Source organism: Mycobacterium sp. 852002-51971_SCH5477799-a (genome assembly GCF_001667145.1).
In the GTDB taxonomy this organism is placed as follows: Bacteria; Actinomycetota; Actinomycetes; order Mycobacteriales; family Mycobacteriaceae; genus Mycobacterium.
In genome coordinates, this window is sequence record NZ_LZIF01000038.1 from 1 (window position 1) to 56,078 (window position 56,078).

Genomic DNA, 56,078 nt, shown 5'->3' on the forward strand with positions numbered 1-56,078 from the left:
GGCGGGGGCACGTGACCCGGGCCGCCCGTGCTGAACCGCTCGGTCGGCCGCTCCATGGGAGGCTGGCCGAAGGGCCCCTGCTGGGGGGGACGGGCCCACTTCGACGGGTCCGGGTTCGGTGGTCCTTGTGGGTTCGTCACCCGACCGATTCTGCCCTATTAACCTGAGTAAAGTCCGAGCGGTTGCGAAGGACCGCGATATTTTCGCGGGCCTCGGCGACCCTACCGACGTCGATGTCGGCGACCAGTAGCTGCGGGTGTGAGCCGGCCGACGCGACGACGTCGCCGAACGGCGAGACGACCAGGCTGCCCCCGACGCCAGTCGGTGCCCCCGACTCGGATGGGCGAGTGTCCCCGGGATCGGCCTGCCCGGCCGCCGCGACGTAGCTCATCGAATCCAGTGCGCGGGCGCGAGCCAGCAGCGTCCACTGGTCGAGTTTGCCGGGGCCCGCACCCCAGGACGCGCACACCGCGATCACCTCGGCGCCGCGCCGGGCCAATTCGGTGTAGAGCGCCGGGAAACGAATGTCATAGCAAACGGTCAGCCCCACCCGGACGCCGTCGACCGTGATCACCACCGGATCGCGGCCCGCCGCGACCGTGCGCGATTCGGTGAAGCCGAACGCGTCGTAGAGGTGGATCTTGTCGTAGTGGGCGAAATCGTGCGGGCCGGCCGCGATCAGTGTGTTCTTCACCCGTCCGTCGCCCGATGGGGTGAACATGCCGGCGACGACGGTGATGTTGGTTTCGGTCGCGATGCGACGCACCCCGTCCGCCCAGGGCCCGTCGACCGGCTCCGCGACCGGGCCCAGCGGCACGCCGAAGCGGCACATGGTCGCTTCCGGGAACACCACCAGGTTTGCGCCCGCGTCAGCGGCCTGGCGGCTGTATTCGGCCACCAGCTGCAAGTTTGCCGCGGGGTCGGTGCCGCTCAGGATCTGCGCCAACGCGATTCGCATGAGCGCCAGCTTAGGCCCGGCGACCACGCGCGCCGTCGCGGTCGAGCTCTCAGGCCGTCTTGGCGATCCACTCCGTGGTGAAGTGTTGTTCGGCGGCGACCAGTTCGGCCAGGCGGGTGCCGATGATGTTCTCCAACTTGCCGCCGATGATCGGGACGCGCACCTGGACGGTGGCGCGGAAGGTCAGCCGGCTGCCGCCGGTCTCTTCGATGGGCTCCAGGACGGCGGTGCCGGCCAGGTCCACCGGCGCATCCACGATCGAACCCGCGACCGACCCCGTCGCGGCGCCGCCGGTGACCGGCCCCCACGCCTCCCTGCGGCGGATCCGCAGGTCCCCGCTGTGCAGCTGCCTAACCATGCCCGGCAGCTTGTCGCTGCGGATCACCTGCAGGGTGACGACCTCGACGGTGTCCTCGTCGCCGACCCGCATCGATTCCAGCGTCGCGACGTCGACGCCGGACCCGGCCAGCCTGGCCCGCCAATATTTTTCATCGGTGAAGGCGCGATGTACCTCGTCAACGCTGCCGTCGTAGTCGGCCGACAAGTCGAATGAACGCGGCATAGCAGGTCAGGCTACCGTTACGGGCCATGAATTCCAGCGGAGCCGGTCCGGAGTTCGCCGGTGCGGCGGTGGCCGACGCGGCGCCACTGGCGCCGCTGACCACCCTGCGGGTCGGGCCGACCGCCCGCCGCCTGATCACCTGCACCAGCAGCGAACAGGTGATAGCCACATTGCGGCGACTGGACGCCGAAACCGTTGGCGGACAACGCGATTCGGTGCTGGTCTTCGCCGGTGGTTCCAACCTGGTGATCTCCGACTCCCTGACCGATCTGACCGCGGTGCGGCTGGCCAATGACGGCATCACCGTCGAGGGCAACCTGGTCCGCGCCCAAGCGGGCGCGGTGTGGGACAACGTCGTGGTCGCGGCCATCGAGCATGGCCTCGGCGGGCTGGAATGCCTGTCCGGGATCCCCGGGTCGGCCGGGGCCACCCCGGTGCAGAACGTCGGGGCTTACGGCGCCGAAGTCTCCGACACGATCACCCGGGTCCGGGTGCTCGATCGCGGCAGCGGTGAGGTGCGCTGGGTGCCGGCCGGCGAGCTGGGGTTCGGCTACCGCACCAGCGTGTTCAAACGCGATAGCGACGGTCTCGGAATCCCTTCTGTCGTACTGGAAGTGGAGTTCGCGCTGGACGCGTCCGGGCGCAGCGCGCCGCTGCGCTACGGCGAGTTGGCCGCCGCGCTGAACGTGGCCGCCGGCGAGCGCGCCGACCCGCAGGCCGTCCGCGAGGCGGTGCTCGCCCTGCGGGCACGCAAGGGCATGGTGCTCGACGTGGCCGACCACGACACCTGGAGCGTGGGGTCGTTCTTCACCAACCCGATTGTCGACCCGGACGTCTACGACCGGCTGACCGCGACGGTCGACGGGCCGGTCCCGAACTACCCCGCGCCGGGCGGGGTCAAGCTGGCCGCCGGCTGGTTGGTGGAGCGGGCGGGCTTCGGCAGGGGCTATCCGCAGCGGGGGCCGGGCGACCCCGAAGAGCCCTGCCGGTTGAGCACCAAGCACGCGCTGGCGCTGACCAACCGCGGCGGCGCCGGCTCCGACGACGTGATTAGGCTGGCGCGGACCGTCCGCGACGGCGTCCAGCGTGTGTTTGGCATCACACTGGTTCCCGAACCCGTGCTGCTCGGCTGCAGGCTGTAGCCGCAAAATTCGTCGACGCGTGCCCGGGCCCCGATTTGTGGTGGCCGGGCGGGCCGTTGTTCCCCGGTATCTTTGACTTTCGTGACCCCGTCCGACGCCCCGCGACCGCTCAACCGGCGTGCGGCTCTGGCGACCCTGGGTCTTGGTGTGCTCGCGCCCAATATGTTGGCCGCGTGCGGCGGCACGACCGCGACGCAAGCCGAGAAGAAAGAGCAGCCGGCGCCACAGCTCAAGTACCAGCCCGCCAACGCGACCGACAACGTGGTGCCGATCGCCCCGGTCAGCGTCGAGGTCGACGACGGCTGGTTCCAGCACGTCACGCTGTCGAACTCGTCGGGCAAGGCCGTCACGGGCAACTTCAACCAAGACCGCACCGTCTACACGACCTCCGAGCCGCTGGGCTACGACCAGACCTATACCTGGAGCGGCTCGGCCGTCGGGCACGACGGCAAGGCGGTCCCGGTGGCGGGCAAATTCACCACGGTGTCGCCCACCAAGAAGATTGGCGGGGCTTTCCAGCTCGCCGACGGTCAGACCGTCGGGATCGCTGCACCGATCATCATCCAGTTCGACGCGCCGATCAGCGACAAGGCCGCCGTCGAAAAGGCGCTCATTGTCACCACCAACCCGCCCGTCGAGGGCAGCTGGGCCTGGTTGCCCGACGAGGCGGCCGGTGCCCGGGCGCACTGGCGCACTCGCGAGTACTACCCGGCGGGCACCACGGTCAACGTCGAGGCCAAGCTCTACGGCCTGCCGTTCGGCGACAACGCTTACGGCGCCGACGACATTTCGCTGAACATCCAGATCGGCCGCCGGCAGGTGGTCAAGGCCGAGGTCTCGTCGCACCGCATCCAGGTGATCCGGGACGAGGGCGTCATCATGGATTTCCCGTGCAGCTACGGGGAGGCCGACAAGGCCCGCAACGTCACCCGCAACGGCATCCACGTGGTCAGCGAAAAGTACGCCGACTTCTACATGTCCAACCCGGCCGCCGGTTACAGCCACGTCCACGAGCGCTGGGCGGTGCGGATCTCCAACAACGGGGAGTTCATCCACGCCAACCCGGCGAGCTCCGGCGCCCAGGGCAACACGAACGTCACCAACGGCTGCATCAACCTGTCGACGGGCGACGCCGAGCAGTACTTCCAGTCGGCGATCTACGGCGACCCGGTCGAAGTCACTGGCAGCACGATCCAGCTGTCCTATTCCGACGGCGACCTCTGGGACTGGGCGGTGGACTGGGACACCTGGGTGGCCATGTCCGCGCTGCCGCCGGCGAGCGCACACCCGCCGGCTAGCCAGATTCCCGTCACCGCGCCGGTCACGCCGTCCAACGCGCCGACCCTGTCGGGCACCCCGACCACCACGACGTCGCCGGCCAGCACCGGCCCGGCTACCCCAGGCGGTTAAATCGCGAGGTCGTGGCCTGGTCGCGCGGCTTCATCACGATCAGGTCCAGATCGACGTGCGGCGGCCGCGACGCGACGAACCCGATCACCTCGGCCACATCGTCGGCCACCAACGGTGTGATGCCCGCGTAGACGGCGTCCGCGCGTTGTTGATCACCGTCGAAGCGGACCAACGAGAATTCCGTTGCGACCGCACCCGGGGCGACCTCGGTCAGCCGCACCGGCTTGCCCAATAGCTCGCCGCGCAGCGTGCGGTGCAGCGCTCCCTGAGCGTGTTTGGCCGCCGTGTATCCGGCGCCGCCGTCGTAAACCTCAAGTGCCGCAACCGAAGTGACGGTGACGATCAGCCCGTCGCCGGACTCGATCAGCTTGGGCAACAACGCTCGGGTGACCCGCAGGGTGCCGAGCACGTTGGTTTCCCACATCCATTGCCAGTGTTCGAGGTCGGCATCGGCGACCGGCGCCAGCCCCCGGGCGCCGCCGGCGTTGTTGACCAGCACATCGACGCGATCCAATTTGCTCGCCAATGTTTCGACCACCGCATCTTCTGTGACATCGGCCACAAGGGCGACGCCCCCGATTTCACTGGCCAGCGCCTCAATCCGGTCCGCCCGGCGCGCCACTGCGACGACGTGAAAGCCCTGCGCAGCCAGGTTTCGGGCGGTTGCTGCGCCGATCCCCGAGCTGGCACCGGTGATTACTGCGACTCGCTTATTCCTGCCAGTTTTAACCATCGAAACAACCTTAATGAACGTGCTAGATTTTGCGTGTGCTCCTCAGCGCCCTTTCCAACAACACGACCACCGCGTGTCTTTGCGCGGCGGGTGCGTGTTGTTGCTGCGCATTTTGCCGCTCCTGACCCAAGCCAGGTGTGGCCAAGACGGCCAGCAAAATTCGGACAAAAGGACGCTCGTGCGCACGAATACCCTCACCCATACGCATCATTCGCCCAGTCGTGCCGTCGGGCACCTGCCTGGTCAAAAGGGCCACCGCTCGGTGCGCCGGCAAATCGTGCCGCCGGCGTTGAACATCCCGGACTCGGCGGCGGCCTCCGTCTTTCGCGCCGTCCGGCTGCGGGGTCCCGTCGGCCGTGACGTCATCGCCGGCGTCACCTCGCTGAGCATCGCCACGGTCAACCGCCAGGTCATCGCGCTGCTGGAGGCCGGCCTATTGCGCGAGCGCGCCGATTTGGCCGTCTCCGGCGCGATCGGCCGCCCACGCGTGCCGGTCGAGGTTAACCACGAGCCGTTCGTGACCCTCGGCATCCACATCGGGGCGCGAACCACCAGCATCGTTGCCACCGACCTGTTCGGCCGCACCCTTGACACCGTCGAGACGCCGACGCCGCGCAACCCGGCCGGGCCCGCGCTGGCGACGCTGGCCGACAGCGCCCGCCGCTACCTGAGGCGTTGGCATCGCCGGCGGCCCTTGTGGGTGGGTGTCGCCATCGGTGGCACCGTCGACGGCGCCACCGGCCAGGTGGACCACCCACGACTGGGCTGGCGGCAGGCGCCGGTCGGACAGGTGTTGGCCGACGCGTTGGGCCTGTCGGTCTCGGTGGCCTCGCACGTCGACGCCATGGCGGGCGCCGAGCTGCTGCTGGGCATGCGGCGGTTCCTGCCCAGCTCGCCGACCAGCTTGTACGTCTACGCCCGCGAGACCGTGGGCTATGCGCTGGTGATCGGCGGCCGCGTGCACGTGCCGGCCAGCGGCCCGGGCACCATCGCGACCCTGCCGGCCCACTCGGAGCTGCTCGGCGGCACCGGCCAATTGGAGTCCACCGTCAGCGATGAGGCCGTCGTGGCCGTCGCGCGCCAGCTGCGCATCCTGCCGTTCGCTCCGGCCAACCGCGCCAACGGCTCCGCCACCGGCGTCTCCGATCTGCTGCGCGTGGCGCGAGCCGGCAACCAGCAGGCCAAGGATTTGCTCGCCGAGCGGGGCCGCGTGCTCGGTGAGGCGGTGGCGCTGCTGCGCGACATGCTCAACCCCGACGAGCTGGTGGTCGGTGGCCAGGCCTTCACCGAGTACCCCGAGGCGATGGAGCAGGTCGAGGCGGCGTTCGTCGAACGCTCCGTGCTGGGGCCGCGCGACATCCGCCCCACCGCCTTCGGCAATCGGGTCCAGGAGGCCGGCGCGGGCACCGTCTCGCTGTCCGGGCTGTATGCCGACCCACTGGGCGCGATGCGACGCGCCGGGGCACTGGATGCCCGGCTGCACGACGTGGGTCGCGACGAGTCGTCCGCCTGACGCGATTCCTTGTCCAGCGCGCTTGGGCTGGCCGGCGAACCATCCTGTAAAGATGACATGGTGCGGCACGATGACGTTTTCCGGCTGAATGAACCGCGTCGGGTCGCAGTGTTGGCGGTTCACACCTCACCACTGGCCCAACCCGGCACCGGTGACGCGGGCGGCATGAACGTCTACGTGCTGCAGACGGCGCTGCATCTGGCGCTGCGCGGCATCGAGGTGGAGATCTTCACGCGCGCGACGGCGTCCGCCGATCCGCCGGTCGCGCGGGTGGCGCCCGGGGTGCTGGTCCGCAACGTCGTCGCGGGCCCGTTCGAGGGCCTGGACAAATACGACCTGCCCACCCAGCTGTGCGCGTTCGCGGCCGGGGTTTTGCGCGCCGAGGCATCGCACGAGCCCGGCTACTACGACATCGTGCACTCGCACTACTGGCTGTCCGGGCAGGTCGGGTGGCTGGCGCGCGATCGCTGGGCGGTGCCGTTGGTGCACACCGCGCATACGCTCGCCGCGGTCAAGAATGCGGCGCTGGCGGAGGGGGATTCTCCGGAACCGCCGCTGCGCACGGTCGGCGAGCAACAGGTTGTCGACGAGGCGGACCGGTTGATCGTCAACACCGATGACGAAGCCAACCAACTGATTTCGATCCACCACGCCGACCCGGCGAGAATCGACGTCGTCCACCCCGGCGTGGATCTCGACGTGTTCCGCCCCGGCGACCGGGCGGCCGCCCGGGCCGCACTGGAACTTCCGCCCGATGAGGACATCGTGGCGTTCGTCGGCCGGATCCAGCCGTTGAAGGCGCCCGACATCGTGCTGCGCGCCGCCGCGAAACTGCCCGGCGTGCGCATCGTCGTGGCCGGCGGGCCCTCGGGTAGCGGACTGGCGTCCCCGGACGGATTGGCCCGGCTGGCCGACCAACTCGGCATCGCCGAGCGGGTGACGTTCCTGCCCCCGCAGTCGCGCCCCAACCTGGCCACCCTGTTCCAGGCGGCCAATGTAGTTGCGGTGCCCAGTTATTCGGAGTCGTTCGGTCTGGTCGCCCTCGAGGCACAGGCGTGTGGGACGCCGGTCGCTGCGGCCGCGGTGGGCGGGCTGCCGGTGGCCGTGCGCGACGGAGTGACCGGCACGCTGGTGGCCGGCCACGACGTCGCCCAGTGGGCGGACGCCCTGGGCCGGCTGCTGCGGATGCCCGCTGCGCACGCCGACGCGATGGCCCGCGCTGCCGCCGCGCATGCCGCCACGTTCTCCTGGGACCACACCACCGACGCGCTGTTGGCCAGCTATCGGCGCGCCATTGGGGAATACACCGCCGAGCGCCGGGGGGTCGGTGCGTGACCGCCAAGGTGGAGCGCGTTATCGAGGATGCACTGCGGGCCAGCGGGTTGAACTACTCGAAACATGCTGGCACACATGGTGGTTTGTCGGGCCTGGTGGTCGAATTGCCCGGCGAGCGCAAGCTCAAGACCAACACCATCCTGAGCGTCGGCGAGCATTCGGTGCGGGTCGAGGCGTTCGTGTGCCGCAAGCCCGACGAGAACCACGAAGGCGTCTACCGCTTCCTGCTCAAGCGCAACCGCCGCCTCTACGGGGTGGCCTACACGCTGGACAACGTCGGGGACATCTATTTGGTGGGCCGCATGTCGCTGGCCTCGGTGGACGCCGACGAGCTCGACAGAGTGCTGGGGCAAGTGCTTGAAGCGGTGGATTCGGACTTCAATACGTTGCTGGAGCTGGGTTTTCGTTCGTCGATCCAGAAAGAGTGGGAGTGGCGGGTGTCTCGCGGTGAGTCGCTGAAGAACCTGCAGGCCTTCGCCCACCTGATCGACGATGACCACGATGACGCCAACGACCGCTGAATGAGTGCGTGAGAGACTGACCGGCATGGGTGAAACCGCCACGCTGGTACTGCTTCGCCACGGCGAAAGCGAATGGAACTCGCTGAACCTGTTCACCGGCTGGGTCGACGTCGGACTCACCGACAAGGGCCGGACCGAAGCCGTGCGCAGCGGTGAGCTGCTGGTCGAGAACAACCTGTCGCCCGACATCCTCTACACCTCGCTGCTGCGCCGCGCCATCTCCACCGCGCACCTGGCGCTGGACGCCGCCGACCGGCTGTGGATTCCGGTGCGGCGCAGCTGGCGGCTGAACGAACGGCATTACGGGGCGCTGCAGGGGCTGGACAAGGCCGAGACCAAGGACCGCTACGGCGACGACCAGTTCATGGCCTGGCGGCGGAGCTATGACACGCCGCCCCCACCCATCGAGAAGGGCAGCACCTACAGCCAGGACACCGATCCCCGGTACGCCGACATCGGCGGTGGCCCGCTCACCGAGTGCCTGGCCGACGTGGTCGTGCGCTTCCTGCCGTATTTCACCGACGTCATCGTCCCGGACCTGCGCAGCGGCAAGACGGTGCTGGTCGTGGCGCACGGCAACTCGCTGCGGGCGCTGATCAAGCACCTCGACCAAGTGTCCGACGAGGAGATCGCCGGACTGAACATCCCGACCGGCATCCCGCTGCGCTACGACCTGGACGCTGACCTGCGGCCGGTGGTGGCCGGCGGCACCTATCTGGACCCGGAGGCGGCCGCCGCCGGGGCCGCCGCGGTCGCCAGCCAGGGCCGCGGCTGACGCCGGCGCGCCCGCGCCATTTCGCGAGATAAAGGCGATTTAGCCAAACATCGCGTGAACGGGAGCAGAACACCTGTTGCGCAAGGTGTGACTTGTCCGATTTTGGCCTCGTTGCGCTAGGGCAGCGTTCAGGAAGATTTGTAGGATTTGCTATGTGACTGTGTTCTCGGCGCTGTTGCTGGCCGGGGTTTTGTCCGCGCTGGCGCTGGCCGCAGGTGTACTGGTCGGGACCCGGCTGTCACCGCGGGCGGTGCAGCGCCGCCAGCGGGTCGGCACCGAATGGACCGGGATCACCGTCGCGCAGATGCTGCAACGCATCGTGGCGCTGATGCCGCTGGGCGCGGCGGTGGTGGACGCCCATCGTGACGTCGTCTACCTCAATGACCGCGCCAAGGAGCTTGGCCTCGTGCGGGACCGTCAGCTCGATGACCAGGCCTGGGAGGCGGCGCAACAGGCCTTGACCGGCGTCGACGTCGAATTCGACCTGCGGCCGGCGAAACGGCCAGGTGGCCGGTCCGGGCTCTCGGTGCACGGGCAGGCCCGGTTGCTCAGCGAAGAAGATCGCCGGTTCGCCATCGTCTTCGCCCACGATCAGTCCGACTACGCGCGGATGGAAGCGACCAGGCGCGACTTCGTGGCCAACGTCAGTCACGAGCTCAAGACCCCGGTGGGTGCCATGGCACTGCTCGCCGAGGCCCTGCTGGCCTCGTCCGACGACTCCGACACCGTGCGGCGATTCGCCGAGAAGGTGCTCGTCGAGGCCAACCGGCTGGGGGACATGGTCGCCGAGCTGATCGAGCTGTCCCGGCTACAGGGCGCCGAACGGCTGCCGAACGTCATCGAGGTCGACGTCGACAAGGTTGTGGGCGAAGCGATTTCGCGCCACAAGGTGGGGGCCGACAACGCCGATATCGAGCTCCGCACTGACGCCGCCAGCGGTCTACGGGTGCTGGGCGACGAGACGCTGCTGGTCACCGCCCTGGCCAACCTGGTATCCAACGCCATCGCTTACTCGCCGCCGGGCTCGCCGGTGTCGATCAGCCGCCGCCGCCGCGGCGACAACATCGAGATCGCGGTCACAGACCGCGGCATCGGGATAGCCCTGGAAGACCAGGAGCGGGTTTTCGAGCGGTTCTTCCGCGGGGACAAGGCGCGCTCGCGCGCCACCGGTGGCAGCGGGTTGGGCCTGGCGATCGTCAAGCACGTCGCGGCCAACCACAACGGCAGCATCGGCGTGTGGAGCAAGCCCGGAACCGGATCGACATTCACCCTTTCCATTCCGGCGGCCACGGCGTCTCATCAAGACGAAGGCGAATCCGAGCAGTCGCAGGGCCGCGACCTGCGGCCCAACCGCTCACAACGAGAGGAAGAACTAAGTCGATGACCCGCGCGTATGACGATGCAGTGGGGGAGCCCCCAGCCGCGCAGCGGCGAGGGGGACACAGCGATGAGGAGGAATCGCGCCGATGACCAGTGTGCTGATCGTGGAGGACGAGGAGTCGCTGGCCGATCCGCTGGCGTTCCTGCTCCGCAAGGAGGGTTTCGAGGCCACCGTCGTGACTGACGGTACGGCCGCGCTGGCCGAATTCGACCGGGGCGGCGCCGACATCGTGCTGCTCGACCTGATGCTGCCCGGAATGTCGGGCACCGACGTCTGCAAGCAGCTGCGTGCACGCTCCAGCGTGCCGGTGATCATGGTGACCGCTCGGGACAGCGAGATCGACAAGGTCGTCGGCCTCGAACTCGGCGCCGACGACTACGTGACCAAGCCGTATTCCGCGCGTGAGTTGATCGCGCGGATCCGAGCGGTGTTGCGCCGCGGCGGTGACGACGATTCCGAGATCGGCGACGGCGTGCTCGAATCCGGTCCCGTCCGGATGGATGTCGAACGCCACGTCGTTTCGGTCAATGGCGACACGATCACGTTGCCGCTCAAGGAGTTTGACCTCCTCGAGTATCTGATGCGCAACAGCGGCCGGGTGCTGACCCGCGGGCAGTTGATCGACCGGGTGTGGGGTGCGGACTACGTCGGCGACACCAAGACACTCGACGTGCACGTCAAGCGGCTGCGGTCCAAGATCGAAGCCGACCCGGCCAACCCGGTGCATCTGGTGACGGTGCGGGGGCTCGGCTACAAGCTCGAGGGCTAGTCCGGAGGATCCGCCGGCTCCGGACCGTCGGTGTCGAATGGAAGCTCACGTCGGGATTCGTTCGTCGATCTCGGGTGCCTCGGTTCCTCGCAGGCCTACCTCGGCGTGGGCGAGTACCGACCAGCGCCGGTGGTCGATCTCGATGTGTGCCTGCGCCTGTTCGGTGTTGGTGCACACCGCGGTGCACCCGTCGGGATCGGTGTAGCCCAGACTCACGCATCGGTCCGGCGGCTGGTCGACCTGGATGAGCACCCTGCGACCGCCGATGCGTCCCGCCAGCTGCCAGTGCCGCGGGCCGAGCCTCGTCCGCATCCGCAGCGATGGCAAAATGCTTGCGGGCCAATCCTTTCCGTCGAGCCGGAAGCGCACGAAGGCCAGCGGTGCCAGCCTGCGAAGTACCGGCTTGTGTGACACGGCGGTGACCACCTCGAGGACGTCGCCGCCGCCAAGATCGGCGTGGATCCATCCCCAGCGTCTGGCGTTGCCGTGCCCGTAGATGTGCGCGACGCCGCCGCGCCATCCCGCGATCGGCACGGCGGTGTCTCCGACGGTCAGTGAGCCGGTGAAGTCGGCGCTTGGGGCGAGGACCACCTGCGCGCCGGGCAACAGCTCGCGCTCCCACATCAGGCGGGGGAACGTCCACAGCGGGCGAGCGCTGTCGGTCCAGGACAGATCCCAGGCCAGCGATCCGGCCCGTCCGGCCAGCCGCCCATCGGCCACCCGAACCCCGGCTGCGTCGAACCAGTCGGCGCCGGCCGCGGGCTGCGCCGGCTCGGGGCCGAATCGTTCGGTGTGGGGTAACCCGTCGGCCAGAAATCGGGTGACCCAGCCGTGTGCGTAGGGAGCGCCCTGCACGGGAGCCACTGTCTCGCAATGGATCCACAACCCCGCCCCTGTTCGTGGGTCGGAAACGGTGGCGTACCAGACTTCGAGGCGCCCGGCCTTGCCGCGCCACCGTGGAGCGGCCGCCGAGCGCTTTTCGTCGTCCATCGCCCGCGGCCCGAAGCGTGCGGCTACTCGGCGATGCGAGTCGCCGGGTGCACCGCGATGAGCCCTAACTTGCTGCGGCGCTTGCACATTGCGGCCAGCTCGGAGTAGGCCTTCGCGCCGAGCAGCTCGGTGAGTTCGTCGGCCAGGCTTTCCCACACCTGCTTGGCGCCGACATGGGCGGCCGGATCGCCGGTGCAGTACCAGTGCAGGTCGGCGCCACCGGAACCCCAACCGCGGCGGTCGTATTCGGTGACCCAGGTCTTGAGGATCTCGGTGCCGTCGGGCCGGGTCACCCACTCCTGGCTGCGACGGATCGGCAGCTGCCAGCAGACATCGGGCTTCATCGTCAGCGGCGGCACGCCCAGTTTGAGGGCTTTGCTGTGCAGAGCGCAGCCGACACCGCCCCGAAAACCCGGCCGGTTCAAGAAGATGCACGCGTCTTTGTGCTTGCGGGTGCGATACTGCGGTTGGCCGTCATGCTCGTCGATTTCCAGGTAACCTTTGCGGCTCAACCCTTTTCCGCGGTATTGCCAGTCGTCGTCGGTCAGCTTCTTGACCGCGTCGTCCAGGCGGGCGCGGTCGTCGTCGTCGGACAGGAACGCACCGTGCGAGCAGCACCCGTCGTCCGGGCGGCCTTCCACCGTGCCGCGGCAGGCCGGAGTGCCGAACACACATGTCCACCGGGAGAGCAGCCAGGTCAGGTCCGCCGCGATCAGGTGCTCGGGGTTGTCGGGGTCGTAGAACTCCACCCATTCGCGGGCGAAATCCAGTTCGACCTCTTGTCCCGGTTCCGGGTGCGAATTCTGCACACAGTCCACGTTAGACCACGGTTCGGGCCATCCGAGCCGCTGACACTCGGGCCCGGATGACCCCGGCCACGGCGCGTTGACCGGGTCGCGCAACGCAGCGCATCCGGGGTTTCGTTAGGTTGTTTAGGTGCGATTGGGCGTTCTCGACGTGGGCAGCAACACGGTGCATCTGCTGGTGGTGGATGCCCACCGGGGCGGCCATCCGACGCCGATGAGTTCGACGAAAGCGACTCTGCGTCTTGCCGAGGCCACCGACGGCGCCGGCAAGATCACCAAACGTGGTGCTGACAAACTGATTTCCACTCTCGACGAATTCGCCAAGATCGCCGACAGTTCGGGCTGCGCGGAGCTGATGGCGTTCGCTACATCCGCGGTGCGGGAAGCCGGTAACTCCGACGATGTGCTGAGCCGGGTGCGCAAGGAGACCGGCGTCGAGCTGCGGGTGCTGACCGGGGTCGAGGAGTCGCGGCTGACCTTCCTGGCGGTGCGCCGGTGGTACGGGTGGAGCGCGGGCCGCATCATCAACCTCGACATCGGGGGCGGCTCGCTGGAGATGTCCAGCGGCGTGGACGAGGAGCCGGAGGTCGCGCTGTCGCTTCCGCTGGGCGCCGGACGGCTGACCCGCGAGTGGCTGCCCGACGATCCGCCGGGCCGGCGTCGCGTCGCGATGCTGCGGGATTGGCTGGACGCCGAGCTCTCCGAAGCCAGCGTGAACATCCTCGACGCGGGTAGTCCGGACCTGGCTGTCGCGACATCGAAGACTTTTCGCTCGCTGGCGCGGCTCACCGGGGCGGCGCCCTCGGGCGCCGGACCGCGCGTCAAGAGGACGCTTACAGCGAACGGCCTCAGGCAACTCATATCTTTCATCTCTAGGATGACGACCGCTGACCGGGCGGAACTGGAAGGAGTGAGCGCCGAGCGGGCACCGCAGATCGTTGCGGGCGCTCTGGTGGCGGAGGCAAGCATGCGAGCGCTGTCGATCGAATCCGTGGATATCTGCCCGTGGGCATTACGGGAAGGTCTCATCTTGCGCAAACTCGACAGTGAAGCCGACGGATCGGCCCTCATGGAGCCTTCAGTGCGCAATGCTGGAGGCCAGGTAGTTGATCGGAATCAGAACCGATCGAGAGGCGACAAACCATGACCGGACCGCACCCCGAGCCAGAGGACTCCGGCACCCGGCCCATTTCGGTTGCCGAATTGCTGGCCAAAAACGGAACCATCGGAGCACCGGCCGTCACCCGGCGGCGCCGTCGTCGGCGCGGCGACAGCGACGCGGTGACCGTAGCCGAACTGACCGGCGACCTTCCGGTGATCCGTGATGACGACGACGAGCCCGGTTACGGCACCGCCGAAGCCACCGACACCGTCGACGTTGCCGAACAGGCCCCACCCGCCAAGCCCGTAACCAGAGACGAGCCGAAGGCGCCCTACTGGTCCGAGCCCGAGCCGCGCTGGCCCAAGTCACCGCCACAGCCCAAGCGGGCCGGGCCCGAGCGCAGCGAATACCCGCGGCCGTTGCCCGAGGCCGGCCGGGCGGGTTCGTCCGTCAATGGCACCGGGCAGCCGGGTTCGGGGGCCGAGGACATGAGCTTCGACCCGATGGATCACTACGCCGATGTCCCGGTGGACGTCATGGACTCCGAGGTGCGCGAGGCCGAACCGGCGGTGGAGGACTCCGCCTACGTGCGCTCCTTCTTGCGATCCGGGGATGACGAGGACGACGAGGACGGGTCGGGGCCGCTGTCGGCCGGAGTGCTCGGCGACGAGCACCTCGACGTCGAGGACCGGGACGCCGAAGCCGGCCCGGACGCCCATCTCGAAGGGGGCAGGTTCGACGCGGTGTGGCGCGGCGGGCTGGTCGTGCTGCAGTCGATGCTGGCCGTCGCGTTCGGCGGCGGGTTGTTCGTGGCCTTCGACCAGCTGTGGCGCTGGAACAGCCTGGTGGCGCTGGTGCTATCGGTGCTGGTCATTCTGGGCCTGGTGGCCGGGGTTCGGGTGGTTCGCAAAACCGAGGACATCGCCAGCACGTTGATCGCGGTCGCGGTGGGTGCGCTGATCACCCTGGGGCCCTTGGCGCTGTCGTTGCAATCGGGCTAGCGGCACCGTAGACAGTGCGCCCCGCCATCAAAGTCGGCCTCTCCACGGCTTCGGTGTATCCGTTGCGGGCCGAGGCCGCCTTCGAGTACGCGGCCCGGCTCGGCTACGACGGCGTCGAGCTGATGGTGTGGGCCGAGTCGGTCAGCCAGGACGTCGCCGCCGTCGAGAAGCTGTCGCGGCGCTACCGCGTCCCGGTGTTGTCCGTGCACGCGCCCTGCCTGCTCATCTCGCAGCGGGTGTGGGGCGCCAACCCGATACCCAAGCTGGATCGCAGCGTGCGCGCCGCCGAACAGCTGGGCGCGGAGACGGTCGTCGTGCACCCGCCGTTTCGCTGGCAGCGGCGCTACGCCGAGGGTTTCAGCGAGCAGGTGGCGGAGCTGGAAGCGTCGAGCGACGTGCTGGTCGCCGTGGAGAACATGTTTCCGTTTCGGGCGGACCGGTTCTTCGGGGCCGGCCAGTCGCTGGAACGGATGCGCAGACGCGGTGGCGGCCCCGGCCCGGCGATTTCGGCGTTCGCTCCCTCCTACGATCCGCTGGACGGCGACCACGCGCACTACACGCTCGACCTGTCCCACACCGCGACAGCGGGCACCGACTCGCTGGACATGGCCCAGCGGATGGGGGAGGGGCTGGTGCATCTGCACCTGTGCGACGGCAACGGTCTGCCCGCCGACGAGCACCTGGTGCCCGGGCGCGGCACCCAACCCACGGCCGAGGTGTGCCAGATGCTGGCCGGCAGCCACTTCGCCGGGCACGTCATCCTGGAGGTGTCGACGTCCAGTGCCCGTTCCGCCAACGAGCGCGAGGCCATGCTCGCCGAATCGCTGCAGTTTGCACGCACGCATCTGCTGCGCTGACCAAGCCAGGAGAAACCCAGCCAACATGAGCGCGTTATTCACCACCGCAATGACGCTGCGGGAGGTCGGTTCAGGCGTCTTCGAAGGTGAGCTCGACAAGCGCTGGACCATCGGTCCCAAGGTGCACGGCGGCGCGATGCTGGCGCTCTGCGCCAACGCGGCCCGTACTGCCTGGGGCAGTCAGTCCGACGGGCTCGAACCGGTCCAGCAGCCGGTCGCCGTGTCGGCGAGCTTCCTGTGGGCGCCCGACCCCGGTCCAGTGCAGCTGGTGACGTCGCTTCGCAAGCGGGGCCGCCGGATCAGCGTCGTCGACGTCGAGCTCAACCAGGGCGACCGCACGGCGGTGCACGCCGTTGTGAATCTCGGCGAGCCGGAGCACTGGCATCGGGACGGCTCGGAAGGGGTAGCCAGGCCGCTGCTCTCGGCCAACCCGGTGGCCGACCTGATGGCGCCCGAGCCGCCCGACGACATCGAGCCGATCGGCCCGGGGCATCCGTTGGCCGGCCTCGTGCACCTGGGGGAGGGCTGCGACGTGCGGCCGGTGTTGTCGACGATGGCGCCCCGCAGTGACGGGCGCCCGCCGGTGATCCAGATGTGGGCGCGCCCCCGCGGTGTGGCCCCGGACGCGCTGTTCGCGCTCATGTGCGGCGATCTGTCGGCGCCGGTGACTTTCGCGGTCGACCGCACCGGCTGGGCGCCCACAATCCAGCTGACGGCGTTTCTGCGCGGCCTGCCGGCCGATGGTTGGCTGCGCATCATCGCGACCTGCACCGAGATCGGCCAGGACTGGTTCGACGAGGACCACACCGTCGTCGACAGCCTGGGCCGCCTGGTGGTGCAGGCCCGCCAGTTGGCATTGGTCCCTGCCGCTCGCTAGCGCGCGGTGTCTGCGATGCTGTCCGGCATGGCAAGAATCGCGATCATCGGTGGCGGCAGCATCGGGGAGGCACTGCTGTCGGGTCTGCTGCGGGCGGGCCGGCAGGTCAAAGACCTGGTGGTGGTCGAGCGGGTTCCCGAGCGCGCCAAGTACCTGGCCGACACCTATTCCGTGCGGATCAGCTCGGTAGCCGACGCCGTGGAGAACGCCTCATTCATCGTGGTCGCGGTCAAGCCCGCCGATGTCGAGCCGGTGATCGCGCAGATCGCCCGCGCGGTCGGGGCCGCCGAGGGCGATACCGCCGAGCAGGTCTTCGTCACGGTCGCGGCCGGCATCACCATCACCTACTTCGAGTCGAAGCTTCCAGCAGGGACGCCGGTGGTACGGGCGATGCCGAACGCGGCGGCCCTGGTCGGCGCCGGGGTCACGGCGCTGGCCAAGGGGAGGTTCGTCACCGCGGCGCAGCTCGAAGGCGTCTCGGCCCTGTTCGACTCGGTCGGGGGCGTCCTGAGCGTTCCGGAAGGCCAGATGGACGCCGTCACCGCGCTGTCGGGCTCCGGGCCGGCGTATTTCTTCTTGCTGGTCGAAGCCCTGATCGATGCCGGCGTCGCCGCGGGCTTGAGCCGCGAGGTGGCCACCGACCTGACCGCGCAGACCATGGCCGGCTCGGCCGCCATGCTGCTCGAGGGCATGGACGCCGATCGCCAGGGCGACGCCGAGGCGCCGGGGCTGCGGGCGGATGCCACGGCGACGCAGCTGAGGGCCACGGTGACCTCGCCCGGCGGTACCACCGCGGCGGGCCTGCGTGAGCTGGAACGAGGGGGCCTGCGAGCGGCCGTCGACGCGGCCGTTCAGGCCGCCAAAACGCGCTCTGAGCAGCTAAGAATTACATCAGAGTAATCCAAGTTTTTTGAATTGATTGTCCCCCACCAGTACCAGTAACCCCATTAGTCCCGCTATTCTCCTCTTGTAAGCACGTGTGGGTGCCAGCGGAGGGGAAGCCGCTGGCATGCGCGTGCCTGACACGATTGGGTTGCGATGACGTCTAGTAACGGGCCATCAGCGCGAGATGCTGCAGGTAAGCCACGGGACGCCAGTTCCGTCGACAGCCAGCAGGGCAGGACGCAGTTTCTCACCGTCGCCGAGGTGGCGGCGTTGATGCGGGTCTCAAAAATGACGGTGTACCGGTTGGTGCATAACGGCGAGCTGCCCGCGGTCCGGGTGGGCCGGTCCTTCCGGGTGCACGCCAAGGCCGTCCACGACATGCTGGAGACGTCCTACTTCGACGCCGGCTGACCTGAAACGGCGCCGCTTGCGGGCGGCGGCCAGGCTCCGCCGTTGCGTGGCGTCGGGCCGATGCCGGTTTGGTGTTCGGTGCGCTCCGCCGGGTAAAGTGTCCGGGTCCAATCTTTGAAGCAGGTCACGGTCAGATAGCGGAGTTCATGGGTTCAGTAATCAAGAAGCGGCGCAAGCGTATGTCGAAGAAGAAGCACCGCAAGCTGCTGCGTCGCACCCGGGTGCAGCGCAGAAAACTCGGTAAGTAACCCCGCTCGCGGCGTAGTGCCGCCGTCTCGCCCGGCCGCTAGGCTGTTCGAGTGGATCCGACGAATGGGGAGAACGCCGGGCCGGGCGACACCGCAGGCAGCACCGTGCATTACCCGAAGGTCGTGCTGGTCACCGGCGCATGCCGGTTCCTGGGTGGCTACCTGACGGCTCGCCTCGCGCAGAACCCGATGATCAACGCGGTCATCGCGGTGGATGCGATAGCCCCGAGCAAGGACATGCTGCGCCGGATGGGGCGCGCCGAGTTCGTCCGCGCCGACATCCGAAATCCCTTCATAGCCAAGGTGATTCGCAACGGCGACGTCGACACGGTGGTGCACGCGGCGGCCGCGTCGTACGCGCCGCGATCCGGCGGCACCGCGGCGCTCAAAGAGATCAACGTGATGGGCGCGATGCAGCTGTTCGCGGCCTGCCAAAAGGCGCCCTCGGTGCGTCGGGTCGTGCTCAAGTCGACGTCCGAGGTGTACGGCTCGAGCGCTCACGACCCGGTGATGTTCACCGAGGACAGCACCAGCCGCCGCCCCTTTCGCGACGGTTTCGCCAAAGACAGCCTGGACATCGAGGCTTATGCGCGCGGCTTGGGACGGCGCCGGCCCGATATCGCCGTGACGATTTTGCGGCTGGCCAACATGATCGGCCCGGCGATGGACACCACGCTATCGCGTTATCTAGCTGGGCCTTTGGTGCCGACGATGTTTGGCCGCGACGCGCGCCTGCAATTGCTGCACGAGCAGGACGCACTCGGTGCGCTGGAGCGCGCGGCGATGGCCGGCAAGGCGGGGACTTTCAACATCGGCGCCGAAGGCATCATCATGCTGTCGCAGGCGATCCGGCGGGCCGGGCGGATTCCGTTGCCAGTACCGAGTTTCGGTGTGTGGGCGCTGGATTCGCTACGCCGTGCCAACCGCTACAACGAGATCAGTCGTGATCAGTTCGATTATTTGAGTTACGGCCGCGTCATGGACACCAGCCGGATGCGCTCGGAGCTCGGCTACCAGCCGAAATGGTCGACGGCGGAGGCGTTTGACGATTACGTGCGCGGCCGCAGCTTAACTCCCATTATCGACCCACTTCGGGTACGCTCCTTGGAAGAACGCGCGATAGCCCTGGCTCAGCGCTGGGGTAGCCGAAATCCAATTCCGTGGGGTGGGGTCAGGTAGGTATCGTGGCGGGCGAAAACAGAGCGAATGTCATTCCACTGCACACAAATCGGGGCCGGGTAGCAGCGCGCCGGCGAGCCGATCAACAGGTGGAGTCCGCTCGTCAGCATCCCTCCATGCTTTCCGATCCGAACGGTCGGGCATCTGCGGAGCAAATTGCCGCGGTGGTCCGCGAAATCGACGAGCACCGCCGTCCCGCGGGGACATCGTCGGCCGACGCGCCGCTGAATGACTTGGCGCAGCGCGTCGCCTCGGTCGCCGGATTCCTTCGCCAACGGATCACCGGCGATTACAGTGTCGATGAGTTCGGCTTCGACCCGCACTTCAACAGCGCGATCGTTCGGCCATTGCTGCGGCTGTTCTTTCGATCCTGGTTCCGGGTCGAGGTGAGCGGGATCGAGAACCTGCCGGCCGACGGCGCCGCGCTGGTGGTCGCCAACCACGCCGGGGTGTTGCCGTTCGACGGGCTGATGCTGTCGGTCGCGGTACACGACGAGCATCCCGCGCAGCGGGACATGCGGCTGCTCGCCGCCGACATGGTGTTCGATCTGCCGGTGGTGGGGGAGGCGGCCCGCAAGGCCGGCCACACGATGGCCTGCGCGACGGACGCGCACCGGTTGCTCGCCGCCGGCGAGCTCACCGCCGTGTTCCCGGAGGGCTACAAGGGACTGGGCAAGCGCTTCGAGGACCGTTACCGGCTGCAGCGGTTCGGCCGCGGTGGATTCGTGACGGCGGCGCTGCGGACGAAGGCGCCGATCATTCCCTGCTCGATCATCGGGTCCGAGGAGATCTACCCGATGCTGACCGACGTCAAGCTGCTGGCGCGGCTGTTCGGCTTGCCGTATTTTCCGGTGACACCGCTGTTTCCGCTGGCCGGCCCCGTGGGCCTGGTGCCGCTGCCGTCGAAGTGGCATATCGCGTTCGGTGAGCCGATCCACACCGACGACTACTCAGCCTCCGACGCCGAGGACCCGATGGTCACCTTCGAGCTGACCGACCAGGTGCGCGAGACCATCCAGCAGACGCTGTACCGGCTGCTGGCCGGCCGCCGCAACATCTTCTTCGGCTGAGCCGCGCAAAAGGAAACGCCACCGCGGAAATCCGCCGATGGCGTTGACCTTTCGGGGACCGACTACTTGACCATCGTGAACTGGCAGACGTTGGTGTAGCCGTCGCGGAACAGGTCCGAGCAGCCCCGCAAGTACTTCAAGTAGATGTCGTAGGTCTCCTGCCCCTTCAGGGCGATCGCCTCCTCCTTGTGCGCCTCGAGGGCATCTCCCCAGGCGGTCAAGGTCGGAACGTAGTTCTTCCCGATGAAGTGGTGCCGCTCGATCTTGAAGCCCGCGTCCGTTGAGTACTTGTCGACCAGGTTGACCTGGGGCAACTTCCCGCCCGGGTAGATCTCCTTCAAGATGAAACTGATGAACCGCAGCAGGGTCATGTTCACCTGCAAGCCCATCGCCTTGCCCTCTTCGGCGGTGGGCACGACGATGCTGTGCAGCAGCATCCGGCCGTCGTCGGGCAGCAGGTCGTAGTACTTCTTGAAGAAGGTGGCGTAACGCTCGTACCCGGCGTCGCCCGCCCCGTCGGCGAAGTGCTCGAACGCGCCCAGCGACACGATGCGGTCGATCGGTACGTCGCCCGGGAATTCCTCCCAGCCCTGGATCCGCACCTCCTTGCGGCGGGGGCTGTCCATTTTGTCGAACTCCGCCACGCAGTGGGCGTACTGGTTCTCGCTGAGCGTCAGGCCGATGACGTTGACGTCGTACTCTTCTACCGCGTGCCGCATCGTCGAGCCCCAGCCGCTGCCGATGTCCAGCAGCGTCATGCCGGGCTCCAGGTTCAGCTTGTCCAGGGCGAGCTTGCGTTTGGCGTACTGCGCCTCTTCCAGCGTCTTGGTCAGATTCTGCGGATCCGGGTTCTCGTCGAAGTAGCCGCAGCTGTAGGTCATCGACGGATCGAGCCAGAGCTTGAAGAACTCGTTCGACTTGTCGTAGTGCGACCGGACTTTCTCGACCGGCGGCTTCAGTTGCGTGCTTCCCGTGTCCCCTTGTGCGGACATTTACAACGCCCCTAACTTTCCTGCGGATATGGATGCAACTGCTGCGGCGGTTGCTGCAACGTCGGCTTCGTTTGTAGATTCGCCCAACATCGTGACGACACTGGTGACAATCGGGTTCCCATCGACGTCGGTCACTTCGCTGCGGATCTCCGCAAGCACCGTGCCGTGGGACTCGATCACCGAGTCCAGATACGTGTCGAAGTACAGCCTATCGTGCGCCAGGATCGGCCGGTGAAACTTGAACTTCTGGTCGCGGTGGATCACCCGGGCGATGTTGATCGGGATGCTGAACTTGGTGAAGATCTCCAGCTGAACACGGCGCCCCGCGATTGCGAGGAACGTCAGCGGCGCCACCATGTCGGTGTACCCGGCCTTTTCGGATTCACTCTCGTCGAAGTGCGCCGGGTGGTCGTCTTTGATCGCGGCCGCGAACTCACGGATCTTCTCGCGCCCGACCTCGAAGTAATCCGGTGCGCGGTAATGGCTGCCGATGAGCCCTTCGGCTTCCTTGGGGGTCGTCATGGCGCTATGCCCTCCGCTCGATTATGTCTGCGCGGCGCAGCCTATCAGCGCGATTGCCGTCGGGAGGCCAGCGCGGCCAGCGCACCACCGGCCGCGCCCAGCGCCAACGCCGACGGCACCCCGATCCTGGCCGCCTTGCGGGCGGTGCGGAAATCGCGGATTTCCCAGCCGCGCTCCCTGGCCAGGGCGCGCAGACGGGCGTCGGGATTGATGGCGACCGCGGTGCCCACCAGCGACAGCATCGGGACGTCGTTGAAGCTGTCCGAGTAGGCCGTGCAGCGTTTGAGGTTGAGGCCCTCGCGAATTGCCAGCGACCGCACGGCGTGCGCCTTGCCGGTCCCGTGCAGGATGTCGCCGACCAGCCTGCCGGTGAAGACGCCGTCGACGGATTCCGCGACCGTGCCCAAGGCACCGGTCAGGCCCAACCGTTTCGCGATGGTCGCGGCGAGTTCGTACGGCGTCGCGGTGATCAGCCACACCTGCTGGCCGGCGTCCAGGTGCATCTGCGTGAGCTCGCGGGTGCCGGGCCAGATCTTGTCGGCGATGATCTCGTCGTAGATCTCCTCGCCCAGCGCGATGAGCTCTTCGACCGATCGGCCCTCGATGAAGGCGAGTGCCTTGCGCCGGCCGGCGGCGACATCGTTGCTGTTTTCTGTCCCGAGGATCTGAAACTTGGCCTGGGCGTAGATGAATCCGACGACGTCGCGGTAGGTGAAGTAATTGCGCGTGGCCAGCCCGCGGCCGAAGTGCACCGCCGAGGAGCCCTGCACGAGCGTGTTGTCCACGTCGAAGAAGGCGGCGGCGGTTAGGTCGATCGGGGGCTGGGGACGGTCGTCGGAGGCGGCGGCTTCCTGCATGCCCTCGATTGCGCGGGCGGCGCTGGCGTCCGCGGCCAGCGACTCCGGGTCAACGCGACCGGTGTGGTCCGCGTTGGCCGGGTCAGAGGAAGTCATCGTCAAACCTCCTAGATCGCTGTGATGCCTGGCGACCCAGCGGGTGCCCCGATCCCCAACCCTATCGGGCAGATGGCGTGGCGGCGCTGACGTGTCCTGGGGCATCGTTATGAGGCTCGCAGCACTTACCCTTGCCAGCGCGCAACCTGCGAGGTGATGCTGTCCGGCATATCTTCGACTAAGGCCGCACTCAGGTCGTCGAACGATAACCCGAGCACTTGCATATTGATATCTTCCCCCGGTAAGGCGAAACCGTAAAAACTGACGTCGTCTTGCAGAACGAATTTATTCAAGTGTTTTTCCGCGAACTCTCGATCAAGCCCCGGACTTCCGTGTAATACGAATTCGACAACATCCTGCTCGGGTGGCGCGACTTGTATGCGGGGATCGAGCCCGCGGGCCTCCCATATGGTAGTCAGTGTTTCTAAGCCCAGCCGATATCGGAGGGAATTTCCAACCTGCAAAACGATGTATTTGCCGGCGTCTCCAAAATGTGAGAACACGGCTTGAATATCTTCGGAGCGCTCTGCGGCTCTCTCATGCAGTAACGATTGAACCACGCAGAAATAATTATCCTGCGTAGGTCCGATGATCCACGCGCCCCAGTAGCCAGATTCGGCCCACGCCGGCCATTTTTTAACTTTCTCCGAATAGTCTGAGCGGAAGTACAGTCGGCCATCTTCCCAGTCAGGTTCGTCGTAGGGTCCGCCGCTCCCGGCTAGGTTGGCGAGGGTACGCCACCGGTTGTAATTCACAATCACCTCGGCCTCTATGTCGCCGGCACTTGGGCGATCATCGTTCATATCGTCGAGCCTTCCGTGACTTGGTATGCCGCTATTCTAGGGCGAGATAACCGTTTTTAAGCAGAAAGTCGATCATCACAAATTGGCGCTTAGCATTGACTACTACCCACTGAGTTCCGCCGCCGGGCCAGCCGAATGCTTCGCCGACTTTTCCATACCGGACTTCCCAGCCTTCGGGTAATTCCTTGCCAGTGCCGTGAAATATATTGTAGTCGCCGGATGAGCCAGGAGCGAGGCTGCGTTGCGGATAACTGTCACCGACCGCACCCATAAATTCGCCCCGGGTGTCGCTGATCTCCCCAATCCTGTTCAGCCTAGTCTCCGTTGGAATTCTGCGGGACGTTTCCCACTTTCCATCCGCGAAACCATCGTGTTCTGGCCAATGCCAAGTCTTTTTAACCGGGTCCCAATATTTGTTCAAGATGTCCTGGGCGCTCATTCCTTCGTAAGGGCTATGCGCCGCTGATTCGGCAAGTTCGCGAGGGCATCCGTGCTCTAGAAGGTCCTTGACGAGTTGCTCGGGGGATTCGGCAAGCGCCAGCTGCGCTTGGTGCCAGGGCTGTAGATCCGATGGGGCGGGGATTTCTGGCGGATGTCCGTCGGCGGGTTCATCGGGACGCGCGCCGTCGTGTGGCGGGTGCGATCCGGGCGGACGATCGCCGTCGTCAGGCGGGTGATGATCGCCAGGCTGATGTGGTCCGTTGCCATCGCTCGGGGGATGGCCGTCGTCTGGCGGATGATGTGGCCCATCGCCGTCACCAGGCTGGTGTGGCCCATCGCCACCGCCGGGCGGATGGGGAGCGCCCGGCTCCCCGCCATGAGGCGCATCACCTAGACCGGAAGGTATTTCGGTTGGCGCTCCGCCACCCACTGGGACTGACGGCGCTGCTGGAACGTGCGCCGCCGCCGCGGGTGTCGGCACGGACGGACGACCGGCGTGGGGAGCCGGCGCGACCGGGGGTTCACCGGCGGACGCCGGCGCGTGGGCGGGAACGGGTTCAGGTGGCTTCGAATGGGGTAGCGGTGTGTCCCCTGGGGGCACGGGCACCGGAGGTTTGCCCCCGGGCTCGGGCGGCGTCGCGGCCGGCTTGGGCGGCTCCGCTGCCGGTGGCTTCTCGAGGGGTGGTGGCTTGGATTCGGTGGGGCTGTGCGGCAGCGGACCGTCGGCGGGCCCCGGCGCCGGCTTGCCCGAGGGTCCTGGCTTGCCCGCCGGTGCCGGCGCCGGCTGGCCCGCTTCCGGCGGCTTGGGCGCGGCCGCGGCCGGTTCCGCCGGAGGCTTAACCGTGGGAAGTTTGAGCTCAGGCGGCTTTTTCAAGCCTTTCAGCGCATCGGCTGCGGTGTGTCCTACTTTGCCCAGCTTGGAGAGGGGCCCACCGGGCAAAGCGAGAGTCCCCACATCGAAGATTGATTTTCCGAGTGCTTCGGCGGGATTGCTGCTCCATTCGTCCCAGTGCGTGATGTCCTTACCCAGCGCTTTCCACGACTCGGCGACTCCGGGCCCTCCGTCGGGCCCCAAGCCGACGAGCGTCCCAGCCCCGGCGACCATGCCAGTCATGGTTTCGCCGTAACCCTTCGGGTCGAGCAGTGCGTGGAATTGGCTGATGTCGTACAGGCCTTTGAGGAAATCCCAGCCCTCGACGCCAACGCCTTTGAAGGTCTGGCCCACCTGATTGAGTGCCCTGCCCACCGGGGTCCCGTGCAAGAAGTGGTCCCACTCTTTGTCCGCCCAGTGGGCCATATCCTTTGTGGCGGTGGCGGCTTCGGAAATGGTGGCCTTGATCTGGTCGCCGAGTTTTTCGGCTTCCTGGGAAAAGTTGTCGACCACCGTTTTGATGTCGTCGGCGATTTTTTTGATCTCGTCTTCGTCTTCGTCGGTCAGCAGATCCCATACCTCTTTGATCCCGGTCAGCGGATCGCAGATGCGGGACAACAGATCCAGGATGGCCGCGTGCACCTTCTCGATCTTGGCCGCGTAGCTGGTGAGCTGCGCCGCGATCGTTTGGCATTGTCGCGCAACGCTGGTGGTCGCACCGGACGCATCAGCCAGCGCTTTGTTGATGGCCGCGGCCTCGGGAATCTGCTGTCCGGCGATGGCGGCCATCGTGGCACCGCCTGCCGCGATCTCGCTCGTCATGAAGTTGACGCCCGCGGTCGTCCACGCCGCCGCGGCGGCGCGCAGCTTCGCCGAATCGCCTGTGGGCCAGATCATTCCGATATACGGGGCGACCCAGCTCCAGCCCGCCGGGGGGCTGCTACCGGCACCGACGGCCGACGGCGGATGAGACGCCGCGGTCAGCGGCGCCGTCACCGGCGGAGTCGGCAGACCCCCCGCGCGGCCCGTGACATCCGACATCGCCTCGGCGAGCGCGTAGTTGTGGGCCGACATCCGCACGCCGTCGCCGATGCTGCACAGCCCATTGCGGGTGCTGGTCATCGCCTCGATCACCTTGGCCGCTGCCTCGTTGTAAGCGCGGCCCAGCGCCGCACCCACCGGATCGTCACCGGCCATGCCGGCACTGCCGGCCAGCGCCGTGGTCAAGGCTGAGATCACCGATCCCAGCGAAACGCCGGTCGCCAGTACCGTGGCGCCGGAGCGGTCTAGGGCAGTCGGATCACACGCCAGCGGCGCCATCGGGTCACGACCACATGCCGAGATTCGTCGACATCGCGCCCGTGTAGTTGCCGTGCGCGGTCGTGGCCACCTTCCCCAGTTGCGCCAGTGCCTCGCGCATCATCGCCTCGCCGCGAACCCAGTGCTGATGCGCCTCGGCATGCGCCGCGGCGGCATCACCCGTCCACGACGCGTGCAAACGCCTTACGCGCGAATCGATTTCGGCGATCATGTCTTCGGCATAGCGTTGGAACGCCGCCATCCGCCGCACCGCCTCGGCCAGTGCCTGCGGATCCACCCGAAACGCCTCAGCCACCGCGCACCGCCCGCTCCGCCTCGGCGGACCCGGCCTCGTTGGCCTGATACGCCCCGCCGGCCTGGCCCACCAGCTGTGCCAGCATCGACAACCCGACCTCTACCTCGCGCGCGCCCCGGTGCCACAGCTCCCACGCGGATCCATAGGCGGTGCCGGCCACACCCTGCCAACCGCCCAGCATCTGGCCCACCTGGTCGTCGAGCTGGGACAACTGGGCCGAAAGTTGCTCGGCCGCACCGCCGAGCGAGGCGGCGGCGCCCTGCATCACCACAGGATCAACCCGCAACGTCTCGTCGGCCATCGTCGGAACATAACGACTGGTAGACGGGCCCCACAAGTCACCGATGCCAGACTGGTGCCCATGACCGAGGAGACCGGCCGGCCGCAGGTGGAACTGTTGACCCGCGACGGCTGCACCATCTGCGAGCGCGTGCATGCCCGGCTTTCCGAGCTGGCCGGTGAGTTGGGCTTCGCGTTGTCGATGACCGACGTCGATGCCGCCGCCGCGGCGGGCAACACCGCCCTGCGGGCCGAATTCGGCGACCGGCTCCCGGTGATCCTGCTCGACGGCCGCGAACACAGCTACTGGGAGATCGACGAGCCGCGGCTGCGGGCCGACCTCGCCCGCTGACCGGCCAGCTGCCGCCCGGCTGCACGGCGCCGGACAATTATTTGGTAGCCCAGCTGATAAACGTTTACCGTGGACAGCAGTTCAGTTACTGGAGGAAGCAAGGGAGCTGGCCAGGTGATGCTGCCGTGAGCGTCTTGCTCTTCGGGGTTTCGCACCGCAGTGCGCCGGTCTCCGTCTTGGAACAACTCAGCATCGACGAGTCCGATCAGGGCAAGATCGTCGACCGGGTGCTGCAGTCGCCACTGGTGACCGAGGCGATGGTGCTGTCGACATGCAACCGGGTCGAGGTCTACGCGGTGGTGGACGCGTTCCACGGCGGGTTGGCGGTGATCGGGCAGGTGCTGTCGGAGCAGTCGGGCATGTCGATGGCCGACCTCACCAAGTACGCGTACGTCCGATACAGCGAGGCCGCCGTCGAGCACCTGTTCGCGGTCGCCAGCGGCCTGGATTCGGCGGTGGTCGGCGAGCAGCAGGTGCTCGGCCAGGTCCGTCGCGCCTACGCCAGCGCCGAGACCAACCGCACCGTCGGACGGATTCTGCACGAGCTGGCCCAGCGAGCGTTGTCGGTGGGCAAGCGGGTGCATTCCGAAACCGCGATCGACGCCGCCGGCGCCTCGGTGGTGTCCGTCGCACTCAACATGGCCGAACGTCGCCTGGGCGGACTCGCGGGCAAGACCGCGGTGCTGGTCGGCGCCGGAGCGATGGGCGCGCTGGCCGCGGGACACCTCGCTCGCGCCGGCATCGGGCATGTGCGCGTGGTCAACCGGTCGTTGTCCCGGGGCCAGCGCCTGGTCCGCAAGATCCGCGACGCCGGTGTGCAGGCAGACGCGGTCGGCTTGGAGCGCCTGCCCGATACCTTGGCCGGTGCCGACGTCGTCGTCAGCTGTACCGGGGCGGTGACGCCGGTAATATCGCTGGCCGACGTGCATCACGCGCTGGCCGCCGCGCACCGCGACGAAGAGACGCGCCCCCTGGTGATCTGCGACCTGGGCATGCCGCGCGACGTCGACCCGGCGGTGGCCGGACTACCCGGCGTCTGGGTCGTCGATGTGGACCGCGTGCAGCATGAGCCCTCGGCCCACGCCGCGGCCGCGGACGTCGACGCGGCTCGCACCATCGTCGCCACCGAAGTTGCGGCTTATCTGGCCGGGCAGCGGATGGCCGAAGTGACACCGACGGTCACGGCGCTGCGCCAGCGCGCGGCCGACGTGGTCGAGGCGGAACTGCTGCGCCTCGACAACCGGCTGCCGGGGCTCGAGAGCGCCCAGCGCGAAGAGGTGGCGCGCACCGTGCGACGGGTGGTGGACAAGCTGCTTCACGCACCGACCGTGCGGATCAAACAGCTCGCCAGCGCGCCCGGCGGGGACAGCTACGCCGAGGCGCTGCGCGAACTCTTCGAACTCGACCAGACCGCCGTCGATGCCGTGGCCGCGAGCGAATTGCCGGTCATTGCAAACGGATTCGACGCGGGCAACCCGCAGCAAACCGCCGAGTAGGCGATTGGCGAACGTGATCCGGATAGGCACCCGGGGCAGCCTGTTGGCCACCACCCAGGCCGGGGTCGTCAGAGACGCTTTGATCGCGCTGGGACACCCGGCGGAGCTGATCACTGTCAGCACGGCCGGCGACCGCTCGTCGGCGCCGATCGAGTCCCTCGGGGTCGGCGCCTTCACCACCGCACTGCGCGAGGCCATGGAAGAGGGCCGTGTCGACGCCGCGGTGCACTCTCACAAGGACCTGCCGACCGCCGACGACCCAAGATTTGCTGTGGCAGCCATACCGGTGCGCAACGACCCGCGCGACGCGGTGGTGGCGCGGGATGGTCTCGTGCTCGCGGAGTTGCCGGCCGGTTCGCTGGTGGGTACCTCGTCGCCGCGGCGGGCCGCGCAGCTTAGAGCATTGGGTCTCGGTTTGGAAATCCGCCCCCTACGAGGCAACCTAGATACCAGGTTGAACAGGGTAAGCAGTGGTGATCTCGACGCGATCGTGGTAGCCCGGGCGGGACTCGCCCGGATCGGTCGCCTCGACGATGTCACCGAGACGCTAGAGGCGGTGCAGATGTTGCCAGCACCGGCTCAGGGCGCGCTCGCCGTCGAATGCCGCGCCGGTGATAGCCGGTTGGCGGCAGTGCTGGCGGAACTGGACGACGCCGACACGCGCGCGTCGGTCACCGCGGAGCGAGCCCTGCTGGCCGAACTGGAGGCCGGTTGTTCCGCACCGGTGGGCGCGATCGCCGAAGTGGTCGAGTCCATCGATGAGGAGGGCCGGATCTTCGAAGAGCTGTCGCTGCGCGGTTGCGTGGCGGCGCTGGACGGGTCCGACGTGATCCGCGCGTCCGGTATCGGCAGCCCCGATCGGGCACGAGAGCTTGGGCTTTCGGTGGCCGCGGAGCTGTTCGAGCTGGGCGCCCGAGAGCTGATGAGCGAAGCGCGGCAAGACCCGGCGCGAGGAAATTAAATGCGAATTACGTGGGAGCGACAATGACGACGCGAGGGCGTAAGCCGACACCCGGCCGCATCACGTACGTGGGCTCAGGCCCCGGCGATCCGGGGTTGCTGACGACCCGGGCCGCCACGGTGCTGGCGAACGCCGCTTTGGTGTTCACCGATCCTGACGTGCCTGAGCCGGTGCTGGCCTTGATCGGCAAAGACCTGCCACCGGTTTCCGGCCCCGCCCCGGCCGAGGCGGCCGCCCCGACCGGCGACAGCGGTGCCGTGCAGGTCAAGGCGCAGCCAGCGGTGATATCGGGCGGTCCCGATATCCGCCCGGCGCTGGGTGACCCCGCCGAAGTGGCCAAGACGCTGACCTCCGAGGCGAAGACGGGCGTCGACGTGGTGCGGCTGGTGGCCGGCGACCCGCTGACGGTCGACGCGGTCATCACCGAGGTCAATGCCGTCGCGCGCAGCCACCTACACATCGAGATCGTGCCGGGGCTGGCCCCCAGCGATGCCGTCCCGACGTATGCGGGGTTGCCGCTGGGCTCCTCGCACACGGTCGCCGACGTGCGCGACCCGCATGTGGATTGGGAGGCCTTGGCCGCGGCGCCCGGTCCGCTGATTCTTCAGGCCACGTCCTCGCATCTGGCCGACGCCGCACGCACCCTGATCGAGCACGAGCTGGCCGAGAGCACCCCGTGCGTCGTGACGGCGCACGGCACCACCTGTCAGCAGCGTTCCATCGAAACCACACTGCACGGCTTGACCGACTCGGCGGTGCTGGGCGGTACGGACCCCGCCGGTCCGCTGACCGGCCCGCTGGTGGTGACCATCGGCAAGACGGTGGCAAGCCGGGCGAAGCTGAATTGGTGGGAGAGCCGTGCGCTGTACGGGTGGTCCGTGTTGGTGCCGCGCACCAAGGATCAGGCCGGTGAGATGAGCGAGCGCCTGACCTCCTACGGCGCGCTGCCGATCGAGGTTCCGACCATTGCGGTCGAGCCGCCGCGCAGCCCGGCCCAGATGGAAAGGGCCGTCAAGGGATTGGTCGACGGGCGGTTCCAGTGGGTGGTGTTCACCTCCACCAACGCGGTCCGTGCGGTCTGGGAGAAGTTCGGCGAGTTCGGTTTGGACGCGCGCGCGTTCTCCGGGGTGAAGATCGCTTGTGTGGGCGAGTCGACCGCCGACCGGGTCCGGGCGTTTGGAATCAGCCCCGAACTGGTGCCGGCCGGCGAACAGTCCTCGTTGGGTCTGCTCGACGACTTCCCGCCCTACGACAGCATTTTCGACCCCGTCAACCGGGTCCTGCTGCCGCGGGCCGACATCGCCACCGAGACGCTGGCCGAGGGGTTGCGCGAACGGGGCTGGGAGATCGAGGATGTCACCGCCTACCGGACGGTGCGGGCCGCCCCACCGCCGGCGGAAACCCGGGAGATGATCAAGACCGGTGGATTCGACGCGGTGTGCTTCACGTCCAGCTCGACGGTGCGAAACCTGGTCGGCATCGCCGGCAAGCCGCACGCACGGACGATCATCGCCTGCATCGGTCCCAAGACCGCTGAGACCGCAGCCGAATTCGGTCTGCGGGTGGATGTCCAGCCCGAGACCGCCGCGGTCGGTCCGCTGGTGGATGCGCTGGCCGAACACGCCGCACGGTTGCGCGCCGAGGGCGCGCTGCCACCGCCGCGCAAAAAGAGCCGCAGGCGCTAGTGGCGATCGCAAGCGCGGCGGAGCCGGGCGCTGCGGGTCGCCACCATGACGCAGTGGCGATCGCAAGCGCGGCGCAGCGGGTCGCCACTCAACGAGCATGAGTGCCTACCCGCGCCAGCGCCCGCGTCGGCTTCGCAGCACCCCGGCATTGCGTCGTCTGGTGGCGCAAACATCATTGGAGCCAAGGCATTTGGTGCTGCCGATGTTCGTCGCCGACGGCATCGACGAACCGCGGCCCATCAGTTCCATGCCGGGAGTGGTGCAGCACACCCGTGATTCGTTGCGCAGAGCGGCCGCAAGCGCCGTCGCCGCCGGGGTGGGCGGGCTGATGCTGTTCGGCGTGCCCCGTGACGACGACAAGGATTCGGTCGGGTCGGTTGGGACCGACCCCGATGGCATCCTCAATGTCGCCCTGCGGGACTTGGCCAAGGACCTCGGCGAGGCCACCGTCTTGATGGCCGACACCTGCCTGGACGAGTTCACCGACCACGGTCACTGCGGCGTCCTTGACGACCGGGGCCGGGTCGACAACGACGCAACCGTGGCCCGGTACGTGAAACTCGCTGTGGCCCAAGCTGAATCGGGAGCAGATGTGGTGGGGCCGAGCGGCATGATGGACGGGCAGGTGGGTGCGATTCGCGACGGATTGGACGCCGCGGGCTTCACCGACGTCGCGATTCTGGCCTACGCCGCCAAGTTCGCCTCGGTGTTCTACGGCCCGTTTCGTGAGGCGGTCAGTTCCAGCCTCTCCGGTGATCGGCGCACCTATCAGCAGGAGGCGGGCAACGCCCGGGAGGCGCTGCGCGAGATCGCGCTCGATCTTGACGAGGGCGCCGACATCGTGATGATCAAGCCGGCGATGAGTTATCTCGACGTGGTCGCGGCCGCGGCAAGCGTTTCGCCCGTTCCGGTCGCCGCCTATCAAGTGTCGGGGGAGTACGCGATGATTTGCGCTGCGGCCGCGAACAATTGGATCGACGAGCGCGCCGCGGCGCTGGAGTCGCTGACCAGCATCAGGCGCGCTGGAGCCGATATCGTTCTCACCTATTGGGCCGCGGATGCGGCAGGGTGGCTATCGTGATACGAGGCTTGCGATGACTACCGACAGCGACGCCGCACCCAAGCCGTTGTTCTACGAACCCGGCGCCAGCTGGTGGTGGTTGGCGTGCGGCCCGGCCGCTGCGGTGGCCATGGTCCTGATCGAAATCTGGAGCGGTGCCCCGGTGTCGCTGGTGGTGCCCGCGATCTTCTTAGTGCTCGTGTCGACGTTTTTGGGGATACAGGTGAAGGCCGCGCGGATCCACGTCTCGGTCGAGCTCACCGAAGACGCCCTGCGCCAGGGCGCCGAAACGATCCTCGTCCGCGAAATCATCAAGGTGTATCCCGAGCCCGACAACCACGAAGCCTCCGAGACAGACGTGGCGAGGTGGCAGTCGGCCCGTGCGCTCGGCGAGCTCGTCGGAGTGCCGCGCGGACGCGTCGGCATCGGTCTCAAACTCACCAACCAGCGCACGGCTCAGGCCTGGGCGCGTCGTCATCGTCAGCTGCGTGCGGCGCTGACCCCGCTGGTCCAGGAGCGGGTTGAGCCCACCCGGTCGATCGACGGCGACCGGGACGACGACGCCGGGACGGCCCAATGAGCCCCCGCAACCGCGCGATCCTCGAGCTCGGCCTGGCCTGTGTCGCGCTCATCTGCTCGGCACTGAGCTGGCTGCACTCGCATCACACGGTGACCGTGGCACCCATCGCGAACGGGCAACCTTCCACGACGTCGCTGACTTACGACCCGCAGCTGCTCCTGCTGACGCTGGTGCTGTTGACGAGCGCCGGGGTGCTGGCGGTCGTCGGGTATGCCAGGCTGCGGCGCGCGCGCTCGCGACCTACAGCGGCTTCCTGACCAGCGGCAGCGCCATCCGGCGGCGCAGGGCGATGGCGTCCGCGCGATCCTGCAACGCCTCGTGAACCGAGCGCATGATTGGAAAGTTTGCGTCGTGGCCCGTGTCGTCTAGCACCTGGGTCACCGCTGAGCTGGCGACCAGGATCCAATCCACCCCCGCGGCGCGACAATCGGCGTCGAACGCGTACAGCAACGAGATTCCGGTCTCAGCAAATCCGCTGACGTCGGCCACGTCGAGCACCACGGGGTTTTCTCCGAGCGTGAAACGCGCAATGTGATGGCTGATCCGGTCGACATTCACATCGTTTATCTCGCCGCGAATGTGCACGACCGTCGCGAGGTGACGATGGTGCGCCCGGACCTGCGCGCCCCCGCAGTCAAACACGCAGTTGTCGTGGCCAGTCTGGCTGCCTGCGATAGTCATGCAGACCCCTCACTCTCCGTGGCGCTCGCGCCGTCTTCGGCGGGGCTCGAATGCTCGCCAAAGGACGCTTCCGACGCTAGGCGCCAAGCATAAGGAGACCAGAAGCCGTGTCTAACGCTTTGCTAAGAAACAATTACAGTTCGGGGAAAATACCGCGCTGAGCAAACGCTCAAAGGGATGTCGGGCAAGGGGAATACCCCCGAACCCCGTGTGCCACACCACGACCGTCCCCGCATGTCGGTGATTGCGCTGCTAGGCTGCCAAGGCTGCCGGTTGCTGTTCGGGGCTTCGATTGGCGAGATTTCCCACTCAGTGGTGTAGCAGTGCGAAACAGCAGAATTCGACGGGAAGAGCAGCGTGCGGGGCGGAGAGATCAGGGGCGAGATCACGGCCCTGACGGGACTCCGTATTGTCGCCGCGGTGTGGGTGGTGCTGTTCCACTTCCGCCCGATGCTCGGCGATGTGTCAACCGATTTCCGCGACGCCCTCGCGCCGGTGCTGAATTGCGGCGCCCAGGGCGTCGACCTCTTCTTCATCCTCAGCGGGTTCGTGCTGACGTACAACTACCTCGACCGCATGGGGCGGTCCTGGTCGACCCGCGCGACCCTGCATTTCCTGTGGCTGCGACTGGCCCGGGTGTGGCCGGTGTATTTGGTCACTCTGCACATCGCCGCGCTGTGGGTGATCTTCACCCTGCATGTCGGGCATGTGCCGTCGCCGGATGCCGCACAGCTCACCGCGATCAGCTACGTGCGCCAAATCCTGTTGGTGCAGCTGTGGTTCGTCCCGTTCTTCGATGACTCCAGTTGGGACGGGCCGGCCTGGTCGATCAGCGCCGAATGGCTGGCCTATGTGCTGTTCGCCGTCTTGGTGCTGGTCTTGTTGCGGATGAAACAGGCGACCAGGGCGCGCAGCCTGATGGTCCTCGCATTCGCGGCATCGCTGCCGCCGGTGTTGATGTTGCTCGCCAGCGGCCACTTCTACACACCGTGGAGTTGGCTACCGCGAATCGTCACGCAGTTCACGGCGGGAGCGTTGGCCTGTGCCGCGGTACGCAGGCTTCGGCTGAGCGATCGCGGTCGCCGCGCCGCCGGATATGTTTCCCTGCTTCTCCTGGCCGCCGTGGTGGGTGTGCTGTATTGGTTTGGCGCGCACCCGATATCGGGAGTGGTGGAGAACGACAGTGGCGGCGTCGTCGACGTGCTGTTCGTTCCGCTGGTGATTTCGCTGGCCATCGGAATCGGCAGCCTGCCGAGGATCCTGTCCGCCCGGGTGATGGTGTACGGCGGCAAGATCTCGTTCTGCCTGTACATGGTGCATGAGCTGGTGCACACCGCGTGGGGCTGGGCCGTCGAGCAATTCGAGCTCAACACCCTGGACAACCCGTGGAAATGGAACGTCATCGGCCTGCTGGCTATTGCCCTGGTCGCCTCGGCGCTGCTGTATCACGGCGTCGAAGAGCCCGCCCGCCGTTGGATGCGCAAGATGGTCGATGTCAGAGCCGTGAACGCGGCAAGCGAACCCGGCGAGGCGGGCAGTAAGCTGCATCCGATCGACCGTCCGCTGGAAGCGGTTTCGGCCCGCGCGGTGTGACGGCCGCCTCAGCGGCCCTGCGCGATTCCCGGGGAATACTTGATCAGTACGCGGCGGCACCCGACGATGCCGTTGACAGTGGAGGTGAGAGTGAGTCGTCTGGCCACCTTTCTCATTGGGTTGAGTTTTCTGGCGGGCGTGGGCATCGCAGATCCGGCGCAGGTGCGCACCTACGAGACATTAACGCTCGACTTCCGGCTGAATCATGTCGCGGTGGTGGGGGATTCGTATACGACGGGAACCAGTGAGGGTGGGGTGGGGTCGAGATCGTGGCCGTCGCGCGCCTGGCAGGTGCTCGGTTCGCGGGGTTCGCGAATCTCAGGCAGTGTGGCGGCCGAGGGCAGGGCCGGTTATGCCACGCCGGGCGACCACGGCGGTGTTTTCGAGGATCTGACCGCCAGGGCGGTCCAGCCCGACGACGCTCTGGTGGTGTTCTTCGGCTCCCGCAACGATCAGGGTGTCGATCCCGCGACGCTGACGGTAAAGACCAACGCCGCTTTGGCTCTGGCGCGCCGGATGGCGCCGGCGGCGCGGCTGCTGGTGATCGGACCGCCGTGGCCGACGGCCGATGTGCCGCCGTCGATGTTTTTGATTCGCGACATCCTCGGCGGCGCGGCCGGGGCGGCGGGGGCGACGTTCATCGACCCGATCGCCGAACACTGGTTCGTCGGGCGGCCTGACCTGATCGGTGCCGACGGGGTGCATCCGAATGACGCGGGCCATCAGTACATGGCGGACAAGATCGCGCCCCTGATTCGTTCGCAGCTGTCGACCTGACTCAGGACGGGTGGCCGAGCCGAAGCCGGGACGGCACAGCGAGTTTGGCGTGGATTTAGGGGCTCAGTCGTCCGCGTGCCGCTCGTAGTCCCAGCGCTCCAAGCGGTCTTGGACGTGGAGGAACCCGATTCCGGCGAAGGGCGCGGCTACTGCGACGCAGACCAGCAATAGCGGTGACATAACCCTAAAACCTCCAAAAGTCCTTCACTGATCTGACGTTGGTCAGCCACGAGAAGTTCATTCTTTACTCAGCCGTTCGCCAGGGCGCGGTCGGCGAGCGCACCCATCAGCGGCGCCACCAATTGCGCGTATTCGGTTGTCACATGGTTGTCGTCGCGGAACACCAGGGTGTTGCCGACGATGATCGGGCAGCGGTCGGGGGTACAGAACATGTCGGTCAGGTCGGCGTAGTGGCCGCCGCTGTGCACCGTCGCCGCCTGCTCAGCGGCGATCCCGTCGCGGTCCACGGCGTCGGGTTTCGTTGGCGTACAGGCGTTTACGTCGTCGAGGTGGGCGGACAGGCAGGTCGGTGCGGACGAATGCGGGTCGGGAGCGGGTCCCAACACGAGGACGGTCGCGCCGGTGCCGCGCAACTGCGCCACGGTGCGTCCCACGGTGTCGATCCATGCCGGGTCATACGAGGTGAAGCCGAAGTCTCCGCCGTAGCGTCGGCTCATGTCCAGCACGATCAGGCTTGGGCGTTCGGCGTTCATCCGACCCATGATCTGCGCGCGCCACTGTTCGCATTCGGTGTATTCGCGGCCCAGATACGGGCTCACGATGTGCAGGTCTTGTAGCGGGCAGGTCACCTTGGCCAGCGTCTCCAGTCGCCAGTGCCGCTGCTCGGCGAGTCGCTCGAAGGCCGGGTTCCACATGGCGGCGTGCGAGTCACCGATCAGCGCGACGGTCGTCGGCGAGGCGGTGTCGCCGGTCGCGCACTCGCTCTGGCCGACGTCGCGCCAGGAGCGCACGCAGCCGTTGACGAAAACGGCGGCCTTGTCGGCGGGCGCCTTGGCCAGCGGCGGGTCCAGGTTCGACGGGACGGCTCGCAGACCGACGGCCGCCGCGAGTGCCTCGTGGGCTTGATCGAACGCCTGACGGACCGCCGCTTCCTCGGGACTGGCGGCCCGGACGCTGGTCGGCGACGACGCGGTGATGTTGGCGCGTGGAGCCGCCACCCCGTGGCCCACCGGCGCGGGAATGAGGTTGAGCAGCAGCATGCATGCGCACGCCGTGGCGGCGCTGGCGCCGCCGGCCACGACCAGGCTGACTTTCACCGACCGGCGCAGCGCCGCGGCGAAGCGGCCCGGGTTCTCCACCAGATGCAACGTGATGACGGCGAGCCCCGCGGCGACGGCCGTCGCGCTCAGCCTGGCCGGTAGGCCCGCCGGTTCCCCGAGCAGCGCGGGCATCAGCAGCAGCACCGGCCAGTGCCACAGGTACCACGAGTACGAGATCCGGCCGATCGCGCGCATCGCCGGGCGACACAGCAGGCGACCGGGCCCCAGCCCGCCGGTGACGGCGCCGCCGCCGATGATGAGCGCGGTGCCCAGCACCGGCAGCAGCGCCTCGGTGCCGGGATAGGGGGTGTGGGAGTCGAGTTGGGTGCAGGTCAGCAAGATCAGCGCCAGACCGCCCCACCCGGCGATCGACGCGGTCCGCACCGACAGCCGGCGCCACTGCTGGAGCGACAGGGCCACCAGGCCACCGGCGGCCAGCTCCCAGGCACGGGTGGGTAGCGAGAAGAACGCCCACGACGGCGAGGTGCGGGTCCACAGCGCGCCGGCCGTCAGCGACGCCACAGCGATCACCGCAAGGACCACCGCGTACGGGGTCGCGCGGGTCGCGGACCCGCGTAGCGGCGGGATGCGCCGGGCCAACCAGGCGACGGCGATGATCAGCACCGGCCACACCAGGTAGAACTGCTCTTCCACGCCCAACGACCAGTAGTGCTGGAAGGGCGACGGTGCGTCGGAGGCCAGATAGTCGGTGCCCCGCACCGCGAACCGGTAGTTGCCGACGTACAGGGCGCTGGCGATGCCGTCGAGGAACACGCTGCGCGCCTGCAGCGGGGGCAGCACCGCGGCCGCGCCGATCGCGGTGATGGCGCCGACTATGGCCGCCGCCGGCAGCAGCCGCCGGGCGCGCGCTCCGTAAAACCGGCCCAGCGCAACGGTATTCGTGGTGCTGGCCTCGCGAAAGAGCAGCCCGGTGATCAGGAAGCCGGAGATGACGAAGAAGACGTCCACACCGATGTAGCCGCCGGTGATCCCCGGGATACCCGCGTGATAGAGCACGACCGCGACCACGGCGACGGTGCGCAGTCCCTCGATGTCGGGCCGAAATCCCCTGCGGGAAGTGCGCCGCGCAGCTGGGTGTGGGCTGCTGGCGACCGATTGCTCCCGAAGTGTCATCTGCGTGGGCTAGGTCGCCATCCAGGCGAGCTCACCGGGCAGCTGGCTGCGCCAGTAGGCGACGTCGTGTCCGCCGAGGGAGAAACTGCCCGCCGGCTGGGTCTTCAACTGATAGACGAATTGCTTTGTGGCGAAATAGAATCGGTCGAAGTTGCCGCAGTCCACGCGCAGCGGAATCGAATTCAGCGCGGGCAGGCCCAGCACGCTGTTCTGCACAAAGTCCTCGTTGCTGTCGAACGCCCCGGGCGCGCTCAGCGGGTACGAGGTGTACAACGCCGGGCTGATGGCACAAATGCCGGCGGTCCGTGCCGGACCCAGCTTGGCACCCAGGCGAAGCGCGCCGTACCCGCCCATCGACCACCCCATGAAACCGACCCGGGAGGTGTCGAAACCCATGGTGGACAGCATCGGCAGCAGCTCGTCGAGCACCATGGCCCCGGAGTCCTCGCCGGAAGTCCTTTTGTGCCAATAGGTGTTGCCACCGTCGACGCCGACGACCGCGAATGGCGGCTTGCCCTCCTTGGCCAGCTGGGCCAGCCCATCCGGGACGCCCATGTCGATCATCTGGTTGGCGTCGCCGTCCATCCCGTGCAGCGCGATCACCGGGCGCAGCGAGCCGGTCTGGCCCGGCGGCATGGCGATCACGTAGTTCGTCTTGATGCCTCCGCGGGCCGCCGACACGAACGAGCCGGTGAGCCGGGTCGGCAGGGACTTGCCCGCCGCCGACGGCTCGAACGGCGCGGGAGCCTGCGGCAGTGTCGCGGCGCGCGAAGCGGCCGGAGCCAGCAGCGAGCCGAAGGTGAGCACGCCGGCGGCTCCGAGGCTGGCACCGGCGCCCATCCGGAGCACCGCTCGGCGTGTGAGGTCAGGCATGATCGCAATGATGCCGCGCTCAGCGGGGATTACCCGCCGAGCCACGCCGTATTGGAAGCATTGTGTGATCTGGCGTGACCGTTCGGTCACGAAGCGGTGACCCTTTGCCCGCGGGCAGCGCCGGCGCCGAGTTGCACCCGTCGACCGGATCGTAGTCATGGTAGCGCCGATTTCCCCCGTCACCGCCGCTCACATCATTGCGATCGTGTTGCCTTCTCGGACAGCGGGAGACGCGGTCGCGCCGCTCGTCCAGCCCGCGCCCCGATATCGCTGTTCGCTGCGCGCGGCCTCCGGCCGCCGCGGTGCTGCCGGCACCGGGGCGGGAATGCAATCTCGCAGGTTTCAACCCTCGCCCGGTGCAGCCGAATTGAGAAGGATCGAGCCTTTAGTGCACACAAAGCGGAGCGGAAGAGGATGGTGAATTGAGTCTCGCGTTTCATTGGTTTCTGCCGACCTACGGCGATTCGCGGAATCTGGTCGCGGGCGGACATGGCACGGCGATGTCTGGTGACCGGCCGGCATCCCTGAAGTACCTGCACCAGATCTGCACGGCCGCCGAGGGCAACGGTTTCGAAGCCGTCCTCACGCCCACTGGACTGTGGTGTGAGGATGCGTGGCTGACGACGGCGATGCTGGTCGAATCTACCGAGACGCTGAAGTTTTTGGTCGCGTTCCGTCCCGGGCTGCTGAGTCCGACCCTGGCCGCCCAGATGGCCGGCACCTTCCAGCGGCATTCCGAGGGCCGACTGCTGCTCAACGTCGTCACCGGCGGCGAACCGCACGAGCAACGCGCCTACGGGGATTTCCTGGACAAGGAGGCACGGTACGCCCGCACCGCAGAGTTCTTGCATGTGGTGCGCCAACTGTGGACATCCAAGGAGCCGGTAACCTTTGCCGGAGAACACATTCAGGTGCAGGACGCGCAGCTGAACAACCCGCCCGACCCGATACCGGCGGTGTTCTTCGGCGGGTCCTCGGGCACCGCCGGACCGGTGGCGGCCAAGCACTCCGATGTGTATCTCACCTGGGGTGAGCCGCTGACTGCGGTGGCAAAGAAGCTCGACTGGGTTCGCGGGCTGGCCGTCGACGCCGGCCGGATCCTGCAGTACGGCTTGCGGATTCATGTCATCAGCCGTGATACTGCCGCGCAGGCGTGGGCCGAGGCCGACCGGCTGCTCGCCGCGATCGACCCGGCCGATGTCGAACGGGTGCAGGCCAGCCTGGCGCGCAGCGAATCCGAAGGCCAGCGTCGCATGCTGGACCTGCACGGCGGCGACAGCAGCAAATTGCTGGTCGACCCCAACCTGTGGGCCGGGGTGGGTCTAGTTCGCGGGGGAGCGGGCACCGCGCTGGTCGGGTCGCATGCCGAGGTCGCCGAGCGGCTGGCCGAATACGCCAAATTGGGCATCAGCCACTTCATCCTGTCGGGATATCCGCATCTGGAAGAGGCGTATTGGTTTGGTGAGGGGGTCCTGCCGCTGCTCGAACGGATGGGTTTGTGGCGGCACCCGAACCGTCAGTCGCACCCGGCGGCGGCGACGCCGTTCGCGGCCGCATCGGCGCACTGACGGCCATGGCGGCAACCTTGCCGGCGTCCGCACGCGACGCCGCGATCGCCACCGCAGTGACCGACGCGGTCGCAGAACCCGCCGAGCAGCAGCGCCGGCGGCTGCGCATCGTCGTCGCGGCGAGCCTGCTGGGCACCACGGTCGAGTGGTACGACTTTTTCCTCTACGCCACCGCGGCCGGCCTGGTGTTCAACAAGCTGTTCTTTCCCAACGAGAGTTCTTTGGTGGGAACATTATTGGCGTTCGCGACCTTCGCCGTCGGGTTCGTGATGCGGCCCATCGGGGGCCTGGTGTTCGGTCACATCGGCGATCGCATCGGTCGCAAGCGCAGCCTCGCGTTGACCATGCTCATCATGGGCGGCGCGACGGCACTGATCGGCACGTTGCCGACGGCGGCGCAGATCGGTGCGTGGGCGCCGGTGCTGCTGCTGGTCTTGCGCGTGCTGCAGGGTTTCGCGCTTGGCGGTGAGTGGGGCGGGGCGGTGCTGCTGGCCGTCGAACACAGCCCCGGCGACCGGCGCGGCCGCTTCGGGGCGATTCCGCAGATCGGTTTGGCGCTCGGATTGGCCTTGGGCACCGGCATATTCGCCTTCCTGCAAGTCGTTTTGGGGCCAGCGCGGTTTCTCTCCTACGGCTGGCGCATCGGATTCCTGCTGAGCCTGCTGCTGGTCGTGATCGGCATCGTGGTCCGGTTGCGGGTCGACGAGACACCGGCGTTCCGCGAATTGCAAGACCTGCGGGCCGCATCCACCGTGCCGATCCGCGACATCGTCTGTGAGCCGCGTTCCCGGCGCAACACTGTGCTGGGCCTGCTGTCGCGGTGGGCCGAGGGCTCGGCGTTCAACACCTGGGGTGTTTTCGCCATCAGTTACGCCACCGGCGCCCTGGAATTGAATCGGGTCTCGGTCTTGGTGGTGGTGACCATCGCCGCCCTGGTCATGGCGGTGCTGCTGCCGGTGTCCGGACGCTTGACCGAGCGCTTCGGCGCGCGGCGGGTGTACCTGGCCGGCATCGCCTCTTACGGCCTGGCGGCCTTTCCGGCGTTCGCCCTGTTCGGCACCAAGAATCTGGCGTGGTTCGGGCTGGCGATGATCGTCGTGTTCGGCGCAGTGCATGCGCTGTTCTACGGCGCGCAGGGCACGCTGTACTCCGCGCTGTACCCCACGAACACGCGCTACACCGGGTTGTCGTTCGTCTACCAGGTCTCGGGCATCTACGCCTCCGGGGTCACGCCGATGATCCTGACCGCGCTGATCGCGGCGCTCGGCGGGGCGCCGTGGCTGGCGTGCGGGTATCTGGTTGCGACAGCGGTGATCAGTGTGATCGCCACGGCTTTGATTCGCGACCGAGACCTCTACCTGTAAGCCGTTGTTGCTGCGGGCCGCGAAGCCCGATAGCGTCCGGGCATGCGGCGCGCGCAACGCCAGGTGAGTTCCGGTTCTGTGGGGCAGGATCCCGCCGCGCCGGACGGCGGAGTCAATCCGCAACTGCGCCAAGGGCTGTCGCAGCGACAGCTCAGCATGATCGCCCTCGGCGGCGTGATCGGGGCCGGGCTGTTCGTCGGGTCGGGGGTGGTGATCAAAGACACCGGCCCGGCGGCGTTCCTCACCTACGCGCTTTGCGGTCTGCTCGTCGTCCTGGTGATGCGGATGCTCGGCGAGATGGCGGCCGCGAACCCGTCAACCGGGTCGTTCGCCGACTATGCGGCCAACGCCCTGGGCGGCTGGGCGGGTTTCTCGGTCGCCTGGCTGTATTGGTATTTCTGGGTGATCGTGGTGGGTTTCGAGGCGGTCGCAGGCGGCAAGGTGCTCAACTATTGGTTCCATGCGCCGCTCTGGCTGCTGTCGCTATGCCTGATGGTGTTGATGACCGCGACCAACTTGTTCTCGGTGTCGTCCTTCGGCGAATTCGAATTCTGGTTCGCCGGAATCAAAGTCGCGACGATCGTGGTCTTTCTAATCGTGGGCACCGCGTACGTCCTCGGGCTGGTGCCGGGGCATCACGGCGGTCTGGCGAATCTGGGATCGCACGGCGGGTTCTTTCCCCACGGCGTCGGCGCGGTGTTCGCCGCCATCGTGGTGGTGATCTTCTCCATGGTGGGCGCCGAGATCGTCACCGTCGCCGCCGCGGAAAGCCGCGATCCCGAGCTCGCGGTCCAAAAGGCCACCCGATCGGTCGTGGCGCGCATCGGGATCTTCTTCGTCGGTTCGGTCTTCCTGCTGGTGGTGCTGTTGCCCTGGGATTCCGTGGAACTCGGTGCCTCGCCGTACGTGGCCGCGCTCAAACACATGGGGCTTTCCGGTGCGGACCAGGTGATGAACGCCGTCGTGCTGACCGCGGTGCTGTCCTGCCTGAACTCCGGCCTCTACACGGCTTCGCGCATGATGTTCGTGCTCGCCGAGCGGGGCGAGGCCCCAATGCAATTGGTCAAGCTCAGCGGGCGCGGCGTCCCCCACTTCGCGATCCTGTGTTCGTCGGCGGTCGGATTCCTGTGCGTCATCATGGCCCGCGTCGCGCCCAACACCGTGTTCCTCTTCCTGCTCAACTCGTCGGGCGCCATCATCCTGTTCGTCTATTGGCTGATCGCCCTGTCTCAGATCGTCCTGCGCCGCCGGACGCCCGCGGAAAAGCTGACGGTGAAGATGTGGTTCTACCCGGTGCTGTCCATCCTCACGCTGGCCGGAATCACGGCCGTGCTGGTCCGAATGGCGTTCGACCACACCGCACGTAGCCAGCTATGGCTCAGCCTGCTGTCCTGGGCGGTGGTGATCGGGGTCTATTTTGTCGCGCGGTTGCGCGGCCGCGTTGGCGCGGTCTCCGAAGAATAGGATTGTTTGACGAGCGCTAGCACATGCGCTACCGGATTTCGAACAACCAAAATTGTTGAGTTGCGGTATCGCTGTGACAGCTGTGGCCGAAAGTCCCACGGGCCAGTCAGCTCCATCGCCGTTCGATCGAGGTGATCAGCGCGGTCAGGGTCGCGTTCACCGGCGCGGCAACGCCGACCCGGGCGCCCTGGCGCGGGACCGCGCCGTTGATGACGTCGATCTCACTGACCCGGCGAGCCTCGTGGTCCAGCAGCGCCGATGGTTTGGCGTCGGGCATCTGCGCGCCGAAGGCGCGGACGTGTTCGACCGCATCGGTGACGGCGACCGCGATGCCCGACGCCCGCGCGACGGTCCACGCCTCCGTCGCGGCCGCCTGGCTGACCGGCGCCATCTCCGGATCGTCCATCACCTGCCCGACGGTCATGCCGGTCAGCGCGCATGGGGCCCTGTAGGCGGCGTTGCAGATGAGCTTCTCCCATTGCATCGCGGCGATGTCAGGGACCGCGGCCGCATCGAATCCGGCGGCCGCCCATGCCCGCGCGATTGATTCGACCGTGGCGAGTGGCAGCGACGCGTAGGCGCCGAACCGCATCGCCTTCATGGCGTTGTGCCGCACATGCCCGGGGGCCACGGTCGCCGCGCCGAATCCGCTGGCGATTCCGACCGCGACCCGCTCCTCACCGACGATGCCCGCCACGATTTCCGCCGACCCCAGGCCGTTCTGGATGGTCAGCACCGGGGTCGCCGGATCCAGCATCGAAAAAGCTTGTCGGGCACCGGTCGTCACGTCGGCCGCCTTCACCGCGAGCACAATCAGGTCCATCGCCTCGTCCGGTGCGGTGGTGCTCGCCCGCACCGGCACCACCTGGTCGTAGCCCGGACCGGTGACCCGCAGCCCGTGTCGGGTGATCTGATCGATGCCGGCCTGGTAGCGGTCGACGGCCAGTACGTCGTTACCCGCGGTGGCCAGCCTGGCCGCATAGATGGAACCCATGGCACCGCAACCGATTACGGCGATCTTCATCCGTGGTATCTCCCATCGGTCATCTCGGCGATCAGCTCGGCCAGGCCCGCCTTCTGCTCGAGCCCGAAGCCCGCGGCGTCGGTCGGCGAGATCCGGCCCGCCGACAATGCGCACGCGTCGGCGTAGCCGCCGAACGGCGCGAACACGCCGGGGTAAGCCTCACATCCGCCCAGGCCCAGCCCGGCCGCGATGTGCAAATTGATCAGGTGACCGCCGTGCGGGAACGCGAAACGGCGATCGAAGCCATGCGACGCCGCGACGTCGAGCATCCGCATGTACTCGCTCAGTCCGTAGCTCAGGCCCGGATCCATCTGGAAGACATCATGATTGGGCCGCATTGCGCCGTAGCGCAGCAGATTGATCACATCCGGCACCGAGAACAGGTTTTCCCCGGTGGCCACCGCACCGCCATAGCACTCCGTCACCGCCCCGTTCAGCGCGTAATCGAGGGGATCGCCCGGCTCTTCGTACCAGCGCAGGCCGTAGGGGGCCAGCGCGCTCGCCCAGCGGGTGGCCTCGGTCCGGTCGAAGCGGCCGTTCGCGTCGACGGCGACCCGTGCCGCGTCGCCGACGATGTCGACGACGGCCTCGATCCGCGCGAGGTCCTCGGCCAACACGGCGCCGCCGATCTTCATCTTGACCGCGTCATAGCCGGCGTCGAGGTATCCCCGCATTTCCGCGCGCAGCCGATCGACGCCGCCGTCGCCGTAGTAGTAGCCACCCGCGGCGTACACCGGAACCGACGGTGCGGGGTCTCGTCCGGCGTGGCGGGCGATGGTCACGCAGGCCGGCTCGTCGCGCAGTTTCGCGTTCAGGTCCCAGCAGGCCAGTTCCAGCGCGGCCGCGGCCGCCGCCCGGTCGCCATGACCGCCGGGTTTCTCATCGGTGAGCGCACAGGCCAGAACGGCCGCGGGATCGAGATATCCGGACGCGTCCAGCAGCGCGTCGGGGGAGGCGGCCAGCAGCCGCGGGATCATCCGGTCGCGCAGGATTCCACTCTGCGCAAACCGGCCGATCGAATCGAAAGCCACACCTACCACGGGCCGCCCGTGTCGGACCACATCGGTGACCACCACGACCAGCGAGACCGTGTGTTGGGAGAAGTTGACCACCGCGTTGGCGGGCCCGCCGCGCGGCCCGGCGGCGAGGGCGACCGCCCGCTCGGCGATCGCCGTGATCCGCATGTCGTCAGGAAGTCCGCGTGAGCAATACCGCTTGCTCGAACGGCAACCTAGTGAAAACCCGTCGCACCCCGCGTGTTACGTACGCCGCCGCCTCATCCCTGGTGACCACGCGCGGATCCGCGATGTCGAAGGTCTTGCCCTTGCTGCGCAGCCGGCCACCGCCCGCCGCCTTCAGATTCTTCAGCCAATCCCGGTCGGGGCCATAGGTCAACACGATGGCCACCCCGGGTTTGCCATTGACCTCAGTGTTGAACACGTTCACCGGTGTCCGGTACGGCTTGCCGGAGCGTCGTCCGACATGCTCGACGATCCCGAACGGCGGAAGCCAACCGGCCCACATCCGCTGAATCGGGTTGGTGACGTGACGGTTGAACCGGGCGAGCCTATCTGGGAGTTGCATACCGCTATCCAACTCGCAGGCGCGGGAAGAGGACAACCCCGCCTCGACGCAACAAGGGTCTACTGTCATCTCATGGGCGAGGCAGCGGGAAACGAGGCCGCGCGGCGCGCCGAAGAACTGCTGCGCAGGGGGGCAGAACTGTCCGCGGGTCAGGGCATCACCGAGGACGACGTGAAGCGTGCCGCCGAACACGCCGAGCATTCCCATGAGCGCGACCAGGTGGCACATCAACGAGGGGTGCACCGCCACTACGAAGCCGGCGTCGCGCACGAGCGCGCCGCCGAAGTCGAGGAACGCGCGGTCGCCGAGGGCCTCGGCGATGTCGAGGCGCACCGGCGTGCGGCGGAAAAAGAACACGAAGCCGCGCGTCGCAACTTCATCGCGGCGCAGGAATCCGACCGGCAGGACGCCGACTAACCTGCCTGCCGGCACCGCGCCGCCTCCCCATAGCACGTTCTGCTACACCCTGTAGTGGAATGGGCCGCGAGGGCTGGGACACTAGTCGTCATGGGAAGCAGTGATCAGGCGACCGCGCACGCCAGCGGGGTCCCCCGGGCCACGGCCGCGTCGGCCCGGTTGTTCGAGGACGCCTGCGCCGTCATCCCCGGCGGCGTGAACTCTCCGGTTCGCGCGTTCAGCGCGGTGGGCGGGACGCCGCCGTTCATCACCGACGCGCGCGGATGCCGCCTGACCGACGCCGACGGCAACCGCTACGTGGACCTGGTCTGCTCGTGGGGCCCGATGATCCTGGGTCACGCGCACCCTGCCGTCGTCGAGGCCGTCGCCAAGGCCGCCGCATCGGGGCTATCGTTCGGCGCGCCCACCCCGGCCGAGAGCGAGCTGGCCGCCGAGATCATCGGGCGGGTCGCGCCGGTCGAGCGGATCCGGCTGGTCAACTCCGGCACCGAGGCCACCATGAGCGCGGTCCGGCTGGCCCGCGGCTTCACCGGGCGGGCCAAGGTCGTCAAGTTCTCCGGCTGCTACCACGGCCACGTCGACGCGCTGCTCGCCGACGCGGGCTCCGGGGTGGCGACGCTGGGGCTGCCGTCCTCGCCGGGAGTCACCGGCGCGACGGCGGCCGACACAATCGTGTTGCCCTACAACGACATCGACGCTGTGCAACAGAGCTTCGCCCGGTTCGGTGAGCAGATCGCGGCGGTGATCACCGAGGCCAGCCCAGGCAACATGGGTGTGGTCCCGCCCGCGCCCGGCTACAACGCGGCGCTGCGCGCGATCACCGCCGAGCACGGCGCGCTGCTGATCATCGACGAGGTGATGACCGGCTTCCGGGTCAACCGAAGTGGTTGGTACGGAATCGATCCCGTGGACGCCGATCTGTTCACCTTCGGCAAGGTGATGAGCGGCGGTCTGCCGGCCGCGGCGTTCGGCGGGCGGGCCGACGTGATGGAGCGACTGGCGCCGCTGGGGCCGGTGTATCAGGCCGGGACGCTCTCGGGTAACCCGGTCGCGATGGCCGCCGGGCTGGCCACCCTGCGCAACGCCGACGCCACCGCCTACGCAACCCTGGACGCCAACGCCGATCGCCTGGCCGGACTTTTCTCCGAGGCGCTCACGAATGCCGGTGTGGCGCACCAGATTCCGCGGGCCGGAAACATGTTCAGCGTGTTCTTCTCCGAAACGCCGGTGACGGACTTCGCGTCCGCGCGGGCCACCCAGACGTGGCGCTACCCGCCCTTCTTCCACGCGCTGCTGGACGCGGGCGTGTACCCGCCGTGCAGCGCCTTCGAGGCGTGGTTCGTCTCGACCGCGCTCGACGACGGCGCGTTCGACCGGATCGCCGACGCCCTGCCCACCGCGGCCAGGGCCGCCGCCCAAGCTGAGGAGGGGAAGTCCTGATGGCCGAGCACACCCGGGTGCACGTGGTGCGGCACGGCGAGGTGTACAACCCGAGCGGCATCCTCTACGGGCGGCTGCCCGGATTTCACCTCTCCGACAACGGCCGCGCGCAAGCGGCCGCGGTGGCCGACGCGCTGGCTCACCGGGACATCGTCGCGGTGATCGCCTCGCCACTGGAACGGGCCCAGGAGACCGCCGCGCCCATCGCCGCCAAGCACGGCCTGACCGTTGATACCGACCCGGAGCTGATCGAATCGGCCAACTTCTTCCAGGGCAAACGGGTCGGGCCGGGCGACGGCGCCTGGCGCGACCCGCGGGTGTGGTGGCAGCTGCGCAACCCGTTGCGGCCGTCCTGGGGCGAGCCGTACGCCGAGATCGCGGCCCGGATGCAGACGGCGGTGGACAAGGCGCGCGCCCGCGGCGCCGGCCACGAGGTGGTGTGTGTCAGCCACCAACTCCCGGTGTGGACGCTGCGGCTGCACGCGACCGGCCGGCGACTATGGCACGATCCGCGGCGGCGAGAATGCGGGCTCGCGTCAGTGACGACCCTGGTCTACGACGGCGACCGCCTGGTCGACGTCGAGTACAACGAACCGGCGGCGCCTTGACCGCGCGACGACAGGCGATGGCCGGGGCCGTGCTGGTGGCACTGCTTCCCGGCCTGGTCGCCGGCTGCTCCTCGGGGCACGACGCCGTCGCCCAGGGCGGCACCTTCGAATTCGTCTCGCCCGGCGGCAAGACCGACATCTACTACGACCCGCCGTCCAGCCGCGGCCGTCCCGGCGCGCTGGCCGGACCCGACCTGGCCGACCCCGCGCACACGCTGTCGCTGGGCGACCCGATCTTCGCTGGCCGGGTCGTGGTCATCAACATCTGGGGGCAGTGGTGTGGGCCGTGCCGCGCCGAGGTCACCCAGCTTCAGCAGGTGTATGACGCCACCCGGGGATCCGGGGTGTCCTTCCTGGGTATCGACGTCCGGGACAACAACCGGCAAGCGGGGCTGGACTTCGTGAACGACCGCAAGGTGACCTTCCCGTCCATCTACGACCCGGCGATGCGCACCCTGATCGCATTCGGCGGTAAATACCCCACCACCGTGATTCCGTCCACGCTGGTCTTGGACCGCCAACACCGCGTCGCGGCGGTCTTCCTGCGCGAATTGCTGGCGAGTGACCTGCAGCCAGTGGTGCAGCGGCTGGCCGGCGAGGCATCCCCGACCCCGGTTGGCAAGGCGGCGCCGTGACGGGCTCGAGACAGCGATGACCGGATTCACCCAGCTCGCCGCCGCGGGACCGCTCCTGGTGGCCCTCGGTGCGTGCCTGCTGGCGGGACTGGTGTCGTTCGCCTCGCCGTGCGTGGTGCCGCTGGTGCCCGGCTACCTGTCGTATCTGGCCGCGGTCGTGGGCGTGGACGAGGAGCCGCCGGCCGGCGCCATCAAAGCCCCACCGAGCGCCCGCTGGCGCGTCGCGGGATCGGCGGCGTTGTTCGTCGCCGGGTTCACCACCGTGTTCGTGCTCGGCACTGTCGCCGTCCTCGGCCTGACGACCACGCTGATCACCAACCAGCTGCTGCTGCAACGGGCCGGGGGAGTGCTGACCATCGTCATGGGCCTGGTGTTCGTGGGCCTCATCCCGGCCCTGCAGCGCCAGGCCCGGTTCAGTCCGCGGCAGCTGACCACGGTCGCCGGGGCGCCGATGCTGGGCGCGGTGTTCGCGTTGGGCTGGACGCCGTGCCTGGGGCCGACGCTGGCCGGCGTGATCACCGTCGCCTCGGCGACTGACGGCGCGAGCGTGGCCCGCGGAATCGTGCTGGTGATCGCCTACTGCCTGGGCCTGGGCATCCCCTTCGTGCTGCTGGCGTTCGGCTCGGCGGGCGCGGTGGGCGGCCTGGGCTGGCTGCGCCGGCACACCCGGGCCATCCAGACCTTCGGCGGCGTCCTGCTGATCACGGTCGGCGCGCTGCTGGTCACCGGGGTGTGGAATGACTTGATCTCGTGGCTGCGCGACGCGCTCGTGTCCGACGTGAGGTTGCCGATTTGAGGCACGTCTTCGCCTGGAGCCGCAATACTTGGCGCGCGCTGACCTCGATGGGCACCGCGCTGGTGCTGTTGTTCCTGCTCGCGCTCGGCGCGATCCCGGGTGCGTTGCTGCCGCAGCGCAACCTCAACGCCGGCAAGGTCGACGACTACCTCAAGGCCCACCCGATGATCGGGCCGTGGCTGGATCGGTTGCAGGCCTTCAATGTGTTCTCCAGCTTCTGGTTCACCGCCATCTATGTGCTGCTGTTCGTATCGCTGGTCGGCTGCCTCACCCCGCGGATGATCGAGCACGTCCGCAGCCTGCGGTCCACCCCGGTGGTCGCGCCGCGCAACCTGGCCCGGCTGCCCAAGTACACCAGTCATCAGATCCAGGCCGGCGCCGACGAGCTGAACGCCCTGGCGAACACGCTGGCCGCGCGGCTGCGCGGGTGGCGCACCGCCATCCGGCACCGGGACGGCGCCGAATCCACCGATTCCGAAGTGGTCGAGGTGTCCGCCGAGAAGGGCTACCTGCGCGAGTTCGGCAACATCGTCTTCCACTTCTCGCTGCTGGGCCTGCTGGTCGCGGTGGCCGTCGGCAAGCTGTTCGGCTACGAGGGCAACGTCATCGTCATCGCCGACGGCGGCCCCGGCTTCTGTTCGGCCTCGCCGGCCGCGTTCGACTCGTTCCGGGCCGGCAACACCGTCGACGGCACCTCGCTGCACCCGCTGTGCATCCGGGTCGACGACTTCGCGGCTCACTATCTGCCGTCGGGGCAGGCCACGTCGTTCGCGGCGAGCGTCGACTACCAGGCCGGCAGGGATCTGACCGCGAACACCTGGCGGCACTACCAGCTGGAGGTCAACCACCCGCTGCGGCTCGGCGGTGACCGGGTCTACCTCCAGGGACACGGCTACGCGCCCACCTTCAGCGTCACCTTCCCCGACGGACAGATCCGCACGGCGACGGTGCAGTGGCGGCCCGACAATCCGCAAACCCTGCTGTCGTCGGGTGTGGTGCGCATCGATCCGCCCGGCGGCAGCTATCCCAACGCCGCGGAGCGCCGCAACCACGAGATCGCCATCCAGGGCCTGCTGGCCCCGACCGAGCAGCTGGAGGGCACGCTGTTGTCCTCGCGGTTCCCGGCGTTGGACGCCCCGGCCGTGGCCGTCGACATCTATCGCGGTGACACAGGGCTGGACACCGGGCGGCCCCAGTCGCTGTTCACGCTGGATCCCCGCCTGATCGAGCAGCACCGGTTGACGAAGGAGAAGCGGGTCAATCTGCGTGCGGGCCAATCGGTCCGGATCGACCAGGGGCCGGCCGCCGGCACCGTGATCCGCTTCGATGGCGCCGTCCCGTTTGTCAACCTGCAGGTCTCGCACGACCCGGGCCAGACCTGGGTGCTGGTCTTCGCGATCACGATGATGGGCGGTCTGGTGGTGTCGCTGCTGGTGCGCCGCCGCCGGGTGTGGGTCCGTCTGACGCCCGACGCCGGCGGGTCGCCCGGTACCGTGAACGTCGAACTGGGCGGCCTCGCGCGCACCGACAACTCCGGTTGGGGCGACGAGTTCGAGCGACTGGCCGAGCGGCTGGTCTCCGGCGTCGCTCGCGCCGCGCCACCCACCGCGTCCGACGGCGACGCGACACCCGCAGCGTCCAAGAGGAGTTCTGAGGTGGACGTCAAATGAATACGGTGCACGTCAACGTCGAGCTGGCGCGCTACTCCGACTGGGCGTTCACGTCGGCGGTGGTGGCCCTGGTGATCGCGCTGCTGTTGCTGGCTTTCGAGCTGGCCTACGCCGGCGGGCGCCGCGCGGATCAGCGCGCACGGGTACTCGCCGGCGCCGTCAGCGCCGATTCCGTCATCCCCGGCGTGGTGGACGACACGCCCGGACGCCCGATCGACGAACGCGTCGGCCGGGCCGGGCTGTCCGTGGTGTACCTGGGCATCGGACTGCTGTTGGCCTGCCTGGTGCTGCGCGGCCTGGCCACGGTGCGGGTGCCGTGGGGCAACATGTACGAGTTCATCAACCTGACCTGCCTGTGCGGGTTGATCGCCGGGGCGGTCGTGCTGCGCCGCCCGCAATACCGCCCACTATGGGTGTTCTTGCTGCTGCCGGTGTTGATCCTGCTCACCGTGTCGGGTCGCTGGCTCTACACCAACGCCGCGCCGGTGATGCCCGCGCTGCAGTCCTACTGGCTGCCCATCCATGTGTCGGTGGTCAGCCTGGGATCAGGAGTGTTCCTGGTGGCCGGCATCGCCAGCATCCTGTTCCTGCTGCGGACGTCGCCACTGGCAGAGCCCGACCGCACCGAGCGCGGCGCGCTGAGCCGGCTGATACAGCGGTTCCCCGACGCGCAGACGCTGGACCGCATCGCCTATCGAACGACGATTTTCGCTTTTCCGGTGTTCGGTTTCGGCGTCATTTTCGGCGCGATCTGGGCCGAGGAAGCCTGGGGTAGGTATTGGGGCTGGGATCCGAAAGAGACTGTGTCCTTTGTCGCCTGGGTGATTTACGCCGCGTACCTGCACGCCAGGTCGACGGCGGGATGGCGGGACAGGAAAGCCGCCTGGATCAACGTCGCGGGGTTTGTGGCCATGGTCTTCAACCTGTTCTTCGTTAACCTGGTCACTGTGGGCCTGCATTCTTATGCGGGCGTCGGGTGACGGTGCTTGACCGGCCCAAGAAACGCACAACACGCTGAATAACGCACAGCAAAGGGGAGTGCAGTGACCGAGCATCCAATGTCGGGCGTGGGGGCGCCCGAACAACCGACCACGCAGATACCCCCACAGACAGCGTCCGCGGCGGCCCAGCACGAGGGCGCCGAACCCCAGGCAGGGTCGGGTGGCTCGGGTGCCGAAGCCCCTACTCGCGCCTTCGCCGGTTTCCGCACCGAACGCCGCGTTCCCGGCCCCGAACACCCGCCGGCCGCACCGCCCACGGCGCCCAGGCCGGCCGGGATGCCGCCGTGGGACTCCACGCCGGTGACCGGCATCCCGCGAGTCGATCCGACGGCGTATGGCGCCTACTACACGGGCCCGGACGCGCCGCCGACGCAATTTCAGGGGGCGCCGCAGCGCCCCGAGCACCTGCCGCACACGCCGTATCCGGAACTGTCCACCGGCATGCTGCTGCGGCCGGTCGCGCCGCCCCCGTCGGATGGATGGCGACTGCTGCTGTTCAAGCTGTCCGGTGGGCTCCTCAACCTCGGCGAGAGCCCACGGGCCACGCGCTACAACAATCTGGTCGCCCAGGTGAACCGGCCGCTGCGGGGTTCCTACCGAGTGGCCTTCCTGTCGTTGAAGGGCGGCGTCGGCAAGACCACGATCGCCGCGACGCTTGGCGCCACCTTCGCCTCCATCCGCGGTGACCGGGTGGTCGCCGTCGACGCCAACCCCGACCGCGGCACGTTGAGCCAGAAGATCCCGCTGGAGACGGCCGCGACGGTCCGCCAGCTGCTGCATGACGCGGGCACCATCGAGCGCTACAGCGACGTGCGCCGCTACACCTCCAAGGGGCCCAGCGGCCTGGAGATATTGGCATCCGAAACGGATCCCGCCGTCTCGGACGCGTTCGGCGCCGATGACTACGTGCGGGTCCTGGACATCCTGGAACGGTTCTACGGCTTGGTGCTCACGGACTGTGGGCCCGGACTGCTGCATTCGGTGATGAGCTCGGTGCTGGACAAGGCCGACGCGCTCGTCGTGGTCAGTTCGGCGTCCATCGACGGCGCCCGCAGCGCCTCGGCGACGCTGGACTGGCTGGATGCCCACGGCCACGAGGACCTGGTCCGCAACTCCATCGCGGTCATCAACGGGGTCAAGCCACGCCCGGGCAAGGTCGACATGAACAAGGTCATCGAGCACTTCTCCCGGCGCTGCCGGGCGGTGCAACTGGTGCCTTTCGACCCGCACCTGGAAGAGGGCGCCGAGATCGAGCTGGACCGGTTACGGCGCGGGACGCGCGAAGCGCTCACCGAGCTGGCCGCCATCGTCGCCGACGGGTTCCCCGGCGACCAGCACAATCCGGGAGTGCTCGGCTAGCGCCGGTCAGCTGTCGCCGCGACCCAACCGCCGCAGGAAATCTGGATCGTCGTCGGGTCCGATCACCCGCGTCTTCGGCCGGTGAATCTGCGACCGTGCGGCACGCCAGCCCACGTAGATCAGCGTCCCCAACATCACGACGAGCAGCAGGTAGAGCACGCAACACCTCCTTGGGGCGAATATACCCGCGCCGTAGGCTCACCCTGTGTCACAAGAAGCTAGCGACGACCGCACCGGCGGCGTGCAGGACCCCGCCGCGAACGAGGGCATGGCGCAACGGGGCGCAAGCCGCGTCGCCGTCCACGTGGCCGCGTACATGGCGGCGAGGGTGCTGCTGGCGGGCGTGCTCACCGGGGTGATCTACGGTGTCGCGCGCTTGGCGGGCATTTCGCAGTTTCCGATCGTGGTAGCGGTGCTGTTCGCCCTGATCATTGCGATGCCGCTGGGCATGTTGGTGTTCGCCCCGCTGCGCCGCCGTGCCACCGCCGCGCTGGCGATCGCCGGGGAACGACGGCGCCGGGAGCGTGAATTGCTGCAAGCCCGCCTGCACGGGGAGGCCACGCCGGACGAGGGCGGCCAGGAATCAGGGCGCGGTTAACCGCTCGGCAGCCGCACGACCTGTGCGGCGTAGCTCAGGCCGGCGCCGTAGCCGAGCAGCAGCGCCAAGTCGCCGGCCTGGGCCGCGCCGGTCGCCAGCACTTCGGCCATCGCCAGTGGGATGGATGCCGCCGAGGTGTTCCCGGTGTGCTCGATGTCGTTGGCGACGATTGCATCCGGACGCAACTCGAGGCTCTTGGCCAGCACCTCGTTGATCCGGCTGTTCGCCTGGTGCGGCAGGAACACGTCGATCTCGTCGGGCCGGACGCCCGCCGCGTCCATGGCCTGCCGGCCGACCTTGCCCATCTCGAATGCCGCCCAACGAAACACCGCGCTGCCCTCGAGCCGCAGGAAGGGCCGCGGGCCCGTCGGGCGGTCCATGTAGTCGATCCAGTCGATGTCCTGGCGGATGGCCGTGGCCTGCGCGCCGTCACTGCCCCAGACGGTCGGGCCGATGCCCTGGTCCGGTGTTTCTCCCACCACCACCCCGGCGGCGCCGTCGGCGAAGATGAAGCAGTTGGTGCGGTCCTGCATGTCCACGGTCGGGGACAGTTTTTCCGAACCCATCACCAGCACCTTGCCCGCGGTGCCGCCCCGGATCATGTCGGCCGCCACGCCCAGTGCGTACCCGAAGCCGGCGCACCCGGCCGAGACGTCGAAGGCGGGCACGCCGGTGGCGCCCAACGCCGCCGCTACCGATGGCGCGCAGGCGGGCGTCTGCAGGAAATGCGTGCTGGTGGCGACGATCACGCAGTCGATGTCGGCCGCGGTGAGCGCGGCTTTGGCGATCGCCTCCTGGCCGGCCGCGGTCGCCATGGACGCGGCGGATTCGTCGCGGGCGGCGAACCGGCGCGTCTTGATGCCGGTCCGGGTGTAGATCCACTCGTCGGACGAATCGATGTTCTCGCAGAGTTCGTCGTTGGTGACCACCCGCTCCGGCCGGTACGACCCGACGCTGAGTAAGCCGATGTTCGTGGGCCCGCTGGTCGCGGCAATCTGCTTCATCGCGGTCCTTTGCTATCGCCCCAGCAAACGCAAAGGTACCCCACCGGGCCCGTCGTCTGCACTATCGATACCC

The 56,078-nt window shown here is 68.0% G+C and carries 58 protein-coding genes and 1 pseudogene (1 of these 59 running past the window's edge); 38 read left to right on the plus strand and 21 right to left on the minus strand.

Features of this window, described 5'->3' with window-relative positions:
• Positions 1-136: 136 nt before the first annotated feature.
• Together A5753_RS03245 and A5753_RS03250 are read right to left on the minus strand one after the other, a co-directional pair.
• Positions 137-958, minus strand: a complete 822-nt coding sequence (locus A5753_RS03245; protein ID WP_067123483.1) for a carbon-nitrogen hydrolase family protein — start codon at positions 956-958, stop codon at positions 137-139.
• Between the two features lie 49 nt (positions 959-1,007).
• The gene (locus A5753_RS03250; protein ID WP_067123387.1) at positions 1,008-1,520 is read right to left on the minus strand and encodes a DUF2505 domain-containing protein; all 513 of its coding nucleotides are present in this window, start codon (positions 1,518-1,520) and stop codon (positions 1,008-1,010) included.
• A gap of 26 nt (positions 1,521-1,546) precedes the next feature.
• Between A5753_RS03250 and A5753_RS03255 the strand changes: the two genes are divergently transcribed.
• Positions 1,547-2,662, plus strand: coding sequence for a UDP-N-acetylmuramate dehydrogenase (locus A5753_RS03255; RefSeq protein ID WP_067123389.1), 1,116 nt, complete (start codon positions 1,547-1,549; stop codon positions 2,660-2,662).
• A gap of 33 nt (positions 2,663-2,695) precedes the next feature.
• Positions 2,696-4,072: an Ig-like domain-containing protein gene (locus A5753_RS03260; protein ID WP_369829288.1), complete on the plus strand. Its 1,377-nt coding sequence runs from the start codon at positions 2,696-2,698 to the stop codon at positions 4,070-4,072.
• Here A5753_RS03260 and A5753_RS03265 read toward each other — a convergent pair.
• Complete coding sequence (locus A5753_RS03265; RefSeq protein ID WP_067123393.1) at positions 4,056-4,805, minus strand: SDR family NAD(P)-dependent oxidoreductase; 750 nt, start codon at positions 4,803-4,805, stop codon at positions 4,056-4,058. The genes A5753_RS03260 and A5753_RS03265 overlap by 17 nt on opposite strands.
• Before the next feature lie 235 nt (positions 4,806-5,040).
• Here A5753_RS03265 and A5753_RS03270 point away from each other — a divergent pair, with 235 nt between their 5' ends.
• The 6 genes from A5753_RS03270 (at position 5,041) to regX (ending at position 11,099) form a co-directional block, all read left to right on the plus strand.
• Positions 5,041-6,318 (plus strand): ROK family protein, encoded by a 1,278-nt coding sequence (locus A5753_RS03270; RefSeq protein ID WP_197694574.1) that lies wholly within the window; start codon positions 5,041-5,043, stop codon positions 6,316-6,318.
• Between the two features lie 57 nt (positions 6,319-6,375).
• A complete protein-coding gene (gene mshA, locus A5753_RS03275) occupies positions 6,376-7,653 on the plus strand; it encodes a D-inositol-3-phosphate glycosyltransferase (RefSeq protein WP_231989980.1) in 1,278 nt (425 codons plus the stop codon).
• Positions 7,650-8,174, plus strand: a complete 525-nt coding sequence (locus A5753_RS03280) for a YbjN domain-containing protein (protein WP_067123397.1) — start codon at positions 7,650-7,652, stop codon at positions 8,172-8,174. Before mshA ends, A5753_RS03280 begins: the two co-directional genes overlap by 4 nt.
• 25 nt (positions 8,175-8,199) lie before the next feature.
• Positions 8,200-8,949 (plus strand): phosphoglyceromutase, encoded by a 750-nt coding sequence (locus A5753_RS03285; protein ID WP_067123399.1) that lies wholly within the window; start codon positions 8,200-8,202, stop codon positions 8,947-8,949.
• Positions 8,950-9,103: 154 nt separating this feature from the next.
• Positions 9,104-10,333, plus strand: coding sequence for a cell wall metabolism sensor histidine kinase WalK (locus A5753_RS03290; RefSeq protein WP_156655916.1), 1,230 nt, complete (start codon positions 9,104-9,106; stop codon positions 10,331-10,333).
• Positions 10,334-10,415: 82 nt separating this feature from the next.
• Entirely contained in the window at positions 10,416-11,099 is a 684-nt protein-coding gene (regX, locus tag A5753_RS03295) for a two-component sensory transduction protein RegX (RefSeq protein WP_067123402.1), read from the plus strand.
• A 45-nt stretch (positions 11,100-11,144) separates the two neighbouring features.
• On the opposite strand, the gene A5753_RS03300 is transcribed toward regX, so the two are convergent.
• Together A5753_RS03300 and A5753_RS03305 are read right to left on the minus strand one after the other, a co-directional pair.
• A complete protein-coding gene (locus tag A5753_RS03300) occupies positions 11,145-12,089 on the minus strand; it encodes a hypothetical protein (RefSeq protein WP_067123404.1) in 945 nt (314 codons plus the stop codon).
• Positions 12,090-12,112: 23 nt separating this feature from the next.
• Positions 12,113-12,907, minus strand: a complete 795-nt coding sequence (locus A5753_RS03305; protein WP_067123407.1) for a hypothetical protein — start codon at positions 12,905-12,907, stop codon at positions 12,113-12,115.
• A 118-nt stretch (positions 12,908-13,025) separates the two neighbouring features.
• On the opposite strand from A5753_RS03305, the gene A5753_RS03310 reads away from it, so the two are divergent.
• The 9 genes from A5753_RS03310 to A5753_RS03345 all read left to right on the plus strand — a co-directional run bounded on the left by A5753_RS03310 (position 13,026) and on the right by A5753_RS03345 (position 20,525).
• Positions 13,026-14,042 (plus strand): Ppx/GppA phosphatase family protein, encoded by a 1,017-nt coding sequence (locus A5753_RS03310; RefSeq protein WP_067123409.1) that lies wholly within the window; start codon positions 13,026-13,028, stop codon positions 14,040-14,042.
• Entirely contained in the window at positions 14,039-14,998 is a 960-nt protein-coding gene (locus A5753_RS03315) for a hypothetical protein (RefSeq protein ID WP_067123411.1), read from the plus strand. The genes A5753_RS03310 and A5753_RS03315 overlap by 4 nt, the downstream gene beginning before the upstream one ends.
• Before the next feature lie 14 nt (positions 14,999-15,012).
• A complete protein-coding gene (locus tag A5753_RS03320) occupies positions 15,013-15,855 on the plus strand; it encodes a sugar phosphate isomerase/epimerase (RefSeq protein ID WP_067123413.1) in 843 nt (280 codons plus the stop codon).
• Between the two features lie 25 nt (positions 15,856-15,880).
• Entirely contained in the window at positions 15,881-16,732 is an 852-nt protein-coding gene (locus tag A5753_RS03325) for a thioesterase family protein (RefSeq protein WP_067123415.1), read from the plus strand.
• A gap of 27 nt (positions 16,733-16,759) precedes the next feature.
• The gene (proC, locus tag A5753_RS03330; RefSeq protein ID WP_197694571.1) at positions 16,760-17,632 is read left to right on the plus strand and encodes a pyrroline-5-carboxylate reductase; all 873 of its coding nucleotides are present in this window, start codon (positions 16,760-16,762) and stop codon (positions 17,630-17,632) included.
• A 138-nt stretch (positions 17,633-17,770) separates the two neighbouring features.
• Complete coding sequence (locus A5753_RS03335) at positions 17,771-18,028, plus strand: cell division/environmental response transcriptional regulator (protein WP_040629292.1); 258 nt, start codon at positions 17,771-17,773, stop codon at positions 18,026-18,028.
• 146 nt (positions 18,029-18,174) lie between these two features.
• Complete coding sequence (locus tag A5753_RS23575; protein WP_003402602.1) at positions 18,175-18,276, plus strand: 30S ribosomal protein bS22; 102 nt, start codon at positions 18,175-18,177, stop codon at positions 18,274-18,276.
• 51 nt (positions 18,277-18,327) lie between these two features.
• A complete protein-coding gene (locus tag A5753_RS03340; protein WP_067123418.1) occupies positions 18,328-19,455 on the plus strand; it encodes an SDR family oxidoreductase in 1,128 nt (375 codons plus the stop codon).
• Positions 19,437-20,525, plus strand: coding sequence for a lysophospholipid acyltransferase family protein (locus A5753_RS03345; protein WP_197694572.1), 1,089 nt, complete (start codon positions 19,437-19,439; stop codon positions 20,523-20,525). Before A5753_RS03340 ends, A5753_RS03345 begins: the two co-directional genes overlap by 19 nt.
• A 62-nt stretch (positions 20,526-20,587) precedes the next feature.
• On the opposite strand, the gene A5753_RS03350 is transcribed toward A5753_RS03345, so the two are convergent.
• From A5753_RS03350 to A5753_RS03380, 7 genes are all read right to left on the minus strand, one after another.
• The gene (locus A5753_RS03350) at positions 20,588-21,517 is read right to left on the minus strand and encodes a cyclopropane mycolic acid synthase family methyltransferase (protein WP_067123420.1); all 930 of its coding nucleotides are present in this window, start codon (positions 21,515-21,517) and stop codon (positions 20,588-20,590) included.
• Entirely contained in the window at positions 21,518-22,039 is a 522-nt protein-coding gene (locus A5753_RS03355) for a MaoC family dehydratase N-terminal domain-containing protein (protein ID WP_067123421.1), read from the minus strand.
• Positions 22,040-22,083: 44 nt separating this feature from the next.
• Positions 22,084-22,992 carry an HAD family phosphatase gene (locus A5753_RS03360; RefSeq protein WP_067123423.1) on the minus strand — a complete coding sequence of 303 codons (909 nt, stop codon included), beginning with the start codon at positions 22,990-22,992 and terminating at the stop codon, positions 22,084-22,086.
• A 125-nt stretch (positions 22,993-23,117) separates the two neighbouring features.
• On the minus strand, positions 23,118-23,795 hold the full coding sequence (locus A5753_RS24705) for a hypothetical protein (RefSeq protein ID WP_231989981.1): 678 nt from the start codon (positions 23,793-23,795) through the stop codon (positions 23,118-23,120).
• A 31-nt stretch (positions 23,796-23,826) separates the two neighbouring features.
• Entirely contained in the window at positions 23,827-26,427 is a 2,601-nt protein-coding gene (locus A5753_RS03370; protein WP_067123425.1) for a TNT domain-containing protein, read from the minus strand.
• A gap of 4 nt (positions 26,428-26,431) precedes the next feature.
• Positions 26,432-26,722, minus strand: a complete 291-nt coding sequence (locus A5753_RS03375) for a WXG100 family type VII secretion target (protein WP_067123427.1) — start codon at positions 26,720-26,722, stop codon at positions 26,432-26,434.
• A complete protein-coding gene (locus A5753_RS03380) occupies positions 26,715-27,023 on the minus strand; it encodes a WXG100 family type VII secretion target (RefSeq protein WP_067123429.1) in 309 nt (102 codons plus the stop codon). The genes A5753_RS03375 and A5753_RS03380 overlap by 8 nt, the downstream gene beginning before the upstream one ends.
• A gap of 60 nt (positions 27,024-27,083) precedes the next feature.
• On the opposite strand from A5753_RS03380, the gene A5753_RS03385 reads away from it, so the two are divergent.
• The 7 genes from A5753_RS03385 (at position 27,084) to A5753_RS03415 (ending at position 33,392) form a co-directional block, all read left to right on the plus strand.
• Positions 27,084-27,353 carry a glutaredoxin family protein gene (locus tag A5753_RS03385; RefSeq protein ID WP_067123431.1) on the plus strand — a complete coding sequence of 90 codons (270 nt, stop codon included), beginning with the start codon at positions 27,084-27,086 and terminating at the stop codon, positions 27,351-27,353.
• A gap of 125 nt (positions 27,354-27,478) precedes the next feature.
• The gene (locus A5753_RS03390) at positions 27,479-28,849 is read left to right on the plus strand and encodes a glutamyl-tRNA reductase (protein ID WP_067123433.1); all 1,371 of its coding nucleotides are present in this window, start codon (positions 27,479-27,481) and stop codon (positions 28,847-28,849) included.
• A 13-nt stretch (positions 28,850-28,862) separates the two neighbouring features.
• A complete protein-coding gene (hemC, locus tag A5753_RS03395; RefSeq protein WP_067123493.1) occupies positions 28,863-29,810 on the plus strand; it encodes a hydroxymethylbilane synthase in 948 nt (315 codons plus the stop codon).
• A 23-nt stretch (positions 29,811-29,833) separates the two neighbouring features.
• Positions 29,834-31,495: a bifunctional uroporphyrinogen-III C-methyltransferase/uroporphyrinogen-III synthase gene (locus A5753_RS03400; RefSeq protein ID WP_067123435.1), complete on the plus strand. Its 1,662-nt coding sequence runs from the start codon at positions 29,834-29,836 to the stop codon at positions 31,493-31,495.
• 97 nt (positions 31,496-31,592) lie between these two features.
• Positions 31,593-32,576 (plus strand): porphobilinogen synthase, encoded by a 984-nt coding sequence (gene hemB, locus A5753_RS03405; protein WP_082971153.1) that lies wholly within the window; start codon positions 31,593-31,595, stop codon positions 32,574-32,576.
• A gap of 13 nt (positions 32,577-32,589) precedes the next feature.
• Positions 32,590-33,135 carry a DUF3093 domain-containing protein gene (locus A5753_RS03410; RefSeq protein WP_067123437.1) on the plus strand — a complete coding sequence of 182 codons (546 nt, stop codon included), beginning with the start codon at positions 32,590-32,592 and terminating at the stop codon, positions 33,133-33,135.
• Positions 33,132-33,392 (plus strand): hypothetical protein, encoded by a 261-nt coding sequence (locus A5753_RS03415; RefSeq protein ID WP_067123439.1) that lies wholly within the window; start codon positions 33,132-33,134, stop codon positions 33,390-33,392. Before A5753_RS03410 ends, A5753_RS03415 begins: the two co-directional genes overlap by 4 nt.
• Here the strand turns inward: A5753_RS03415 and A5753_RS03420 are convergent.
• Positions 33,376-33,816: an STAS domain-containing protein gene (locus A5753_RS03420; protein ID WP_067123441.1), complete on the minus strand. Its 441-nt coding sequence runs from the start codon at positions 33,814-33,816 to the stop codon at positions 33,376-33,378. The two genes, A5753_RS03415 and A5753_RS03420, sit on opposite strands and share 17 nt — an antisense overlap.
• A gap of 357 nt (positions 33,817-34,173) precedes the next feature.
• Between A5753_RS03420 and A5753_RS03425 the strand changes: the two genes are divergently transcribed.
• Together A5753_RS03425 and A5753_RS03430 are read left to right on the plus strand one after the other, a co-directional pair.
• Positions 34,174-35,409: an acyltransferase gene (locus tag A5753_RS03425; RefSeq protein WP_067123443.1), complete on the plus strand. Its 1,236-nt coding sequence runs from the start codon at positions 34,174-34,176 to the stop codon at positions 35,407-35,409.
• A 90-nt stretch (positions 35,410-35,499) separates the two neighbouring features.
• The gene (locus A5753_RS03430; RefSeq protein ID WP_067123445.1) at positions 35,500-36,186 is read left to right on the plus strand and encodes a GDSL lipase; all 687 of its coding nucleotides are present in this window, start codon (positions 35,500-35,502) and stop codon (positions 36,184-36,186) included.
• Between the two features lie 248 nt (positions 36,187-36,434).
• Here A5753_RS03430 and A5753_RS03435 read toward each other — a convergent pair whose 3' ends face one another.
• Together A5753_RS03435 and A5753_RS03440 are read right to left on the minus strand one after the other, a co-directional pair.
• Positions 36,435-38,600, minus strand: coding sequence for an acyltransferase family protein (locus A5753_RS03435; protein ID WP_067123447.1), 2,166 nt, complete (start codon positions 38,598-38,600; stop codon positions 36,435-36,437).
• Positions 38,601-38,609: 9 nt separating this feature from the next.
• Positions 38,610-39,485 carry an esterase family protein gene (locus A5753_RS03440; RefSeq protein ID WP_231989983.1) on the minus strand — a complete coding sequence of 292 codons (876 nt, stop codon included), beginning with the start codon at positions 39,483-39,485 and terminating at the stop codon, positions 38,610-38,612.
• A 410-nt stretch (positions 39,486-39,895) separates the two neighbouring features.
• Between A5753_RS03440 and A5753_RS03445 the strand changes: the two genes are divergently transcribed.
• The 3 genes from A5753_RS03445 to A5753_RS03455 are packed head-to-tail and all read left to right on the plus strand — an operon-like array spanning position 39,896 to position 43,869.
• The gene (locus tag A5753_RS03445; RefSeq protein ID WP_067123451.1) at positions 39,896-41,041 is read left to right on the plus strand and encodes an LLM class flavin-dependent oxidoreductase; all 1,146 of its coding nucleotides are present in this window, start codon (positions 39,896-39,898) and stop codon (positions 41,039-41,041) included.
• 5 nt (positions 41,042-41,046) lie between these two features.
• Entirely contained in the window at positions 41,047-42,405 is a 1,359-nt protein-coding gene (locus tag A5753_RS03450; RefSeq protein ID WP_067123496.1) for an MFS transporter, read from the plus strand.
• Positions 42,406-42,447: 42 nt separating this feature from the next.
• Positions 42,448-43,869, plus strand: coding sequence for an amino acid permease (locus tag A5753_RS03455; RefSeq protein WP_255361342.1), 1,422 nt, complete (start codon positions 42,448-42,450; stop codon positions 43,867-43,869).
• Positions 43,870-43,975: 106 nt separating this feature from the next.
• Here the strand turns inward: A5753_RS03455 and A5753_RS03460 are convergent, their stop codons facing one another.
• From A5753_RS03460 to A5753_RS03470, 3 genes are read right to left on the minus strand one after another with little or no spacing between them, the layout of a single operon-like run.
• Entirely contained in the window at positions 43,976-44,893 is a 918-nt protein-coding gene (locus A5753_RS03460) for a ketopantoate reductase family protein (protein WP_067123453.1), read from the minus strand.
• Positions 44,890-46,077, minus strand: coding sequence for an enolase C-terminal domain-like protein (locus tag A5753_RS03465; protein ID WP_067123455.1), 1,188 nt, complete (start codon positions 46,075-46,077; stop codon positions 44,890-44,892). The genes A5753_RS03460 and A5753_RS03465 overlap by 4 nt, the downstream gene beginning before the upstream one ends.
• Before the next feature lie 4 nt (positions 46,078-46,081).
• Complete coding sequence (locus A5753_RS03470; protein ID WP_067123457.1) at positions 46,082-46,477, minus strand: nitroreductase family deazaflavin-dependent oxidoreductase; 396 nt, start codon at positions 46,475-46,477, stop codon at positions 46,082-46,084.
• 72 nt (positions 46,478-46,549) lie between these two features.
• On the opposite strand from A5753_RS03470, the gene A5753_RS03475 reads away from it, so the two are divergent.
• The 8 genes from A5753_RS03475 (at position 46,550) to A5753_RS03510 (ending at position 54,403) form a co-directional block, all read left to right on the plus strand.
• Positions 46,550-46,894: a hypothetical protein gene (locus A5753_RS03475; protein ID WP_067123459.1), complete on the plus strand. Its 345-nt coding sequence runs from the start codon at positions 46,550-46,552 to the stop codon at positions 46,892-46,894.
• A 90-nt stretch (positions 46,895-46,984) separates the two neighbouring features.
• Positions 46,985-48,334: a glutamate-1-semialdehyde 2,1-aminomutase gene (hemL, locus tag A5753_RS03480; protein ID WP_067123461.1), complete on the plus strand. Its 1,350-nt coding sequence runs from the start codon at positions 46,985-46,987 to the stop codon at positions 48,332-48,334.
• Positions 48,334-48,942, plus strand: coding sequence for a histidine phosphatase family protein (locus A5753_RS03485; protein ID WP_067123463.1), 609 nt, complete (start codon positions 48,334-48,336; stop codon positions 48,940-48,942). Before hemL ends, A5753_RS03485 begins: the two co-directional genes overlap by 1 nt.
• Positions 48,943-48,959: 17 nt before the next feature.
• Positions 48,960-49,577 (plus strand): TlpA disulfide reductase family protein, encoded by a 618-nt coding sequence (locus A5753_RS03490; RefSeq protein ID WP_067123465.1) that lies wholly within the window; start codon positions 48,960-48,962, stop codon positions 49,575-49,577.
• A gap of 16 nt (positions 49,578-49,593) precedes the next feature.
• Positions 49,594-50,373, plus strand: coding sequence for a cytochrome c biogenesis CcdA family protein (locus A5753_RS03495; protein ID WP_067123467.1), 780 nt, complete (start codon positions 49,594-49,596; stop codon positions 50,371-50,373).
• Between the two features lie 47 nt (positions 50,374-50,420).
• Complete coding sequence (locus A5753_RS03500; protein WP_082971154.1) at positions 50,421-52,043, plus strand: cytochrome c biogenesis protein ResB; 1,623 nt, start codon at positions 50,421-50,423, stop codon at positions 52,041-52,043.
• The gene (gene ccsB / locus A5753_RS03505) at positions 52,040-53,023 is read left to right on the plus strand and encodes a c-type cytochrome biogenesis protein CcsB (RefSeq protein WP_067123471.1); all 984 of its coding nucleotides are present in this window, start codon (positions 52,040-52,042) and stop codon (positions 53,021-53,023) included. Before A5753_RS03500 ends, ccsB begins: the two co-directional genes overlap by 4 nt.
• Before the next feature lie 63 nt (positions 53,024-53,086).
• The gene (locus A5753_RS03510; protein WP_197694573.1) at positions 53,087-54,403 is read left to right on the plus strand and encodes a MinD/ParA family protein; all 1,317 of its coding nucleotides are present in this window, start codon (positions 53,087-53,089) and stop codon (positions 54,401-54,403) included.
• A gap of 6 nt (positions 54,404-54,409) precedes the next feature.
• Here A5753_RS03510 and A5753_RS24215 read toward each other — a convergent pair whose 3' ends face one another.
• The gene (locus A5753_RS24215) at positions 54,410-54,562 is read right to left on the minus strand and encodes a hypothetical protein (protein ID WP_156655919.1); all 153 of its coding nucleotides are present in this window, start codon (positions 54,560-54,562) and stop codon (positions 54,410-54,412) included.
• Between the two features lie 46 nt (positions 54,563-54,608).
• Here A5753_RS24215 and A5753_RS03515 point away from each other — a divergent pair, with 46 nt between their 5' ends.
• The gene (locus tag A5753_RS03515) at positions 54,609-55,001 is read left to right on the plus strand and encodes a DUF4229 domain-containing protein (protein WP_369829287.1); all 393 of its coding nucleotides are present in this window, start codon (positions 54,609-54,611) and stop codon (positions 54,999-55,001) included.
• On the opposite strand, the gene A5753_RS03520 is transcribed toward A5753_RS03515, so the two are convergent.
• Together A5753_RS03520 and A5753_RS03525 are read right to left on the minus strand one after the other, a co-directional pair.
• Positions 54,998-56,005, minus strand: a complete 1,008-nt coding sequence (locus A5753_RS03520) for a beta-ketoacyl-ACP synthase III (RefSeq protein ID WP_067123475.1) — start codon at positions 56,003-56,005, stop codon at positions 54,998-55,000. The genes A5753_RS03515 and A5753_RS03520 overlap by 4 nt on opposite strands.
• Positions 56,006-56,066: 61 nt before the next feature.
• Positions 56,067-56,078, minus strand: a pseudogene (locus A5753_RS03525) (1,4-dihydroxy-2-naphthoate polyprenyltransferase) (it continues 884 nt past the right edge of the window).

Coding starts and splice junctions, on each gene's coding strand:
- A5753_RS03245 (WP_067123483.1), bottom strand. CDS start 958: ATGCGAATCGCGTTGGCGCAGATCCTGAGCGGCACCGACCCCGCGGCA.
- A5753_RS03250 (WP_067123387.1), bottom strand. CDS start 1,520: ATGCCGCGTTCATTCGACTTGTCGGCCGACTACGACGGCAGCGTTGAC.
- A5753_RS03255 (WP_067123389.1), top strand. CDS start 1,547: ATGAATTCCAGCGGAGCCGGTCCGGAGTTCGCCGGTGCGGCGGTGGCC.
- A5753_RS03265 (WP_067123393.1), bottom strand. CDS start 4,805: ATGGTTAAAACTGGCAGGAATAAGCGAGTCGCAGTAATCACCGGTGCC.
- mshA (WP_231989980.1), top strand. CDS start 6,376: ATGGTGCGGCACGATGACGTTTTCCGGCTGAATGAACCGCGTCGGGTC.
- A5753_RS03285 (WP_067123399.1), top strand. CDS start 8,200: ATGGGTGAAACCGCCACGCTGGTACTGCTTCGCCACGGCGAAAGCGAA.
- regX (WP_067123402.1), top strand. CDS start 10,416: ATGACCAGTGTGCTGATCGTGGAGGACGAGGAGTCGCTGGCCGATCCG.
- A5753_RS03300 (WP_067123404.1), bottom strand. CDS start 12,089: ATGGACGACGAAAAGCGCTCGGCGGCCGCTCCACGGTGGCGCGGCAAG.
- A5753_RS03315 (WP_067123411.1), top strand. CDS start 14,039: ATGACCGGACCGCACCCCGAGCCAGAGGACTCCGGCACCCGGCCCATT.
- A5753_RS03325 (WP_067123415.1), top strand. CDS start 15,881: ATGAGCGCGTTATTCACCACCGCAATGACGCTGCGGGAGGTCGGTTCA.
- proC (WP_197694571.1), top strand. CDS start 16,760: ATGGCAAGAATCGCGATCATCGGTGGCGGCAGCATCGGGGAGGCACTG.
- A5753_RS03335 (WP_040629292.1), top strand. CDS start 17,771: ATGACGTCTAGTAACGGGCCATCAGCGCGAGATGCTGCAGGTAAGCCA.
- A5753_RS23575 (WP_003402602.1), top strand. CDS start 18,175: ATGGGTTCAGTAATCAAGAAGCGGCGCAAGCGTATGTCGAAGAAGAAG.
- A5753_RS03350 (WP_067123420.1), bottom strand. CDS start 21,517: ATGTCCGCACAAGGGGACACGGGAAGCACGCAACTGAAGCCGCCGGTC.
- A5753_RS03355 (WP_067123421.1), bottom strand. CDS start 22,039: ATGACGACCCCCAAGGAAGCCGAAGGGCTCATCGGCAGCCATTACCGC.
- A5753_RS03360 (WP_067123423.1), bottom strand. CDS start 22,992: ATGACTTCCTCTGACCCGGCCAACGCGGACCACACCGGTCGCGTTGAC.
- A5753_RS24705 (WP_231989981.1), bottom strand. CDS start 23,795: ATGAACGATGATCGCCCAAGTGCCGGCGACATAGAGGCCGAGGTGATT.
- A5753_RS03370 (WP_067123425.1), bottom strand. CDS start 26,427: ATGGCGCCGCTGGCGTGTGATCCGACTGCCCTAGACCGCTCCGGCGCC.
- A5753_RS03380 (WP_067123429.1), bottom strand. CDS start 27,023: ATGGCCGACGAGACGTTGCGGGTTGATCCTGTGGTGATGCAGGGCGCC.
- A5753_RS03385 (WP_067123431.1), top strand. CDS start 27,084: ATGACCGAGGAGACCGGCCGGCCGCAGGTGGAACTGTTGACCCGCGAC.
- A5753_RS03400 (WP_067123435.1), top strand. CDS start 29,834: ATGACGACGCGAGGGCGTAAGCCGACACCCGGCCGCATCACGTACGTG.
- hemB (WP_082971153.1), top strand. CDS start 31,593: ATGAGTGCCTACCCGCGCCAGCGCCCGCGTCGGCTTCGCAGCACCCCG.
- A5753_RS03410 (WP_067123437.1), top strand. CDS start 32,590: ATGACTACCGACAGCGACGCCGCACCCAAGCCGTTGTTCTACGAACCC.
- A5753_RS03415 (WP_067123439.1), top strand. CDS start 33,132: ATGAGCCCCCGCAACCGCGCGATCCTCGAGCTCGGCCTGGCCTGTGTC.
- A5753_RS03420 (WP_067123441.1), bottom strand. CDS start 33,816: ATGACTATCGCAGGCAGCCAGACTGGCCACGACAACTGCGTGTTTGAC.
- A5753_RS03435 (WP_067123447.1), bottom strand. CDS start 38,600: ATGACACTTCGGGAGCAATCGGTCGCCAGCAGCCCACACCCAGCTGCG.
- A5753_RS03450 (WP_067123496.1), top strand. CDS start 41,047: ATGGCGGCAACCTTGCCGGCGTCCGCACGCGACGCCGCGATCGCCACC.
- A5753_RS03455 (WP_255361342.1), top strand. CDS start 42,448: ATGCGGCGCGCGCAACGCCAGGTGAGTTCCGGTTCTGTGGGGCAGGAT.
- A5753_RS03460 (WP_067123453.1), bottom strand. CDS start 44,893: ATGAAGATCGCCGTAATCGGTTGCGGTGCCATGGGTTCCATCTATGCG.
- A5753_RS03465 (WP_067123455.1), bottom strand. CDS start 46,077: ATGCGGATCACGGCGATCGCCGAGCGGGCGGTCGCCCTCGCCGCCGGG.
- A5753_RS03470 (WP_067123457.1), bottom strand. CDS start 46,477: ATGCAACTCCCAGATAGGCTCGCCCGGTTCAACCGTCACGTCACCAAC.
- A5753_RS03475 (WP_067123459.1), top strand. CDS start 46,550: ATGGGCGAGGCAGCGGGAAACGAGGCCGCGCGGCGCGCCGAAGAACTG.
- hemL (WP_067123461.1), top strand. CDS start 46,985: ATGGGAAGCAGTGATCAGGCGACCGCGCACGCCAGCGGGGTCCCCCGG.
- A5753_RS03485 (WP_067123463.1), top strand. CDS start 48,334: ATGGCCGAGCACACCCGGGTGCACGTGGTGCGGCACGGCGAGGTGTAC.
- A5753_RS03490 (WP_067123465.1), top strand. CDS start 48,960: ATGGCCGGGGCCGTGCTGGTGGCACTGCTTCCCGGCCTGGTCGCCGGC.
- A5753_RS03495 (WP_067123467.1), top strand. CDS start 49,594: ATGACCGGATTCACCCAGCTCGCCGCCGCGGGACCGCTCCTGGTGGCC.
- A5753_RS03500 (WP_082971154.1), top strand. CDS start 50,421: ATGGGCACCGCGCTGGTGCTGTTGTTCCTGCTCGCGCTCGGCGCGATC.
- ccsB (WP_067123471.1), top strand. CDS start 52,040: ATGAATACGGTGCACGTCAACGTCGAGCTGGCGCGCTACTCCGACTGG.
- A5753_RS03520 (WP_067123475.1), bottom strand. CDS start 56,005: ATGAAGCAGATTGCCGCGACCAGCGGGCCCACGAACATCGGCTTACTC.